Below are 57,671 nucleotides of genomic sequence, written 5' to 3'. Positions count from 1 at the left end.
ACCGCAATGCCCGCATCCGCCTGTGGAGCCGCAAATGGGATCCTGGCAAAATCGCCAAGCGCCTTTTCAAATGGTCTCTATGGCTGTTGATCGGCATGCTCACCGGCGGCGCCTGGGTGTTCTATTTTGCCGATGCCCCTAGCCTGGCCGCATCGCTCTGGGCGGGAACCGCGCCACCTGTTGCCTGGGCTTCCATCGGGGTTCTCACCGCCACGACTTTTGTCTTTGGTGGTTTCATGCGTGAACAGGTCTGCACCTATATGTGCCCCTGGCCGCGCATTCAGGCGGCGATGATGGATGAAGATACGCTAACCATCGGGTATCGCTCCTGGCGAGGTGAACCCCGCGCCAGGCATCAACGCCGGATGGACGCTGAGGCCCATGGCGACTGTATTGACTGCAATGCCTGTTTCAATGTCTGCCCCATGGGGATCGATATTCGCGACGGGCAGCAGTTGCAGTGCATCACCTGTGCACTTTGCATTGATGCCTGCGATGATGTCATGAGGCGCCTTGGCAGGCCCCGCGGCCTGATCGACTACATGGCTCTTTCTGATGAAGCCAATGAAAGGGCCGGCGGAAAGCCCCGCCCGGCCTGGCGGCATATTTTCCGTCCCCGGACAATTCTCTACACCGTGATCTGGTCGCTCATCGGTGTTGCCCTTGTCTACGGGCTGTTTATCCGGTCTGATCTTGAATTCAGCGTTGCACCGGTGCGCAACCCGGTCTTTGTCACGCTGGCCGATGGCACGATCCGCAATATTTACGAGCTGCGCCTTCGCAACAAATCCCCGGAGGTGAAGTCGTTTATCATTGGCATAGACAGCGAATTTTCTGATCTGAAACTGTCTTTGGGCGACAAGCTGCAACCATCGGTAACCGTGATGGCGGACAGCACCTATCTGCAACGTGTTTATGTCCTGGCAGAGCCAAAAAGTCGGCCAGCCTTGACTGCAACCACACCCATAACGTTCTGGGTCGCTGATAAAGATGGCGGCAGGACATATCATGTCAAAAGTGTCTTCAATGGAGAAAAGCGATGAATAAAGGGAAGGCAAAATTTTCCGGCTGGCATTTTTTTCTGATCATGTCAGGAGCCTTCGGGGTTGTCATTTCAGCCAATCTGACTCTGGCCTATTTCGCCCAAGGCAGTTTCCCGGGGCTTGACGTTCCCAACCCCTATATTGCCAGCCAGCAGTTTGGCGCCAGGCGAAAGGCCCAGGAAGCATTGGGCTGGGAAAGCCGGTTGATTGTTAATCGAAACATGGTGACGCTTAGCCTCATGGCCAAAGACGCCTCGCCCGCATTTCCGCAACATGTAACCCTTCGTATCGGCAGCGCCACAACATCGCGTGACGATCAGGTGATAATTCCACGCCGGGATGATGATCATTTTGTTGCACCAATAGAACTCGAACCTGGCAACAAGTTGATTTTCATAGACGCCATTGCCGAGGATGGCACGCTGTTTTCCGAGCGTCATACCGTGGTGGTGCAATGACGGCAAAGCCATCCACCATGGCAGGATATCCACCCTTGGACGAGGTCAGGGAGACGCCGCTGCAACCACATATCCTTCATGTGCCATCGATGCATTGCGCCGGTTGTATCGGGAAAATCGAACAGCATATGAACGCGCTTGCCGGGGTTGCTTCGGCCCGGGTGAACTTGTCGCGCAAGGAATTGCGGGTAATGGCAAGGGATGACATTGCTGTCTCAGATCTGATCAAGGCCATGGCCGCCATTGGTTTTGACGCCGATGCCATTGATCCTGCGCAACTGCAAGCTGACAACCCGGGGCCAGCGGATGCGATGCTGAAAAGGCTTGCCGTGGCGGGTTTCGGGATGATGAATGTCATGCTTCTGTCGGTCTCGGTCTGGTCCGGAGCAGATGCAGCGACCCGGCAGTTCCTGCATCTGGTCTCGGCGCTGATAAGCTTGCCTATACTGGTCTATTCTGCCCAGCCATTTCTGGCTAATGCCTTCCGTGCCCTTCGGACGGCCCGGCTCAATATGGATGTACCGATTTCACTGGCCATTGTGCTGGCCGCGATGATGTCGCTTTATGAATCCCTGACGGGAGGTGCCCATGCCTATTTCGATGCGGCATTGTCGCTTACCTTCTTTCTGCTGGCAGGACGTTACCTTGATCTCAAAGCCCGGCAGAAAGCCCGTTCTGCCGCCGCCCAATTGGTGCGAATGCAAACGCCGATCGCTTATCAGAGGAAAGACGGCAAGATCATTGAAATTGCCGTTTCAGCCCTGGCCCCCGGCATGGTGATCGTTACCCGGCCCGGTGAGCGTATACCGGCCGATGGAGTAATCATCAAGGGAAAGGCGGATGTAGACCGATCCCTGTTGACAGGCGAAGCCGTGCCCCTTTCCCTTGCTCCGGGCAGAGAGGTCTTTGCCGGGGAGACCTGCCTGAATGGCCTGCTGGAGATCAGGGTCACAAAATCCAGCAAGGACAGTTTTCTAAGCCGGTTTATCGATCTGGTGGACATAGCCGAACGCGGCCGCCACCGCTACAGTTCCCTTGCTGATCGTGCCGCGTCGATTTATGCCCCGCTTGTGCATATACTGGCGCTGGCAGCTTTCGCTTTCTGGATGTGGGCAACTGGCGATGCATATCATGCATTGACGATTGCGATTGCAGTGCTGATCATCACCTGCCCCTGTGCATTGGGGCTTGCGGTGCCGGCGATGGTTACCGCGGCAAGCGGGCAGCTGTTTGCCCATGGAGTTTTGCTCAAAAACGCATCAGCGCTGGAACGGCTGGCTGAAATTGATACGGTGATCTTTGATAAGACAGGCACCTTGACCAATGGCAAATTCAGGCCCGAAAGCCTTGATGGATGGGGGGATGCCGAACGGGACCTGCTCCTTGAATTGGCTTCTGCATCAAGGCATCCACTTGCCATTGCCATTACTGATGCCCTGCCTCCGGCCGGAGGTGCGAGGCTTGACCCTTCGTCCATTACCGAAGTGCCGGGTTGCGGCATGGTGGCCAAGGTTGACGGTAAAATTGTCAAATTGGGTCGGCCTGAATGGATCAGCGGCAAAAGGGAAACGGATACATGGGATCGACGTCTTGGGTTCCGGATTGGCCGGGGTGCGATCAGGTGGCTGGATTTTGCCGAGGAAATCCGGCCCGATGTCACGGCCATGCTGGATCGACTTGATGAAGCCGGGATCACGCGCATCCTTCTGACCGGCGATAATGAACACGCGGCGTCTGCCATGGCTGCCCGGCTTGGCTTTACCTCGCATCATGCAGGCATGACACCTTTGGAAAAGCAGGATTTCATCAAGAGGATGAAAGCTGGTGGCGCATCGGTACTGATGGTGGGCGACGGGCTTAATGATACAGGGGCCATGGCGACGGCTGATGCAGCGGTGGCGCCGGCATCGGCGCTTGATGCCGCGCGCGCCACCGCGGATGTCGTCCTTCTTGGGGGGCATTTGAAGGCGCTCCCGTATATGCTTGATGTTGCCAAAAATGCCAGACGGCGGATCCTCCAAAATTTCAGCGCCGCCGCGCTCTACAACCTGATTGCCCTGCCGCTGGCCTTTGCTGGATTGGCGACACCTCTGCTGGCGGCCATCGCCATGTCCGCATCATCAATCACCGTGGTGCTGAATGCCGTAAGGCCGGGGCTTGGGTCCCGCGGAGCATTTCCATCTCAACAAGGATCCGGGGAGGCGGGCTGATGACAGTTCTTCTGACGCTGATCCCTCTGTCCCTGTTGCTGGGCCTGTTTGGGCTTGCCGCTTTTGTCTGGTCTGTCAGGGATAATCAATACGATGATCCCGAAGGCGAAGCCCACCGTATCCTTGACCCAAGATTTGATGAGGCGCCAGGTGATGACAGGCTGGAAGATACCTGACTTTTTCAAGCGAAATATCGCGTTGACTACCCCCCGCCACTTGATATCCCCATTTCTCTGTATCCATCATTTGCATGATGGTTTCAAGGTCATAAGCTGACGATTGCCAATTGCTTTTCAGCATTCTAGCATCAGGATAAATTCATCCAGTTTTCAATCGCGGATCATGATGTATCCAAAGGTCATTCTTGTTGTTGTTCTGATGGCTTCACCGGCATGGGGGAGCGAGGAAATCCCCTTGGACAAAACCGAAGTCACGATCGGCCAGTTTTCAAGATATGTCGAAGCTACAGGCAAGATAACCAAAGCGGAAAAGACCGGCGGAATGGTTTATGAAGATGGATGGACCACAAAGCCCGGCTGGAATTGGCAAACACCTTATGGTGTCCAAAGTCATCCGGATGAGCCAGCCGTTCACCTAACCTATGATGAAGCCCAGGCCTATTGTCAGTGGCTTGGCAAGCGTCTGCCAAGTCGCGATGAATGGATCCGCTTTGGCTATACCGAGATGCGGGAGAAACCTGCCGCGCCTTTTCAGGCAGGCACAACCTATCCCTACCCGACCGGAAAAAGCCCCGAAGGAGCGAATTGCCTTGCAGATTGCGGCTCCATGACCGGAAATCCATATGATAAGACGGATTATTCCATCCACCTTGATCGCGGATATGGCCACGCAAGGGCTGGCTCAACAACGGCAGGGGTCAACGGTCTTTATGATATGGGGGCGAATGTCTGGGAATGGGCAACCATCGACGATGACACCCATCAGGCCACCATGGGGGGATCGTGGTGGTATGGGGATCGCCAGATGAAAGCTGATTATAATGCCACCAAACCAAGAGACATGGCCGTGGTCTATATAGGTTTCAGATGTATCAGCAACTGAAATCCATTTCTTTTCGGGGGGTGATTATAGCCCTGCTGGTGATGTGGTTGTCGTATCCGGCCATCGCTGGTGAGCGAAGACTTGATGTGAAATATCAAATTCAGTGGGGCAATCTCGATATTGCAGAAATGGAAGCAAACTGGATCTTCACCCGAACTTCCTTTGAAATGACCGGCAAGGCCAGATCACTGGGCGCGCTTTCAACCTTCAGGAAATTCAGGGGATTAACCTATGCAAAGGGCACCATCAGGAATAATGAATTCTTCCCTGAAATGATCGACATCCGGAGCTCGCGCAAAGGGAAAACCAGACAAGCTAATGCCCGCTGGAATGCAGCAGCAGAAATGATCAGCACAACCAGAAACCCTGAACTGGATCTCAATGAAGTGCACCCGATAGAAAATGAATTCCTTACCAATTCGATTGATCCACTAACAGCCATGCTCAGATCGCTTGCTACCATCGACCGGGACGACAAATGCGGCGGCACATATCAGATTTATGATGGTCTTAGAACCAGCCAACTGACCTTGTATGATCTCGGGAAAGACCATATCAAAGCCGATCGTCCATCAGCTTTCAGCGGCAATGTCTGGAAATGCGGTGTCGTCAGCAAGCCGACCGGCGGCCATCGCCTGAAATCTCGCTGGCGCAAAAAAGACCCTAAAAAAGATGATGTGATCGTTTTTCTTGGTGCTGTCGATGATCAGATTTTACCTGTCAGAATAGAAATCAAAACAATTCTGGGAAGCCTCATTACAAGGCTGGTTATGTAGCAAAGATCGGGGCACAAGAAACCGGGGGCAAAAACCTCTTTGTTGATCCGGTGATCCAACAGAGGTTCAAGTGTTGCCTGTTTTGAACGTGTTCACTTCATCGAAACCTGATCGATATGCCCGGAAGATTTGGAACATGTGTATTTCATCCATATATACATATGCGCTCATTTGAATTAAGCTGAACTAAATACAATGAAAGATGGGCCACCCATCACTGGAGGAGATTATGTTCAAAAAACGGTTTTTGGCTCTTGTGGCAGGTGCTTTTGCTTTTTCAGCAACACATGTTCACGCCGCTGGAGAGTTGAATATTTTCAACTGGGGGAACTACACCAGCCCGGAGCTGATCAAGAAGTTTGAAGAAACCTACGACGTCAAAGTCACCATTACCGACTATGACTCAAACGACACGGCGCTTGCCAAGATTCGCGCCGGCGCCCATGGCTTTGATATGGCGGTTCCGTCGGCCAGTTACATGCCGATCTGGATCAGCGAAGGGCTGCTGCTGGAAACAAACCCCAGCGGAATGTCCAATTATCAAAATGTGCGCGATGAATTTAAGAGTCCCGAATGGGACCCCGGCCATCGCTATTCGGTACCGTATCAGTGGGGAACGGTCGGCGTGATCGTCGATACCTCTCTTTATAATGGTGATATCAACAGCTGGTCCATGGTGTTTGACCCGCCAGAAGCCCTTTCCGGCAAGATCAATGTTGCACCTGAAATGAAAGATCTGATTGACGCCGCGCTCAAATATACAGGCGGTGATCCCTGCACCAGCGACAAGGGTGCCCTGAAAAAGGCGCGCGATGTCCTGATCAAAGCCAAGCCGCATTGGCTCTCCATGGACTATGGTGTCATCGAGAAATTTGCCGGCCGTGACCTGGGTGCCTCACTTTACTGGAACGGGGCGGCATTCCGCGCCCGGGAGAAGAACGCCGATGTCCGCTTCGGGTATCCGAGAGAAGGCTATCCCATGTGGATGGATGCGGTGGTTGTTCTTAAAGATGCCAAGAATGTCGAAAACGCAAAGCTCTTCCAGAACTTTCTGATGGAGCCGGAGAATGCCGCTCTGGCATCGGCTTTTGCGCGCTACGCAAACGGCATCAAAGGGTCCGAGCCCTTCATGCCGGACGACATGAAAGGTGCGCCTGAAGTTGAGATTGCCGCAGAGCATATCCCCAACGGTTTCTTTTCAAAGACATGTTCACCCGAAGTTACCGAAATGTATTCGGCCATCTGGACAGAGTTGCAGAAGTAAACCAACTGCCTGATCACCACAGAGCGTGATCTTTAAACATCATGAATAGAGGCAAGGTTTCTTTGCCTCTATTTTTTTGTCTGGCGGTTAGTGCAGGCGGCGTATAAGCGAAAGCTGCTTCTTCTGCCATGGCATGGCCAGTTCCAGTTGCCGGGAGAGCCCCATCAGCAGCTCATCCTCGCCAAATGCTGCGGCAAAATGAACCCCCACAGGCAGATCCTCTCCTGTCCAATGCAGGGGCAACGAGATGGCAGGCTGGCCGGATGCATTGAAAACAGCCGTATACGGCGAATAGGCAAATACCCCGTTCGGCCCGTTGCGATAATCCATGAAATCCGTATTCACTGGCTTGAAACGGCCAATCCGCGCCGGTGGTTCAGCCAGCGTGGGGCTGAGCAGCACATCGAAATCCTCAAACAGGGCGGCCATCCTGCGGCCAAAGGCATGCACGGTATTGATGGATTGCAGATAATCTGCGCCGCTCACCTCCCTGCCAAGCTGAACCGCGCCATAGGTCACCCCATCAACGTCATCTGGTTTCAGCTCATCAATCGGTTTTTTCGCGCGGACAGATAAAAGGGTGCCTGCCGCGACAATTCTTGTCCAGGCAAGCATCATGTCCCGGACGTCTTTTGCCACGGTTGAATCCCATGGATCAACGTGATGGCCCAGATCTTCAAGGATCTTTGCTGTACGCCGGACAGCCTCAACACATTCCCCGTCGACGGGATTGCCCATGAAATCAGTTTCAAGGATGGCAATCCGGAGCCCTTTCGGCGGGTTTTCGAGAGCTTTCATGAAACCGGCGTTGAGTGGCGGCGCATGATACGGCGCACCCAGATCAGCCCCTGAGCATTGATCAAGGATCAAGGCTGTATCACGCAAGGATCTTGTCAGAAACCCGTCAATCGCCATCCCGGCCCAGCCTTCGCCGACCCCCGGGCCATCAGGAAGCCGTGCCCGGGTAGGCTTGAAGCCGACAAGCCCGCAACTTGATGCCGGGATGCGCACCGAACCGCCCCCATCCGAGCCATGTGCCAGGGGCACGATACCAGCCGCGACCGCGGCAGCAGAGCCCCCCGAAGAGCCGCCACTTGTATGACCTGTATCCCAGGGGTTGCGGGTAGGTTCACCATAAACCCCTGCCTCGCTGGTAGGACCAATGCCCAATTCAGGCGAATTGGCACGAGCGAAAGGAACAAGCCCGGCCTGACGAATCCTTGTATAGATCGACGAGTCGTACGAATAAACCGTGTCCCGATAGAGCCTCGAGCCATTATGTGAAGGAAAATCCTTTGCCTCAGCCCCCAGATCCTTGAGCAGCGTCGGCACCCCGTATAACGGAGCGTCCAACGAGGTGCTGGCGATAAGCTCTGTTGCTTTTTGCTTCTGGATATGAACGATGGCCTGAAGTGATGGATTGAGCCGCTCGGCACGCGCGAGACTTGCGTTGAGCATTTCTTCCGGCGTCACATCACCTGCCCTGATCCTTGTAGCAAGTTCCATTGCGTCACATTCAAACAACTCGTCCATGGCGAAATTCCTCAAAAGGCGTTAAGGACCGGCTGACCGATCCTGGGTTGACATATATAGATGTGTTGCTCAAAATTTTATTATTACAGGTACGTGAGATATTACAATATCAGCATCATATAAAAACAGTGATCGCATCCCATCACTTCTGGCAGGATCAGCGGCTGAGATCTTTGCCAGAATGCCGCGGATGGAATGGGACCGGCCACCCTGGAACCGCTGGAGCTTTCAGCGCATCCGGGAGTTTATGCCAACAGCCCAAGTCTGGCGCGGCAACACCCCGAGCCAGCCTCTGCCCCGAGCCGAACAGGATATCACCAAGGTTTCCTTCACCGCGAGCAGTGGTGAGACACGCACCATCGGTGGGTTTCTGGATGACAGTTACACGGACGCATTTCTTGTCATGTGCGACGGGCAGATCATCCATGAGAGTTACCATAACGGGATGAAACCGGAGACGCCGCATCTCATGCAGTCGGTGTCGAAATCCATCACCGCTACAGTTGCAGGCATCATGATCGGGCGCGGCGAGCTTGATCCAGCGGCGCTTGTTCAGACTTATCTTCCGGTGCTTGAGCATACCGCATGGAAGGATGCAACGCTCCAGCATGTTCTGGATATGACAACCGGCGTAGATTATAGCGAAGAATATACACGCCTTGATTCAGATGTTGGCAAGACCGATGTTGCATCCGGATGGCGCCCTATTCCGCCTGATGCAAGCCTCGATATCATCTGGCCGAAAACGGTGTGGGAGCAGATCCTGACGCTGAAGAACACCTACACTCAACATGGCAGCGCGTTTTTATACCGGTCCATTGAAACCGATCTTCTGGCGCATATCATGATCCATGTCTCGGGGATGCCGCTGCATGAACTCGTCAGCAGAGAGTTATGGCAGAAAATGGGTGCCGAAGAAGATGGGTATTTCACGACTGATCCCGCAGGATACGGCCTGGCAAGCGGAGGATTTAACGGAGGCCTCAGGGATTTTGGACGTTTTGGCCAACTCTATCTTGATGACGGGATATGCCAGGGAGAACGCATCATCCCTTCGGACTGGATTACCGATGTCAGGCGCGGGCCCCATGGCCTGTTTTCAGATGAGCGCCGCCGGCTTCTGCCCAATGGCTGCTACCGCAACCAGTTCTGGATTGAGGATCAGACCACCGAAGCTTTCATGTGTCTTGGGGTATTTGGCCAACTGATCTATATTGCGCCTGCCTATGACATGGTGGTGGTCAAACTTTCCACCTGGCCGGATTTTCTTGACGACACGTTCAAAGTCGACACCCAGCTCGCCATCCACTCCATCGCCCGCGCCCTGGGAAAGAGCTCATCCTGACACCACTTGGCACTTGAATTCACCCTGTCTTGGGTGAATACTTGTGGATAAACGCAACATTAGATATCAGTGGTAATCATTTTTATGAGTAAAACGCATGAGGCAGATAATGCTGTTAAAGTAGAAGGTGTTGGAAAATATTTTGGCCCGCAATCGAATGTGGTTAAGGCGCTTGATAATGTATCTGTAAACATCCGGCGTAATGAGTTCTTCACCCTTCTCGGCCCTTCAGGATGCGGCAAGACCACGTTGCTTCGACTTATTGCCGGATTTGAAAGCCCGACATTTGGCACGATACTGCTCGACGATAAAGACATCACCCATCTCCCCCCCTTCAAGCGTTCGGTCAACACGGTATTTCAGAATTACGCCCTGTTTCCGCACCTCACCGTTGCCGAGAATATCAGCTTTGGCCTTGAAATGCTGAACAAGCCAAAGAAAGAAATCGAACAGACGGTAAATGAGATGCTTGCCCTTGTTCATATGCAGGACCTCAGGGACCGCCGCACCGATCAGATTTCCGGTGGCCAGCAGCAGCGTGTTGCCCTTGCCCGTGCGCTGGCCCCAAAGCCCGATGTCCTGCTTCTGGATGAACCTCTTTCCGCACTTGATTACAAATTGCGCCGCGGCATGCAGATCGAACTGAAACGACTTCAGCTTGAAACCGGCATCACCTTCATCTTTGTCACCCACGACCAGGAAGAAGCCCTGACCATGTCGGACCGCATCGCGGTGATGAATAACGGGCATATTCTGCAAGTTGGCTCGCCGGATGAAATTTATTACAAGCCAACGAAACGCTTTGTTGCCGACTTTATTGGCGAGTCCAATTTTGTCGAGGCCAATATAAACAAAGTCGACAAGAAGAAACGTCAGGCCACGATCCGGTTTGAAGGAAGAAAAAAGAGCTTTACCGTCGGGTTGCCTGAAGAAAAGATGAGCGCGGCGACAACCATGGTCTTTATCCGGCCGGAACATACACAGCTCAAAACCTCCACCCATGGCGCGGCACTTACAGGCATACTCACCGACAGGATCTTTTTCGGCACCGACACCAACTACCACCTTGAGCTTGACAATGGCGAGCCGTTCATCGTGCGTTCGCAAAACACGATACACTCCAGCTTCAATCCCGCGATCGGCGACAAGCTGGGCATATTCCTTGAAGAAGATGCCCTCAAGATTCTCGAGGATTGAAATCCATGACACGGCAATTGAGCTCGCTCGAACGCGAAGAGATCAGAAGAAAAACGACAAATAACTGGCTGTTGTCGATGCCGGCGCTGGCGTTGCTGCTGTTCGCCGCTGCCGGCCCGCTCGTGATTGTCCTGATCTATTCCTTTCTGACGGCGGGCAGCTATGGCGGAGTTGTTTGGGAATACACAACCGAAGCCTGGTTCCGGGTGTTGTTCACCCGGGATATTTTCGATGATACGGTTTCGCTCTCCGATGCCCATCTTTCCATTTTCTGGCGGTCAGTTCAGCTATCTTTCATGACAACCCTGATCTGCATGTTTGTCGGGTTTCCAACGGCCTATTATATTGCGACCCGGCCGCCCACAACACGGAATATCTGGCTCTTTCTGATAACTATCCCTTTCTGGACCAACCTGCTGATCCGCACTTTCGCCATACTGGAACTTGTCCGCAACAAAGGTGTAATCAACAACTCGCTGATCGGCATGGGAATCATTTCCGAGCCGATCAAGATGCTTTACACGGACCTCGCCATCCTCATCGGCATGACCTATGTCTATCTGCCGCTGATGGTTTTACCGATCTATGCCTCCATGGAGCGTTTCGATTTCAGGTTTGTTGAGGCCGGGTTTGATCTCTATGCAACCCGCATCAAGGTGCTTCGCAAAATCATCCTGCCGATCATCAAGCCCGGCATCATCGCCGGATCCATCCTTGTTTTCGTCCCGTCGCTCGGGGCTTATGTGACCCCGAGAATTCTGGGGGGCGGCAAAAGAATGATGATCGGCAACCTCATTGAACTGCAGTTTGGTCAGGGGAAAAACTGGCCACTTGGCGCGGCACTTGCGGTGACGATGTTGTTTATCGTGATGATTGCCCTGATTGTCTATGTCCGGATCATCCAGAAATCGGAAAACAAAAATGCCTGACGGGTTGAATATGAACAAAGAGTTTTCGGTCACTTATCAGTTTGGCTTCAAGCAGATCGCGCTGATCTGTTTTTTCGCTCTTTATGCACCTATTCTGCTGCTGGTGTTCTATTCATTCAATGCTGGCAGCAACCTCATGCTGTGGGAAGGTTTCTCGCTCCGCTGGTATATCGAGGCAAGCGAGAACCAGCTTGTTCAGGAAGCCGCCATGCGTTCGGTCATCATTGCCATATGTGCTTCCGTCATTTCAACTTTTCTGGCGACCATGGCCGCGCTTGGCACAACACGGACCCAGCCCTTCAAAGGGCAGCAGATCATATTCATCCTGATCAACCAGCCCCTGATGGTGCCTGAAATCGTCACCGCGGTCGCCTTGCTGATTTTCTTCGCCATTATCAAGAATTTCACCAACTATTTCGGCCTCGGGTATCTGATCGCAGCGCATGCCGCTTTCTGTATTCCTTTTGCCTATCTGCCGATCAAGGCAAGGCTTGATGGCATGAACCTCAGCCTTGAAACCGCCGCAAGCGATCTCTATGCCCGGCCCTCCATGGTGTTTCGCCGGGTTACCCTGCCCTTGCTCTGGCCGGGAATAATGGCAGGTGCCATGCTTGCCTTCGTCATTTCCCTTGATGATGTGATCATTACCGAGTTTGTGAAAACCCCGGGCCAGGATACTTTGCCCACCTATATGCTGGGGCAGCTTCGGCGCACCATCACCCCGGAAATCAATGCCATTTCAAGCATTCTGCTGGCAATTTCACTTCTCGTCGTGACGGTATTCTTCCTGTTCACACGCAAGAAATACTGACCCGGAATCTGTTCAGGCTTCCCAGGTTATCCGGCCATCACAGATGGTGATCTGCGCGCCTGCCTTGTCCAGATCCCCGGGATCCATGGCATCCAGATCATGAGACATGACGACAATATCCGCCATCATCCCGGTCTTGAGCTGGCCCTTGCGGGTTTCGTTGAACTCAACCCAGGCATTGCCTGCTGTATAGCTTTCAAGTGTCTCATGCAGTGTCTGGGCCTGATCACGCCAGGGCGGCGCAAGTTTTTTCGGAGCAACCGCGGATTTCACATTCGGCATCACATCGACCGGGATGACCGGCCAGTCGGTTGAAAAGATCACCTTTGCGCCGGTATTGCGGATATCACGCCAGGCAAATGCCGTTGGTATCTGATGCGGATGCAGCATCCGGTTGATGGTATCCGAGCCGAAATAAACACCAAACGGCGCATGGCCGGGCTGGATCGACGCCACGACACCCAGTTCAACAAAACGCATCAGATCATCGGGATGGAGAACTTCGATATGCTCAACCCGGTGACGACTGTCCCGCGCGCCATTTGTTTTCCGGGCGAGCTCATAGGCATCAAGCGTCTGGCGGATGGCAAGATCACCGATCGCATGGACCGATATCTGGAACCCGAGCGCATCGGCCCTGACGCAAGCTTCCATGAAATGATCTCTCTCAAAGACCGCATCGCCAATGGTCTCAAGGCCTGGATATGGCTCCAGCATCAGTGCCGTTGAGCTTTCAACTACGCCATCAACAAACATCTTGACGCGATTGCACCAGACCCAGTCGCCAGTGAAATCACGCCGCATGGCCTCAGCCTCGGCGAACCGATCAAGACTGTCGAAACTTTTGTAATGGAAAGGAACTTCCGTGCGGCAGAGCAGCTCACCGCGGTCTTCCAGCGTCTTGAGCAACTCAAGCGTGTAGATATTCCCGTCCATGTTGTGTAGCCCGGTAATGCCATGACTTGCACAATGTTTAAGCCCCCGGGCGATGGCGTCGGCATCAAGGGCGCGTTCTGTCATGTTTGCCGGCGGCTCCGGGTTACGGCCCGTAACCAGCCCGATCATGTCCCGGCCGCCATAGCGCGTCAGTTTCAATACCGGGGCATAGGCGCCGGGCTCACGCAGCTCGCCTTTCGCCGTGCCATCCGCCGCCATGACGATCTCCGCCCCCTTGTCCACTTCGCCGCCATGGAGGATTCCCGCAAGTTCAAGCGCCCTGGTATTGGCCCAGATGGTATGGTGATCTGCCGCGAACATCGCGAAGGGCCGGTGCGGCATGACCTTGTCGAGATCATGACGGGTGGTCTGATGCCCCGGGGAGATGATGTTGTAATCAGCCTGAATGGCAAAGAGGATCTTGTCCTCCGGGCAGGCGTTCGACCAGGCCTGCACCTTTTCAGCAAGCATATCCATACCCTGAACACCATAGAGATCAAGATAATCCAGCTCAACCGACCCGCCAAAGAGATGCACATGGCTGTCAATGAACCCAGGCAGAACGGTGCTGCCCAAAGCATCGATGATTCGTGTATCCGGCCCCGCCATCTCACGAATATCGGTTGTCGTTCCGACGGCGATGATCTTCCCGCCCTGTACCGCCAGGGCGGAAGCCGCTGGCCGGGCTTTGTCAAAGGTAAGGAGGCGGCCATTAAGGACAACAAGATCAGGGGTCATGTGTTACTCCATTTATCAGACGAAGGGCCCCCGGATCAGGTAAATCCGTGATCAGGTTTTCACCCTCATACTACGTTCAGTTGAGCAAATGCCAAAATGCTGGCTTGATTTTTCCACCTGCCTAATACTTGATCCAGGTTGTCTTGAGTGCGGTGTATTTATCCAGCGCGTGCAATGACAGATCACGGCCGATACCGGACTGCTTGAACCCGCCAAAAGGCGTCATCGGGCTGAGCGCATCAACGGTGTTGACCGAAACCGTTCCGGCCCTCAACTGGCGTGATACCCGGTGCGCGCGGGACAGATTCCCCGTCCAGAGAGACGCCGCAAGGCCATATATCGTATCGTTGGCAATCGACACGGCTTCCTCTTCGCTGTCAAACGGAATGACCGAGAGCACGGGGCCGAAAATCTCATCCCGGGCGATATCTGCGCGCGGCGCCACATTGTCAAAGATGGTCGGCTCGATATAGAGACCGCGATTGTCGATCTTGACCGCGTTTCCGCCGATGATGCAGTCCGCGTCTTTTTTGCCAAGCTCGATCATGCTGACAATCCGTTCATGCTGCTCCTGGCTTACAATCGCGCCCATCCGCGAGGAGGGGTCAAGCGGGTTGCCCGGCTGATAGGATTTGGCACGCTCCTTGATCTTCTTGACAAATTCGGCATGGATCGATCGTTCGACCAGAAGACGTGAATTGGCGGAGCAGACCTCCCCCTGATTGAAGAAAATGCCCAGCGCGGCCATATCCGCTGTCGCATCCAGATCAGCGCAATCTTCAAAAACCAGATTCGGGCTCTTGCCGCCGGTTTCAAGCCAGACCTGCTTCATGTTCGACTGGCCCGCATATTGCTGGAACAGTTTGCCCACCGGGGTTGAGCCCGTGAACGCGAGGCAATCCACATCAGGATGAAGCCCGAGCGCCTGCCCTGCGGTTTCCCCATATCCGGGAACAACATTGAACACCCCTTCCGGCAACCCGGCTTCCAAGGCGAGTTCAGCAAGCCGCAACGCCGACAGGGGTGACTGTTCTGCCGGTTTCAGCACGATGGAATTCCCCGCAGCCAGCGCCGCCGATGCTTTCCAGGTTGCCATATCAAGCGGAAAATTCCACGGCACCACCGCACCGATCACCCCGAGCGGCTCGCGGGTGATGAGCGCGAGATCACCAGGGCCGGTGGGAGCAACCTCGTCATAGATCTTGTCGATGGCTTCGGCATACCACTGAAAGAAGAGGGCCGAGCCAGGCACATCGATCGCCGCCGCATCTTCCACCGGCTTGCCCATGTCGATACTGTCAAGCAGGGCCAGCTCATCAAGGCTGGAACGGATCAGTTCAGCCAGCCGGAGCAGCACCGCCTTGCGGTTCATCGGCGTCTCTTCGGACCACCGCCCGCTTTCAAACGCGTTCCGGGCCGAAATAACCGCGCGGTCGATATCAGCAGTATCGCCTTCGGCCACATCGGCAATCACCTCACCTGTTGCCGGGTTGATGCTGGCAAACGTCTTGCCCGAAGCAGCGTCTTCAAATCGGCCATCGATCAGCAACTGCCCTTTCGGCCTCAGGCCGGCGGCAAGGTCATTCCATTCCTTCAGGCTGTGTACAGGCATAATTCCATCCCCCTAATTATTTCATTCAGCATCAGCGCGGCATGCTGTACTTGCTCCAGCATAACATTTTTGACGGAACGATGACCAGCCGAACCACACCCACATGATGACCTGAATATCAGGCCATCAAAAAAGACGATATTTGATGATGCCTTCCATCTTGTGCTATGGATTGAATATGCAAAGATAGAGCATGAATAAAGGTGCAGCGGGGGAAGGGATAGTGTCCAGAACAGCGGTTGATATCGTATCGGTTTCCAAAATATACCCGCACCGGCACCAGCCAGTCACCGCACTGGACGCGGTAAGTTTCGACATACGCGACAGTGAATTCTTCACCCTACTCGGGCCATCGGGATGCGGCAAGACAACTCTTTTGCGAATCATCGCCGGGTTTGAGGATATCACCAAAGGCCAGGTGCTTCTCTATGGAGATGACATCAGCACCCTTGCCCCGCACCAGCGGCCCGTCAATACTGTCTTTCAGCAATATGCCCTTTTCCCCCATCTCAGCGTTTATGAAAACGTCGCCTTTGGCCTCAAGCGGTTGGGCCAGACCAGTGATGAGATCATCTCGCGTGCCCGGGCCATGCTTGAGCTGATCCGGATGGTGGACTTCGCTGACCGCCGGCCGCACGAACTTTCCGGCGGGCAGCAGCAACGGGTTGCGCTGGCCCGGGCGCTGGCACCAGCCCCGAAGGTGCTGCTTCTCGATGAGCCGCTTTCGGCACTTGATCTCAAACTGAGGCAGGCAATGCGGGAAGAGCTCAAGGCCATTCAGAAGCAGACCGGCATCACCTTCGTCTTTGTCACCCATGATCAGGAAGAAGCGCTGGCCATGTCCGACCGCATCGCGGTGATGAGCAACGGCAAGGTTCAGCAGATCGGCACGCCGCAGGATATCTACAACAACCCGGTGAATAACTTTGTCGCCAATTTCATCGGTGAAGCCAATATCATCGACGCGGTGGCCGAGCCAGGGCGCGGCACCACGGCCAGGCTGATGTTCAATGGCTGGAAGGAAAAGAAAATTGATCTCGGCCGCAAGATTGCCGGGCCGGAAGACGTGTCTTTCATGATCCGCCCGGAACAGATCAGCATCCGGCCGGCAAGAGGCAAAACCCCCTCAAGCGGGTCACGCGGCAGGATTGAGGATATGTCTTATCTTGGCACCGACACCCAGTATCATATCGCGCTGGACAAGGGCCAGCCTGTGCTGGCACGGATACAGAATGTATCAGGTGATACGGCTGAACTAAAGGTAGGGGATGCCGTGCATGTTGATTTCCCCGACAGTTCCATCAGGGTTCTGGCAAAATAATGGCGGGGATGATTTCCAATCAGCAATCGACAAAGGCCGAAGGCTCGATTGTCGACGGCCGCCAGAAGGCGCTTCTGTTCCCGGCCTGGCTGGTGATCGGGTTGCTGCTGGTTGTTCCTGTGCTGATCATGCTGGTCTATTCCTTCCTGACGCAGGATTTCCGTGGCGGCGTCATCTGGGAATTCACCCTTGATGCCTATGACCAGTTCTTTCTTGACCGGGGGCTTTTCGGTGATGAGCCGCCGACGATCGAGTGGACCTATATCCTGATCTTCTGGCGATCCTTCCTGCAGGCGCTCTTTGCCATGATCTTCTGCCTCTTGATCGGTTTCCCGACTGCCTATTTTATCGCCACCCAGCCACCGCAACTGCGCTCCATGCTGCTTTTTCTGGTAACGATTCCCTACTGGGTTAATCTGCTCATCCGCACGGTCTCGATGAAATTCCTCATCCGCGATACCGGCCCCATCAATGAATGGCTGGTGGCCCTTGGTCTTATCGATGATCCCATCCGCATGATCAATACCGCTTTCGCCATCCAGCTTGGGCTTTTTTATTCCTATCTGCCGTTCATGGTGCTGCCTGTCTATGCGTCAATCGAACGGTATAATTTCGTTCTCTCCGAAGCGGCGGCTGATCTCTATACCGGGCGCTGGACGACCTTGTTCAAGGTGGTGATCCCCTCGGTCAGGCCCGGCATTGTTGCTGGCTGCATCCTTGTCTTCATCCCGTCTCTTGGCGCCTTTCTGGCACCGGATCTTCTGGGCGGTGCAAAGAACTTCATGATCGGCTCGCTCGTCGAGGAGCAATTCAAGGGCCAGGCCGGAGACTGGCCGTTTGGCGCGGCGGTCTCAATGATCCTGCTGACAATCATCATGATCATCCTGCTGTTCTATGCCCGCCAGCAGACGCAAAGCAATCAGGGCAGGAGCTGACATGGAGAGAAAGGGCAAATCCGTTCGCTTTTATCCCGGCTTCCGAGAGATCACCCTCGCCTGCCTGATCATCCTCTATGCGCCGCTGATTATCGTGATGATTTATTCCTTCAACAACTCACCATCGATTACCATCTGGGGCGGCTTCAGCCTTGTCTGGTATGAAGACGTCTTCTTCGGGCTGGAGGCTGGCAAGTTTAAAAAAGCAACGGTAAACTCGCTCATCATCGCCGTGATGGCGGCCATCATCTCAACAATCATTGCCACGATGGCAGCGCTGGCCATGGTCAGGGGGCGGGTTTTCAGGGGTAAGGCGCTGACCTTTGGCCTCATTAATCTGCCGCTGATGGTGCCGGAGATTGTCACCGCCGTGGCAACGCTGATCTTCTTTTCGGCGATCGGTTTCGATCGCGGGGTGCTGAGCATTCTGCTGGCGCATATAGTTTTCTGTATCCCGTTTGCCTATTTGCCGATTGCCGCCAGGCTTCAGGGGATCACAAGCATCTACGAACAGGCGGCGCGGGATCTCTATGCCACCCCGGCTGAGACCTTCAGGCTGATACTGCTGCCGCTGATGGTGCCGGGCATTCTTTCCGGCTTCCTTTTGGCCTTTATCATCTCGCTTGACGATTTCATCATCACGAATTTTGTCAAAGGGGCCGGGGTGGAAACCCTGCCGACAGCTATTTTCGGGGCCGTGAAACAGGGCATCAAGCCAAATATCATGGCGATTTCGACACTCATGCTGCTTGTATCTTTTCTGTTGGTATCGGTGTCCTATCTGATCAGCCGGATCGGCCGTGAGAAATAGGCTAACCTATGCTTAGATAAAAATCTGTTTGTGCTGATTGATGAATAAACTAGAGTTTATGAAAGTTCATAGAAATCCAGATAATGGATTATCGCAAAGGAGGAACGAATGCGCAGATTTACATCATTGATTGCTGCGGTTGCGCTGACCGCCATCGCGGCACCTGCCGCCGCTGAAAAACTTTCGGTCTATCACTGGTTTGAATACATTCCCCAGGAGTTGCTGAACAAGTTCACGGCTGAAACCGGCATCGAAGTGGTAATGGATACCTATGATTCCAACGAAGCCATGTTATCCAACCTGAAAGCCGGCGGGATGGGCAGTTACGATGTCGCCGTGCCAGGTGATTACATGGTCAAGATCATGATCAACGAAGGCATGCTGGATACATTCGCCCCGTCGGAGTTGAAGCATTTCGACAATATCGAACCCAACTGGAAGAACGTGGATTTCGATCAGGGCCGCAAGCACTCAATCCCGTATCAGTGGGGATCAACCAGCTTTTCCGTCGACACCAATATCTATGGCGGCAATATCGATACCACCGATATCATCTTCAACCCGCCAGCTGAACTCAAGGGCAAGATCAACGTCCTTGATACCGCCGGGGAGACGATCACTTTTGCATCGATCCATATGGGTATCCCGCAGTGCAGCACCGACAAGTCCCAGCTCAAGGCGCTCAGCGCCATGCTTGAAAAAGCAAAGGTGGATTGGGCATCGTTCAATTCCGATGGCGCCAAGGATGTGCTCGTCTCCGGCGATGCCAGCGCCGGCATGATATGGAACGGCTTCGGCGCCAAAGCCCGCGCGGAAAAAGCTTCCCTTAAATACGCCTATCCGAAAGAGGGCTATATCGTCTGGATGGATAATGTCGTACTGCTCAAGGATGCGCCGAACCGGGCGGCGGCAATCAAGTTCATGGATTTCCTGCTTGAACCTGAAAACGCTGCCGCTGTCACCAATTACGCCCGCTATGCCGCTGGCGTCAAAGGTGTGGGGCCATTCCTCGACCCTGAACTTGCCACCGCACGTGAAAACAACCCGCCAGCGGATGCGCCGGCTGGTGTTTTTGTCGAAGTGTGTGACCAGCAGACCCAGGCGCTCTATGACGCGATCTGGACACAGCTGAAAAAATAACGTCTCAAACCCGGTGATGCATGAAACCGTATCACCGGGATCTTTCGATTGATGAAAGACACAGCACCTCTCCCTTTTTCAGCTGCCGCCATTGCCGGCGGCATTGCCGATGGCCGCATCAGCGCGGAAAGCGTGATGGAAGAATGCCTCGGGCGCTGCCAGCGTGTTCAGGAAAGCCTTAATCCCTTTACCGCCATTTACACAGAAGAGGCGATGGCGAAATCAAGAGAGGTGACCGCACGTCTGAACGCCGGCCAGCCCCGCCGCCGCCTTGAAGGCGTGCCTGTGGCGATCAAGGAATTCACCCCGCTCAAGGGCAGGCTTACAACCCGGGGTTCTGCTGCTCTCACAGGTCAGATTGAGGATGAAAATCCGATCCTCGTGGATCGGCTGGAACAGGCAGGGGCGATTATCGTTGCCCGCACCACCACCCCGGAATTTGCCCATTCAAGCTTCACCCGCTCCCCTCTTTTCGGGCATACGCGCAATCCGTTTGATCGGGAACGCACCTGCGGCGGCTCTTCGGGCGGGGCGGCGGTGGCGGTGGCCACGGGCTGCGTGCCGATTGCCGAAGGCACCGACATGGGCGGCTCGGTACGTATCCCGGCCGCACTCTGCGGCGTTGCCGGCTTAAAACCCAGCCTTGGGCGGATACCCATGGATATTCTGCCAACCGTCTTTGATACGATCTCTCATTTCGGCCCGCTTGCGCGGTCCATCGCCGATATCCGCCTCTTCATGGACGTAACCGCAGGCCCCGATGATCGCGATATTCTGAGCCAGCCTGACCTTGCCGGATTTGAACAGCGGCAGCTCGACCCTTCCCGGTTAAAGCTTGCCGTCTCTCCGGATCTCGGGATGTTTGACGTCGATGCTGAAGTTGCCGCAAATTTTGCCAGGGCCGTGGATGCGCTGGCCCGGGCAGGGGTCAGGGTTGAACATGTCGATCTCGGCTGGTCCGCGTCGATGGTCGATGCCTGGTATGACTACTGGTGTGTCTATCTGGCAGCGGCCGTCGATGATCTTCTGGATGAACATCGTGACCGGATGGACCCTGAATTTCTGGCGCTTGTTGATCGTGGCCGTGCCATGCCTGCGGTCACTTTCCGGCGCATTGACGAGGTACGCACCCGCCAGTGGCACGGTTTCGTGAAAGCCATGGCCGGGTATGATGCGTTGCTCTGCCCGACCATGGCGCTGCCCGCCCCGCCGCTTGACGCCAGCGAAAGCGACTACACGCATCTGGGGCCGGATGGGAGGCTCAAGGGTCTTGACATGACCTGTCTCTTTAACTCCATCGGTCAATGCCCGGCGCTTTCCGTGCCATCTGGTCTGACCGCCAATGGCCTGCCGACAGCTATTCAGATCATCGGCCACCGATTTGCCGACAATCTTGTCCTGAACATTGGCGAGATGCTGGAAGCGCTGATACCCTGGACTCCACCGCTTGAACGTATTGCAGCAGGTTTCCGCCCCTAGCCCTGCCGAACCGAAAGAGGATCACCATGCCCGATGATATGACTTCAACCACCAGCAGCCGCTATGACATTTTGTTTGAGCCCATGGCCATCGGACCGGTCACCGCCAAAAACAGATTCTATCAGGTGCCGCATTGCAATGGCGGCGGTTATCGTGACCCTTCTGCGGTGGCGGAGATGCGCCGCGTCAAGGCTGAAGGCGGCTGGGGCGTGGTCTTCACCGAACAGGTGGAGATCCACCAGACAAGCGAGATCACGCCCTTCATCGAACTGCGTCTCTGGGAAGACAAGGATATGCCCATGCTGGCCCGAATGGCCGAGGCGATCAAAAGCCATGATGCGCTGGCTGGAATTGAACTGGCCTATTCCGGGATCAATGGCCCCAATCTCTATAGCAAGGAAGTGCCTCTTGCGGCCACCGGCGGGCCGATCCTCACCTTCACTTCGGACCCGGTGAGCGCTCGCAGTCTTGAAAAAGAGGAGATAAGGGATGTCCGCCGCTGGTATGTCAACGCGGCCCGGCGGGCCCGTGATTGCGGCTATGATCTGATCTGCCTTTATGGGGCGCATGGCTTTGGTATTATCCAGCATTTTCTTTCGCGCACCACCAACAAGCGCGACGATGAATATGGTGGCAGTCTTGAAAACCGGAGCCGCTTTATGCGTGAAGTGGTGGCCGATATCCGTGATGCGGTGGGCGATACGATGGGGATTACCATCAGGCTTTCACTGGATGAGGCCTTCGATGAGCTGAGCTTTTCCAACAGCGAGCTTCGCGACTGTATTGAAATGAACGGGGAGGTGCCGGATCTCTGGGATCTTGCCCATGGCACCTGGGAAGACTGTTCGGGCACGTCCCGCTTCAAGGATGAAGGGGCCCAGGAAGAGTTGATCCGCGGCATCAAGGCGCTGACATCGCGGCCGGTTGTCGGGGTCGGGCGCTTCACTTCACCGGATGCGATGGTCCGGCAGATCAACGCCGGTATTCTCGATTTCATCGGCGCAGCCCGCCCATCCATCGCCGACCCGTTCCTGCCCAACAAGGTCAAGGCGAACCGGATTGAAGATATCCGGGAGTGCATCGGCTGCAATATATGCGTGACCGGCGACATGACAATGTCGATCTCACGCTGCACCCAGAATCCGACATTCATGGAAGAATGGCGCAAGGGCTGGCACCCGGAAAACAAACCCGCGAAAGGCGACAGCCAGTCCGTGCTGGTGATCGGCTCAGGTCCGGCCGGGCTTGAAGCGGCTCGCATTCTTGGCGGACGTGGATATGAGGTGGCGTTGGCCGAGGCAACGCGCGAGCTTGGTGGCAGGGTGGCAAAGGAACGCCTGCTGCCAAATCTTTCCGCCTGGGGGCGGGTGATGGATTACCGGCTCGGGCAGATCGAGCCTCTTGCCAATGTGTCGATCTACCGCGAAAGCCAGCTTGGCGCCGATGATGTGCTGTCCTTCGGCTTTGAACATGTCTGCATTGCCACCGGATCAACCTGGCGGCGCGACGGCACCGCCCGGGCCCATCTCAGGCCGATCCCGATCAGCCCCGAGATGCCGGTCTTCACCCCTGATGACATCATGGAAGGCAGGATGCCCGCAGGCCATGTGGTGATCTATGATGATGATCACTACTACATGGGCGGAGTGATGGCGGAACTGCTCCGCCAAATGGGATCCACCGTCACCCTGGTAACGCCGGCAAACTGTGTGTCGGAATGGACGGCAAATACCCTTGAGCAGGGTTTTATCCAGCGCCGCCTGATCGAAATGGAAATTGCTTGCGTGACGTCACGGCGGGTCAATGCCATTGCCGGGGATCATATCGTGACGGCGTGCAGTTATTCCGGCCGTGAAGAGCCCATCGCCGCCGATGCAGCGGTGCTGGTGACGGCCCGTGACGGCAATGACGGACTATGGCAGGACCTCAGGCGACGAGACGCGGAATGGGAAAGTGCCGGTATCAGGTCAATCCAGCTGATCGGGGATGCCGCCTCGCCCGCCCCGATTGCCTGGGCCACCTATGCCGGGCACCGCTACGCCATGGAACTGGATGAAACGCCTCCGGGTGATGAGCCATGCTTCCGGCGCGAGATTGCCGGACTTGAAGACTGAAATGAACTAAGGAGGATTTCTTAATGGATACCATCTACACGGAAAAACATCGTCTTCGAGCATCAACAACAGAACTTTACGGTGGCGAATTACTGCCCCCTTTTGAATGCCCGGAGCGCATGGATTTCATCCTTGATGCGCTCAAGGAAACAGGTCTTGGGAAAATAGAAGAACCGGAAGATTTCGGCCGGGCGCCAATCACCGCCATCCATGACGAGGGATTTGTAAACTTCATCGAAACCTGCTGGCAGGAATGGCTCGAGGCCGGGTTCAAGGGCGAGGCAATCGCCACGTCCTGGCCTTCTCGCTCCATGCCATCGCCGCATATTCCATCATTCATCGATGGCAAGATAGGCTATTACACCCTGGCCAGTGAAACCTCCATTTCCGCTGGTACCGCCGAAGCGGCCTATGCTTCAGCACAGGTTGCGCTGACCGGCGCATCCAGAATAAGTCGCGGGGAGACCAGATCCATTTTCTCGCTCTGCCGTCCGCCAGGGCATCACGCCTCAAAAGATCAATATGGAGGCTATTGCTTTTTCAACAATGCAGCCATTGCAGCCCAGCATATGCGTGATGAAGGCGCGGCAAAAGTCGCCATCCTGGATGTCGATTTCCATCATGGCAATGGCACGCAGGCTATTTTTTATGACCGCCCGGACGTGTTCTTCCTGTCGCTGCATGGAGATCCATTTGAAGCCTTCCCGTATTTCCTCGGTCATGAAAACGAAACAGGAAAAGGCCCGGGCGACGGGTTCAACAGAAACTACCCGATGGCGCCAGGCACACCCTATGCCGTCTGGTCCGAAGCGCTCGATGATGCCCTTGCCAGGATCGCCGGCTTTGCCCCTGATGCCCTGATCGTTTCCTTCGGGGCAGATACATTCGAAGGCGACCCGATCAGTTTCTTCAAACTTACCTCGAATGATTATATCGATATGGGGCGCCGCATTGCCAGCCTCGGTCTGCCCATGCAGGTGGTGATGGAAGGCGGCTATGCCGTCAGCGAAGTCGGCGTGAATACGGTTAACCTCCTCAAAGGGATGAAAGACGCATAATGACAAGGGTTGCAATCACGCAGATGACCTGCTCCTGGGATCAGGCGGCAAACCTAGACAAGGCGGAAGCCATGGTTCGCAAAGCCGCCGCAGAAGGGGGGGAGATCATTCTTCTGCAGGAGCTTTTCGCCAATGTGTATTTCTGCCCTGATCAGGACCCGCGTTATTTTGACTACGCCCATGAAGCCCGGGGGCATCCTTTCCTCGGCCGATTTGCCTCACTGGCAAAGGAACTTGGCGTCGTCTGCCCGATCAGTTTTTTCGAGAAATCAAACAACGCCTATTTCAATTCGGTGATGATGATCGATGCCGACGGGGAAGAAATGGGTATTTACCGCAAAACCCACATCCCCCAGGGGCCGGGATATGAAGAAAAGTTTTTCTTCAGCCCTGGCGATCTCGGCTTTCGTGTCTGGGATACGGCCTTCGGACGCATCGGGGTTGGCATCTGCTGGGATCAATGGTTCCCGGAGGCCGCCAGATCCATGGCCATCATGGGGGCGGATCTGCTTCTCTATCCAACGGCGATCGGCAGTGAGCCGCGAAGCCCGGGTTATAACTCATCCGGTCATTGGCAGCGGGCAATGCAGGGCCATGCCGCCGCGAATATGGTGGCACTTGCCGCCAGCAACCGAATTGGCACAGAAGAGGTCGCCGGCACAACCATGGAGTGGTATGGCCAATCCTTCATCGCCGATGGCACCGGCCTTGTTGTGGCTGGCTGCGAGGGCCGGGAAGATGTGGTGGCGGTTGCTGATTTTGACTTTGCTGCCATGCGCAGGGAACGCGCCGCCTGGGGCCTTTTCAGGGACCGGCGCCCTGAAACATACGGTGCTATCATGGGATTGTCCTGAAGATGGCAACGTGGTTTTCCGGCACGTGCCATGATGTTGACCGTGCAAGCCCATCACCTATTCGGCGGCATTGCCAGAAGCCCGTCTTATCGGATCTTCCCAGTTTGGCACACGTTTTTCGATAAAGGCATTGATGCCTTCTTCGGCGTCACGTTCGAGCATATTCTCAACCATCACCCGGGCGGTGTAGCGATAGGCTTCCTCCAGCGGCATTTCCGCCTGACGGTAGAAGGCTTCCTTGCCAATCCGGAGCGTTGCTGCGGATTTTCCCGCGATGGACAAGGCCAGTTCCATCACCGTATCATCAAGTTCTTCTGTCAGCACAACCCTGTTGATCAGCCCCCATTGCGCGGCCGTCGCCGCATCAATCATCTCTCCGCCAAGCAGCATTTCCATCACCCTTTTCTTGGGCATATTTCGTGAAACCGCGACCATCGGCGTTGAACAGAAAAGCCCGATATTGACCCCGGGGGTTGCGAAACCTGCCTCCTCGCCTGCAATTGCCAGATCACAGGTGGCCACCAGCTGGCACCCCGCCGCCGTGGCAATTCCCTTGACACCGGCAATCACGGGCTTGGGGCAATGGACAATCGCCTGCATCATGGCGGCGCAGGAATCCATGGTTTTGGTGAAAAAGGCCTGCCCCCGATCATCGCTCGCCCGGGCCGCGGACATTTCCTTGAGGTCATGGCCTGCGCAAAAGGCCGGGCCTTCGGCCCGAATCACGATCACCCGGACCGAAGGGGCATCGCCAAGCCGGTCAATGGCTTCATGGAGTGCGGCGATCATGGCAAGCGAAAGGCTGTTCCGTGCCGCCGGGCGGTTCAGTGTCAGAGTTGCAACACCTTGATCCATGGCCTCTAGCAGAATGGGTTTTTCGGTCATCATCGTCTCCGAGGTAGAATTTTCCGCCACATCATCTTGAGGGGAAATGACTTACCCTTTTCGATATGGCTGGTTGCGATCAGCGTTGTCTTCCATTACATAAAGGGTACCTGATTTACGTAATTTTACCAGCGCGGACAATCATGCCCCCATTTGACACCCCTGTTCCTGATGGCGTTTTTGCCGAAACGGTCACCGAGGTTGAACACTATACCGATCGGCTTTTCCGGTTTCGTCTGACGCGCCCGGCATCGTTCCGGTTCCGTTCAGGCGAGTTTGTCATGATCGGCCTGCCGCCCCGGACCGCGGAAGACAAACCTGTCTGGCGCGCCTATTCGGTGGCCAGTCCGTCCTGGGATGAGACCGTGGAATTCTATTCCATCAAAGTTCCCGGCGGACCGCTGACCGAACATCTGCAGAAAATCCAGAAAAATGATATTGTCTGGATGCGGAAGAAACCTACCGGCACACTTGTTCTGGATGCCCTTCTGCCTGGCAGGCGGCTCTGGATGATCTCAACCGGTACAGGGTTTGCGCCCTTCGCTTCGCTGATCCGCGACCCGGAAACCTACGAAAAATTTGATCAGATTTTTGTCACCCATACCTGCCGCAGCAAAGCCGAACTTGCCTATTCGATCAGGACCGTCGCCGATATGGTCAATGATCCTCTCGTCGGGGAAATGGCGCGCGACCGGCTTCATCTGGTGGCAACGACCACGCGGGAGGAAAGCCCGCTCATGGGGCGCATTACCACGCTGATCGAAAACGGCCAGCTTTTTGAGCATCTTGGCGTGCCTGCCCTCAATCGGGAGGAAGACCGGGTCATGATCTGCGGCTCGATGAATATGCTGAAAGACGTCAAGGCCATTGTTGAAGACCTTGGTTTCATCGAAGGCGCCAATTCCGCGCCGGGGGAATATGTGGTTGAGCGCGCTTTTGTGGACTGATCGATCTGCCTAGGCGTCGTCTGTCACCGCCACCACCGCAAGACAATCTCCCATTTCAACAAGCCCCGGAAAATGCCGGGCAGCCAGCATCCCGTCACGCCGGGCGGTAATGATCTGTGGTTGGATGCCTGTCCTGTCCAGGGGCCAGATACGGGCCAGCGGCTCACCTTTTCTGACAGGCTCGCCCAGATCAACCATGGGTTCGATCATCCCTTCTGTTTCGGCGAAAGCAAAACATTCCGCGTCCGGCATATCAAGAATACGGGTTTTCTCGACAACAAGCTCGCCTTCCAGAATACCCGCATGGATCAGAAGATTGCGGGCACCTTTGATCGCAATTCGTGCCGTTTCCGCCGTGATTGTGCCGCCACCACTCAATTCGGTTGTCACGAAGACCTTGCCCTTCTCTTCCACCGCCGTGTCGTACATGCCAACATTGTCGATCTCCAGCATGGTCATGGAATATGGGGCATTAAAGGCCATCATGGCTTCGGTGGATCTGGCCTCAAGGTCCTTGTCCGGAAGCCGGTGGCACGCCGCGAAGGGAATAAAATCGAGGGTTTTGCCACCGGAATGATAATCAAGCACGATATCGGCCATGGGAACGAGTGTCCGGTCAAAATAGTCGGCAATCTTCGCCGTCACCGTGCCGTCAGGCGCGCCGGGGAAAATCCGGTTCATGTTGCCGCCATCTATGGGCGATGTCCGTCGCCCTGCCCGAAACGCCGGATAGTTCATATAAGGGATCAGGATGACGCGCCCATGGATCATGCCGGGCTCAAGACTGGCGGCGAGATTCTGTATCGCCACCGGGCCCTGATATTCATCGCCATGATTAGCGCCGGTGAATAACGCTGTCGGTCCATCGCCGTTTCGGATCACGGTGATCGGTATCATCAGATTCCCCCAGGCAGATGCATCCCGGCTATGGGGCAGACGCAGATATCCGTGATGACAGCCATCTTCATCAAAGGGAATGGTCGCGGCAATCGGGCTTGGTTTCATCTTACCTATCCTTTTATCAGCAGCTGGCGCGGCACTTCAGCCAGGCATTCCGGTGCACCATCGGTGATGACGATGCTTTCGGTAATCTCAAGCCCCCAGTTTTCCATCCAGAGACCGGTCATGAAATGAAAGGTCATGCCGGGCTCAAGCACGCTTTCATCGGTATCGCGGATCGACATGGTGCGCTCGCCCCAATCCGGTGGGTAGGAAAGGCCGATCGGGTAGCCTGCCCGGTTGTTCTTCTCAATCCCGTAGCGCCGCAATGTGCCGAAAAACGCGCGGGCGATATCCGCGCATCGCCGCCCGGCACGCGCTTCTTCAAGTCCGGCCTCCATCCCTTCAAGAACGGCTTTTTCCGCCTCAAGCATATCTGCTGGCGGCTTGCCCAGAAACACCGTGCGCGACAGCGGGCAGTGATAGCGGTGCATGACGCCGGCAATTTCAAAGAACGTGCCCTCACCGGGTTTCATCGGCTGGTCATCCCAGGTCAGGTGCGGGGCGGCGGCATCACTGCCTGAAGGCAGAAGCGGTACAATCGCCGGATAATCCCCGCCATGGCCCAGATCTGCATCATACCTGAGACCGGCATCGTAGATTTCGGCAACCAGGTCACATTTCCTCAGCCCGGGCTCGACGGTTTCGGCGATGCGCTGATGCATCTTGCCGACAAGGCGTCCGGCTTGCCGCATATAGGTGAGTTCCTGCTCGGACTTGACCGCCCGTTGCCAGTTCACCAGCCCCGTGGCATCGGCAAAGCGGGCATTGGGCAGATGCCGCGTCAAGGCCTGATATGCCGCCGCGCTGAACCAGTAATTATCCATTTCCACCCCGATCTTGGCCGCGGCATGGCCCTGGTCTTCAAGAATCCGGGCAAGATAATCCATCGGGTGACGTTCGGTGGACTGAACGTAATGATCTTCATACCCGATGATCCGGTCCGGGTTCATGAAACAGGTCCGGAGTGCCCCGTTCGCATCCTGCCCCCGCCCGAACCAGTACGGCTCGCCCTCAAGACCAAGCAGAACACATTGATGCACGTAGAAGGACCAGCCGTCATACCCGGTCAGCCAGGCCATATTCGACGGGTCACTGACGATCAGCAGGCTTAGTCCCTGCTTTTCCATGGCAGATCTGGTGCGCGCCAGCCTCGCCTCATATTCGGCGATGGAAAAATATAACGTGGGTGAGATCATTCTTAACTCCTGCACATGAAAAAATTACGATACCCGACGAGACTCGGTTGGTGCATGCGTGCTCCGGCTCCATTGATCAAGCTGCTGTTCGGCGGCATCCATGGTGGCCAGTTTGACATGACCATATCCCCGGACGGTCAGCACGATCTCAAGCAGTTCTTCAAACCTTGTCGCCTGCCCCGGCGACAGTGACGAAGCTGCCGCCGATATCAGGGAAATCACCCGCTCACGGAAGGCCCGCTCACGGCGGCGTTCTCTGGTGAGGCCAAAGGGATCGAGCCTCGTCCCCCGCAAGCCTTTCATCCGTGCAAGAACATGAAAGACACCTGTCATCCAGGAGCCGACGCGTATTTTCCTCGGTGTTCCATCGCGATACCGCAGCCACCCCATCAGTGGCGGCGCCAGATGATAATTCACCTTAATTGATGATCCGAACTCATCTTTCAACCTGCGGGTGAACGCAACCGACGTCATCAGTCGCGCCACTTCATATTCATCCTTGATATGCATGACACGGAAAACTGCCCGCGCGGCCTTGCGGGCAAGGCGATCGTCCTTCTGCGTAATCCGGTCGATGTCGGCATGAATCTTGCGCATGATTTCGCGGTAATGCCTTGCGTAATTCTGGTCCTGATAGCGCGTCAGCTGATCGGTAAAATAGGCAATGGCATCCGGGGCCGGCATCTGATCAAGCAGTGGCTTTTCTGCCCCGCCGATCATGCCCGCGGCCTTGAGCACGCGCTCCGGGTCCACCATCAGCCAGCGGCCCCAGGAAAGCGCCTTGAGGTTCGATTCAATCTCAACGCCGTTCAGCCGCAGGGCCTCTTCAAGCGAGGCCGGACTCACGGGCAGAAAGCCACCCTGCAACGCCGCCCCGAGCAGCATGACATTGGCGCTGGTTGCCCGGCCAAGAAGACGTTCGCACAAACCTGCCGTATCGAAATGGGTGATCCTGCTTGTATCCATCACCGCCCCAAGACGAGCGAGGAGCAGGCTGTCATCAACAACATGGCCTGCCCCGACTCCATCCACCCCAACGGGATCTATCCGGGCGCTGATAATCGCGTGGCTGCGCTTCGGATGCAGGCTTTTCAGCACCATATCTCCGGCGGCGACAACCGCATCACAGCCGATCAGCAGATCGGTTGACCGCGCCGGCAGGCGAACCATCCGCTCATCCAGCCTTTCGCGGCGTGACATTCTAACCTGGCTTGTCACGCCGCCATTCTTCTGGGAAAGACCTGTCTGGTTGACCGCCTGGGCCGAAATCCCCTCAATGCGGCCAGCCATGACCAGCACGGCCGAAAGCGTGGAAACACCGGTACCGCCAATGCCGGCAAGGAAGATGTTGCGTATCCCTTCCCCGGGAAGCGGCGGCGAGGGAAGATCATCCCCCGGGGGAAGATCAGGTGAAACATGTGGGATAGCGGCACCGCCACCACCGGTGACCGAGACAAAACTCGGGCAGAAACCCTCACGGCAGGAATAGTCCATGTTGCAGACAGTCTGATCGATCTGCTTCTTGATCCCTTCGGGGTGAATGACAGGCTTGACGGCAACACAGTTGGATTTGACCGCGCAGTCCCCGCATCCCTCACAGACAGCCTCGTTGATGATAAGACGCTCAGGGCGGTCAGGAATGCGGCCACGCTTGCGGCGGCGGCGAAGTTCAGCCGCGCAGGTCTGGACATAGATCAGCCCGGTCACGCCTTTGATACGGGCCAGATCTTCCTGCACTGACACAATATCACGCCGGTGGTGAAACCCGGTTCCGGAAGGCCAGTTGCCTGTCTTTTTAATCGCCTCCGGATCATCGCTTACCACCACGACCGCGACGGCCCCTTCGGCGGTGATCTGGCGGGCGATTTCATCGGGGCTTGACCCGCCTTGCGCGTTCTGCCCGCCTGTCATAGCCACGGCATCGTTATAGAGGATCTTGAAAGTCATGTTGACGCCAGCGCCAATGGCGGCACGTATCGCGAGATAGCCGGAATGGGTATAGGTGCCATCACCGAGATTCTGAAAGGTGTGATCGAGATCGGAAAACGGCGCCCGGCCAATCCAGAACGCCCCTTCACCTCCCATCTGGGTAAAATTCGTAATCGTGTCAGGGGTGAGGAATCCACTGATGGAATGGCAACCTATCCCCATGCCCGTGACCGCACCACCCGGGAGTTTCGTGCTCGAATTATGGGGACAGCCCGCACAGTAATAGGGTGTTCTTGATGCCACATGCGGCAGATTGCCAAACTCGGCGGCAGCCTCAACAGGCTGAAGGCTGATATTGTGGGCTTCAGCCCGTTTGAATATGGTGCCCGCCACCCCTTCAAGGCTGAGCTCTCCATAGGCGGGGATAAGCGCCTCCCCATCAGGGGAAGTCTTGCCTGAAAGTTTCGGCCGGCTGGACTGATTGATCAGCAGATGGGCGAGTTGATCTTCAAGAAGGCTGCGTTTTTCCTCGATCACGAGAATCTCGTCAAACCGCCGGACAAAATCAAGCATGGCGGCAGGTTCAACCGGCCAGGGCATGGCGACGGACAGGACACCGATCCCCTTTTCGGATGGATCGTCAAGCCCGAGCATATGCAAAGCTTCCCGGGTTTCGGTCACCGCTTTGCCGACAGCAACAATCCCGAGTTTGCCACGATCCGGCAAAGAGGTGATCGGAATATTGACCGGATTTTTCTTCTGCCAGTTGAGTACGGCCGGCAGACGGGCTTCATGAAGCCGTTCTTCACGCCGGATAGCCGGATCATGGCGGCCGACATGAACAGGTCCGGCATCTTCCGGCGTACTTATCACCGGGCGAATTGAACCCATATCCAGCACCACATTGGCATCAGCCGTATCGATCACGATCTTGAGGCCGATGCATGTACCCGCATGTCTTGAAAGTGCAAATGCCTGGAGCCCCATCGGAATAATATCTTCAACCCGGCGGGGGAAGAAATAGGGCATGCCCATGGCAACAAATGTCTGATCAGACTGATAGGCCAGTGTTGAAGATTTCCCCGTTGGATCATCTCCAACGGCGATGACCATCCCGCCTTTTGGCGCAACTCCGCCCTGATTGGCGTGGCGCAGCGCATCAACGGATCGGTCCAGTCCAGGCCCCTTGCCATACCACAGCCCGAAAACCCCATCATAAAGGCCGTGATCGTAAAGGCCGATATGCTGGCTGCCCCAGAGCGCGGTTGCCGCCAGTTCCTCGTTGACGGCAGGCTGAAAGACAATGCCTTCTTCATCAAGGTAGCGGCGTGATCTCGCAAGTTCAAGATCAAGACCGCCGAGAGGTGAGCCCGGATACCCGCTCACAAGCCCTCTGGTGTTGAGCCCGGCTTCACGATCCATCCTTGCCTGCTCAAGCAGGAGACGCACCAGCGCCTGGGTGCCGCTGATCAGCGCAGGCCCCGAATTCGAGGTATAGCAATCGTGAAGGCTGATGCCCATTTTCCCTCACAAAATCATCACCAGTCACATGTTCAACGCTAGCCGATTTGTCCGTCAAAGCCTAGGCACTAATTGAAGCGGAATAGCGTTTGACGGCAGCTGGACTCGCCACCTAGTATAAAGGTGTTATCTGGTCTGATGATGCGATCAACATAAGCGGAGTTTTCCATGACCGATGTTTACGTTCTTGCGGCGACCCGTTCCGCCATTGGCAGTTTCGGCGGCAGTCTCAAAGACACACCACCCATTGATCTTGGCGTGGAAATAGCCCGATCAGCGATCAGCAAGAGCGGTCTGGACACCGGGGAAATCGGCCATGCCGTTATTGGCAATGTCATCCATTCCGAGCCAAGAGATATGTATATCTCCCGCTGCATATCCATCGGTGCCGGTATGGCGGAGGGAGCGCCTGCGCTGACGGTCAACCGGCTCTGCGGCAGTGGCCTGCAGGCGATTGTGAGCGCCACCCAGCTGATCCAGCTTGGCGATACCGAAACCGCGCTTGCCGGTGGTGTCGAGGTAATGAGCCGGAGCAGCCATATCATTCCTGATCTGCGCTGGGGTTCACGCATGGGCGATGCCGGTGTCCAGGACATGATGCTCGGCGCGCTTCATGACCCGTTCGGGCTTGGTCATATGGGGATTACGGCAGAGAATGTCGCTGCAGATTACGGAATCAGCCGCGATGAGCAGGATCAATTTGCCCATGAAAGCCAGCAGCGGGCGGCCCGCGCCCGGGCAGAAGGATATTTCAAAAGCCAGATCACGCCGGTTGAAGTCACGCAAAGGCGCAAGCCCGTCCTTTTTGATCAGGATGAATATATTCGCGATGATACCACCATCTCCTCCCTTGGCGGACTTCGCGCCGTCTTCCAGAAAGATGGCACCGTCACTGCCGGCAATGCCTCCGGCATCAACGATGGCGCCGCCATGCTTGTGCTGGCCTCGGCCAGGGCTGCCAATAGCGGCAGCACGTCCCCGCTTGCTAAAATCATCGGCTATGGTTTTGGCGGGGTGCCGCCTCGCATCATGGGAATGGGGCCGGTTCCCGCGAGCCGCATGGCGCTGGAAAAATCCGGCCTCAAGATCAGCGATCTTGAAGTGGTGGAAAGCAATGAAGCCTTCGCCGCCCAGGCCTGCGCCGTGTCAAAAGAGCTTGGGCTTGCGCCGGATATCGTCAACCCTAATGGCGGGGCGATCGCCATAGGCCACCCTGTCGGCGCAACCGGCGCGGTGATCATGACCAAACTGATCCATGAGCTGAAACGCCGGGATGGGCGCTATGGTATGGCAACCATGTGTATCGGCGGCGGGCAAGGGATCAGTGTAGTAATCGACATGAAGGTGGGATGAAATCTCCGCCATGATGTATTCGTTCACCAGAAGAGTTGATGTATCACCAAGACTTGAGAGATAAGGAGAAACCCCATGGCCACCACCGAACTCAGCCTGGATGAGATCTATAATCTCGCTTATGACTGCCTTACCCAAAATGGTGCCGATCATGAAAACGCCACCGCGCTGGCCACCACGATCATGACAGCGGAACGTGACGGATCTGTCTCCCACGGGTTGTTTCGTCTGCCTTCCTATGTCGCCTCGCTCAGGTCAGGAAAGGTGAACGGGAAAGCCCGGCCAAAGGCAACCACTGCCACCCCTGCGCTCGTCAAACTGCATGGCGATAACGGCTACGCGCCGATGGCGCATCAGGTGGGCATCCCGCTACTGATCGAAGCCGCACGGAATTCAGGCGTTGGTCTGCTCGCCATAAGCCATGTGCATCACATGGCCGCGCTCTGGCCGGAAGTCGAAGCGCTGGCGGAAGCTGATCTTGTCGGGCTCGCCTGCACCGCCTATATGCCCATGGTTGCCCCGGCAGGCGCCAAGTCAGCACTCTTCGGCACCAACCCGATCGCCTTCGCCTGGCCACGGCCGGGCCAGAATCCGGTGGTCTATGACATGGCGACAGCCTCCATGGCGATGGGTGAAGTCCAGGTTGCCGCAAGGGAAGGTCATGATGTGCCGCCCGGCACCGGCCTTGATAAAAATGGCGAGCCCACCACCGATCCGGCGGCGATCGCCGATGGCGGGGTACTGCTTCCCTTCGGCGGCTATAAAGGCTCGGCGATTGCCATGATGGTGGAACTGCTGGCCGCTGGCCTTGTCGGGGAAAACTTCTCCTTCGAAGCTCGTGAAGGGGATAATGGCGATGGTGGCCCACCCCAGGGTGGCCAGTTCATCCTTGCCATGAGCCCCGAAATTGTCGCCGGCCCGGGCTGGGCGGATCATTGCGATACATTCTTTGCCCGTCTGACCGGGCTCGAAGGTGTGCGTCTGCCAGGTGAGCGGCGACATAAAAACCGCCTCTCCGATGCCCCAAGAGCAATCAACACCCCGCTGGTGGAAAAGATCCGTAGCCTGATGACTCAAGCCTGAAGGCGCGGCAGGACGGCGCTTGCCCGTGTTGTCAGCAATTCGACGCCATCGGATCTGAGGACGATATTTTCTTCATGCACCAGCATCCGGCCTTCGCTGATCTCAACAGACGGCTCAAGGGTAAGGACCATGTTTTCCTGCAGCACGGTCTGATCCCAGCTGATATGTGAAGGCGGCTCGGTCAGTTGCATGCCGAGGCCATGGCCAAACCGCCCGACCCCGTCGCCATCGGTCCCAAGTCGTTCCGCCATGATGGCGAAAAGATCGGCCGAGGTCATGCCGATCTTGATTTGCGTCAGCGCATCTTCCGTCGCCTGCCATAGAAGCGCGTGGGCATCCTCGGCCTCGGAGGAAACATTCCCGACCGCGAAATTGCGGTCAAAGTCACAGAAATACCCGTCCCAGCAACAGCCGGTATCAAGCATCAGCACATCGCCGGGCTGGAGCGGCTCATCGCCGGGCGGGGAAATGATATCGCCATAGCCACCCTGACCGGCCGCCCCGACAAGATAGGAGACATCATCAAGTCCTGCTTCAAGGGCCTTGATCTTGAACCGGCGGAAGATATCGGCAAGTGGCATACCGGCCGAAGCCCAGCCGGGCAGCTGCTCAAAGACCTGACTTGCAAGGCGGCAGGTATGCCTGATCTTGGCAATCTCCGCCTCTGACTTCACCATGCGGGCAATTCTGAAAATTTCCGTGGCGTCAACCGGTTCAGGGGAACCGATTGCCTGTTTAAGCAGCTCCAGGTCACTGAGAGGCATCATCAGTTTGGTCTCCCGCCCCATCAGCATGCCAAGCCCGGGCGCCGTGCCTGCCATGGCGCGAATTACCCCGGCCAGCAGGTTGATCCCGTCATCCGGTGCGGCAGGCGAAGGCCAGCTATGGATCTTGCCGATAAAGCCGCGCTCCATCAACGGCACGCCAATCGTCGGGATGACTGCTTCGGGCAGGCCACGCGCAGGCACCACCACAAACCACGGGCGGGTCGGGCTCTGCCAGAACTGGCTCCGGAAGCCCGTAATATAGCGGATGTCGTGCTCAGAGGTCAGCAGTATCACCTCAAGGTCTTGTGCCGTCATGGCCCCTTGAATGCTGTCAAGCCGGGCTTCAAACTCTGCCCTTGGAAAACCGCGTTGAGGCAACATGTTTTTCTCCTTGATGGATTTAATGGATGAATTCCCTAGATGGGAAAACGTTCTGCCCGAAATGGCGTGATATCGATGGGAGGCCTCGTGCCGCTGATCAGGGCAGCGATCACCCGGCCAGATCCCGGCCCCATGCTGAGGCCGATATGCTGATGCCCGAAATCAAACCACAGGCCAGGATGACGCGGCGCGGCACCAATCATGGGCAGGCTGTCAATCAGCGTCGGGCGGCGGCCCATCCATGGCTCTTCCTCAATGGGCTTGCCCAGTCCATGGTTTGACCTTGCATCGGCAACGGAATCCTCCGCCTGGCGAAAATTGGGGGGCGCATCACGATCATTGAACTCAACCCCGGTGGTGATCCGCACCCCTTGTTCCATCGGCGCGATGACATAGCCGCCGTCAATATCATAGATGGCGCGGCCGAGCGGCATGCCCTCCCCGGGCTCAAGGTGCCAATGATAGCCGCGCTCCCAGGCCAGGGGGATCTTATAGCCAAGCCAGCTGGCTATCTCCGCAGACCAGCCCCCCGCCGCCAGCACCACGTCATCCGCGTTCAGCACATCACCTGAAGCCAGCGTGATCTGCCAGCCACCCGAATGGGTGAGGGCCGTCACCCTGTCTTCCCGGACAACGCCGCCAGCATTTTCAAAAAGGCGAACATAGGCATCCGTCAGCCTTGCGGGATTGGTGACCCCGCAAGTGTCATCCATCAGCACGGCTTTTTCGTAAATCGGGCTGAGGCCGGGCTCAATCTGGCGGATCTGATCACGGTCGTAGACCGAATACCGGACACCGACCTCATCCATCAATTCGAGCTCCTTGGAATAGGCTTCGAAGGTGGATTTTTTCCGGAACGTCTTGAACCATCCGGCGTAACGCAAAAGATCATCAACTCCGGCTTCCTTGATCAGGGCCTTGTGCCGGTCCAGCGAAATATCCATGAGCGCTTTCAGTGCCCGGGCGGCATGTCTCGCCCGCCTGTTGCTGGAAAAAGCCAGAAACCTGAGCGACCAGCCAAGATATCTGAGCACGAAAAACGGGTTATATCTGAACCCGTTGCTTTTATTGAGAAGAAGCTTGGGCAGAGCTTTGAGCAGCTGGGGGTTGTTCAGCACCACCACCGAGCTTTCCGACAGCACCCCCGCATTGCCATAGGATGTCTCACGTCCGGGGGTCTTTGGGTCGATGAGCGTAACCTGATGGCCGCTGAGCTGCGTTTCAAGCGCCGCACAGACACCAACGATACCGCCACCAATAATCACTACATTTTTATTTTTCTTCATCACGACAGATCCATTTCCCTGAATATATGATCGGCAATGGCAAGGCTTGATGTCAATCCGGGGGAATCAATCCCGTAGAGTGCCGTGACACGAGGTGCCCCATGCTCCCTTTCCGTTGCGATGACAAAATCCTGAAACTTAGATCCATCGGGGATGATCTTGGGGCGCAGCCCGGCCCAGGCGGGCACCAGTTCATCAGGCTGAAGCGCTGGCCAATAGCTTGAAATCAATTGATGGAAGCGTGACGCATCCTTGGGGTCAACATCGTAGGAGGGTGTGTCCACCCAGCGGATATCCGGGCCAAATCTCGCCCCGCCGCCGCTATCAAGGGTGAGATGAATGCCAAGACCACCGCCGGAAGGCATCGGATAGATCAGATGCCGAAAGGGAGGCTTGCGTGTGGAGACAAAATACTGCCCCTTGGCCATATAATGGGGCGGCACCTTGTCAGGCACCATCGTGTCAATGGCAAGGGAAACCTTCCTTGAGCCGTGCCCCGCCGCATTGATGATGCGACTGGCCGCAAGGGACATTTTCTCTCCCTGGCCATCAATGGTCGCAATATAACGCTTGCCATCGTAGATTGCCTGCTCAAACCGGCTCTGATAGGCGATGACGGCACCTGCATTTTCGGCATCTGCCTCAAGTGCGGCCATATAGCCGTGGCTGTCCACCACGCCGGTAACAGGTGAATGCAGCGCGGCGATGGCCTTGATCTCCGGCTCCAGGGCCAGAAGGGCATCCTTGCCAAGAAGCTCAAGCCCGGGCACGTCATTCGCATCTCCCGTATCCTTGAGGCGGGCAAGCCCTTCAATCTGGCTTTCCTCGGTGGCGACGATCAGTTTGCCATGCTTTCGGGTTGTGACGCCGCGTTCCGCGCAATAGGCATACATCATGGCAGCCCCGGCAACGCAAAGCCGGGCTTTCAGCGATCCGGTCGGATAATAGATACCCGCATGGATAACTTCCGAATTGCGTGAGGATGTTTCCATGCCGAACCCGGGATTGCTCTCGGCAAGGATCACGCTTGCGCCGCTCATAGCCAGTTTTCTTGTTATGGCCAACCCGACCGCGCCTGCACCCACCACCAGAACATCTGTTTCTGCATCGACCATAAATCTATCCTGTCAAACCCAAAGCCGGACCACGATATCCCAGCACCACTTCACGCCCCGGCCCGGGATGGCGCGGCACATTAAAGGCAAGCAGCAACGAGATGAAAGCCATCACCGCCCCGGAAAGAAATACCGCCGCCGGTGAGATCAGCCAGATCAACCCGAACAGCGCCGGCAGGAAGACCGCAACGACATGGTTGATCGTAAACGACACACTGGCAGTCCCGGCAAAATCCGCCGGATCGGCAATTTTCTGAAAATAGGTCTTGATCGCAATCGCCAACGCAAAAAACATATGATCAATCAGGTAAAGCCCGGCAGCGATGGTGCTGTTCTCAACAAAGGCATAAGCAGAAAATACCCCGATCAGCCCGATATATTCAAGGATCAGTGCCGCTCTTTCCCCGATCCGGCCGATCATCCGGCCCACCACCGGCGCCAGCCAGATGTTGAAGATCGCGTTGATCAGAAAGAGAAAAGCAATCTGCCCCACCGAATAGCCGAATTTTTCAACCATCAGAAATCCGGCAAAAACGACAAAAATCTGCCGCCGCGCCCCGGACATGAAGATCAGCGCGTAATACAGCCAGTACCGGGGTTTGAGGATGATTGACTTGCGCTGGGGGCTGCCTTCTTCGAATTGCCTGAACGCGAAATATCCGAAGGCTGCAATCCCCATGGTGATGACGCCGCCTGTAAGATAAATAATGGTATAGCCATCACCAGCGGCAGCAAATGCATCGCCGGAGATGGCCGTTTCAAGGTCAAGTCCCGGCGTCATCAGCACCACGGCCGCGAAAATGGAAAGAAGCGTGGCCACCTGGGCCATCGAAGCAACCCCATAGATGCGTCCAAGCAGGGCTGGCGCGTTTTTCTTGTCCAGCCACTGCATGGCAAGAGACTGATTGCAGGTTTCGTAATAATGAAAACCGATGGACGCCAGAACCGTCGTGATATAGAGCCCAAGAACCGATGGGAAATACCCTGTCAGCGCCGTCCCCAGGCCCAGCATGCCAAGCGTGACCAAAGCAAGACGCTGCTCGTTGAAGACAAGGAGAAGATAAACAACCAGAAATGAGAGAAACCCGGGCACTTCACGCAAGGACTGCAAAATCCCGATCTCGCGGCCGGTGAAGGCAGCCTGCTCCACCGCAAAATTATTGATGAGGGTTGACCAGGTGATGAAACTGATCGGCATGGCGGCCGCGGTCAGCATCAGCAGAACATGGGGGGACTGCCATCCTGTAATATCACCAGAGCGATGTTGAAATGCCATCAGATACCTGCATGGGAAACAACCCTTAAAGTCTATTCATCCAACCCCATGAACAACCTGTCAAGACCTATGCGCCACGCTAGGATGAAAGGCGGTGGAGGAAAGAGGATATGCGTTGAAATCGATTGAATCAGCCCATGGGTATCCGGGTTTCAGTCTGGTGGAACTCATGGTGGCTTTGAGCCTTCTCAGCCTTGTCCTCATCGGCGGGTTCACGATCTTCAACACCATTGAGGCAAGCTATGTGCGGGAGGCAGGATACGCCAGATCAAGCCGGGCGGCCGGTCTTGAAGCTGAACGGCTCTTTCTTGCGATGCATGATAACAGCAGCTTTTCAGCGCAGGTGGTATCTTCCTGGCCTCAAGGGGAAGAAGGGGGAGGTCTTTTTTCACTCACGCCCATATGGGACAATACCTCCATGTTGAACAGCCGGGGCGGGTTTGCCTGCCGTGTCAGCGGGGTTGATCCTGCCGTGCCGGGTTTCAGCATACCTGCCGCCTGCCTTGATGCGGCCGGGGTTACACCAACTGCCCTTGATGAGATGGCAGGGGAGGATCTGCCCGGCGTCCTGATCATGGACGCGCAGGAAGGCTGCATTCTGCTGAGGATGGAAAGGTCGGGAACGAGCATGACATTCGATGTTCTCAACGAGGCCTGCCTTAAAAACAGTAGCGGCGAAGTGGTTCATGCAAGCGAAATTGATGGCAGTGGCGTCATCTTTCCCCGCTATCTGATCCGTGCAACCGATCTGCCCGGCCCGCTCAAAAGCGCTTTTTTTGATCATCCCGGAAGCCCCAAGGATGGCGCCGGGCTTCATTTCGGGCAGAACAGCCAGGGTTCAAGCCCGGATGGGTCGCTCTTTGCCGTAAGCTCAACCTTGCCTGATGACAATTTCAGCCGGGCGTGGGTCAATATCCACGATTTTGGACATGCCCGGTCATTAAGTCTGTTGAATCCCCGGCAACTTGATATCTTCACGCTCAAAGTGGAAGCCTTGTCACCGGCCAGCCGCGTTGCAACCAGCCTGGCAGGTAGAGACGCATCGCGCCGGATTTACCGGCAATTTAACTCAAGTGCGGGGCTTGAGCGTTTTCTGCATAGTCTCCATGTGCAGAGTGCTGGCAATCCGGCCAGGCTCAGGATTCATCTTGGTGCCGGCCATACCCATTGGGTCCGGGATCTCATGCTCGAGCATCAATAGGGCTGCATTGCCGGGTTCAGGTTGTATCACCACCAAGATCAAGCAGGACAAATTGTCCATCGAAGCGCGCAAATTCGCCCCTCAGTGCAGCACCCTGCGCGTAGTTACCAGTCGTGATCACACAGCCCATCACGATATATGTTTCGAAAGGCAATTCCCCCCGGTCAGCCAGATATACCCCGGCGATGATGCGATTGCCGGCATAATCTGTGCTTTCCTGCCTGAGGGCAAGACCGAAAACACGGGCATCTTCCCGGCCCCAGTTCTCGCCATCATGCCCAGCATAACCTGAACAGTAGCCAAGATCGGTTCGGGTTTCGGCTCTATCCGGAATATTGCCCTTGCTCCAGCCAACAGGCAGACCGCCATGCATGAGCATATAGGCTTGGGCAATCATGAACATCTGGCGTGCCTGCACGATCGCAGAAACCCTGACCTGATCCCGGCGTGCGGCACTGATGTTTTCACGATTAAGCGTAAACATGAGCGGCACCATCGCGCTGACCATCAGGGTCAATGCAAGAACACCGGGAAGGGCAAAACCGTTGAGCGGCATTTTCATCCCGGCAGGCGATCTCCCTGACCGAAAGGTCCGGCCTCGCATCGAATGCCCGGCCTGAATTTGCCAGATGGAGCATGGAGAAGAACACATAAATCTCTATCCTGTCGAATGTCTCGGCCCTTCAGATATGATGGTGACTTACCATGCGTCTGCCCGGATTTACATTGATTGAACTGGTCATCTATATGGCCATTCTGGGTGTTGTCAGCGCCGGGGTTTTTTCTGTCTATGCGTTCTTTCTAAGGCACCAGCTCAACGCCCGGCAGACGGCTGAACTCAGATCAGGGGCCGATGACGCATCACGGCTTCTTCGGCAACACCTTGCCAGCGCGGACAAGATCACGCGGGCAGGATCAGGCCTGCAGGCTTGTATCATCGCAACCCATCTTGAATTTCTTGAACGGACAGGGATAAACCTCACTTCCGCTGAGAAAGTTACCGCAAGCAGTTTTGGCGGGGTCGGCGGCTCCTCCTCCCGCAGCCTCGGCTTCTGGCTGCTCGCACCAGATCAAGCCGGGCCTGAAACCCTCCTTGATTTCGGAGCAGATCAGCCCGGAAGACGCTGGCAGGTCATGCTCGATGCAAGCGGCCGCCTCACGCTTGATATCGGCAGCAGTTCCATCCGTGGTGAGACCAGTATCAGGGATGGCAACTGGCATCATGTGATGCTGGTCTTTGATGCAGCCAGTGGCACTCAACTCACGCCAGCAAGTCTTGCCATCTATATAAATGGTGAGCCCGAGCGCCTGACGCCGGGTGCGGGTGCGCCTGTCGCGGTTGACACCGATGCTTCGGTACCAATGATCCTTGGCAGCCGTTCGACCGATCCATCTTTCAGCGGGGTGCTGGCGGCGGTAAAACTGTGGCAAAAAGCGCTTCCCCCCGGAGATATCTGGCCTGAAGTCCTCTCAGCCAGGGCAATTGACCGCTTGGATCTCCTCCTTGAGCTTGTTCTCGAAACCTCGCTCAACGATACATCCGGAGCCAACCATTCCATGGCCGGGCCTTTGCCTCTCTCTTTCATTACCCGCCACCGGTCCTATGCCCGGAAAACCGCCTTCCGCTTCGCTGAAGACCGTACTGATCCCAATTTCCACCTGCTCTGGTGGAAGAGTTATATGACGGGTATACGTAGCGCCCCAGCCGACAGGTGTTCAACCCCGTCACCAGAGGATGGATGGAAAATATCAGGAGATCAGCGCTGGCACCTTGCCGAAGAAACCCCCTTTATTCTTCAAGACGGCATGCTGGAGATCCGGGCCAATATTGCCAGAAAAACTGCTGGCCGTCGCCTGAGCTTATCGGCCAGTGCAAGCATCCTTGCCCTTTCCCGGGAAGAGCCTGCCGGCCTGTGCCAGATAACCCCTGACATGTCCGGGTTTGAAACCGGTGGAAGACCCATGGCGAAAGCGATGATCCGCATTGCGCCCGGCCAGATCGAGCCGGACGGGGACAGGCTTTACGTTGATGAGAGTACGGCGACAGAACACGGCCCGCTTCAGCGCATTGCGGATGGGCAGCCGGTTACGTATTTCTCCTATAAAGACATTTCGGCTTCAGGAACCATGATCTGGGGAGATATCACGGCCGAATATGTGCCGGCCACCGGCGTTATGACAATATGCACCACGAGCGAGACTCATTGCGGTAACGCCGATACGCGCCTTCGCCACCCGCTTGCTTCCTGGGGAGAGGTATTCCGGCAAGTCCGATACACGTCAAGCCGAGAGACCTACCATCCCCGCAAGCGATTTATCTTTACCCTGATGGACGGAACTCCGCCCGGCACAGATCATGTCCTTACACAGGAGAGCATGATCAGCCCGGGGAAATTTTTCACGCAATGCCCCTGAAATCCCGTTGCCGCCTAGGTATTGAGCGGGAAGTTGAACTGCGCCCCTGACCTGATGCCGGTTGGCCAGCGTGACGTCACGGTCTTGAGCCTCGTATAGAACCGCACCGCTTCCATGCCATAGGCGCCATGGTCCCCAAAAAGTGACCGTTTCCAGCCACCAAAGGAATGATAGGCCACCGGCACCGGAATAGGAACATTGACCCCGACCATGCCGATCTCGATCTGATCGGCGAAGGAACGGGCGGCATCACCATCGCGGGTGAAAATTGCCGTGCCGTTGCCGTATTCATGATCATTGACCATCTGAACGGCGGATTCAAACGTATCGGCGCGCACCACGCTGAGCACGGGGCCGAAAATCTCTTCCTTGTAGATCGACATGTCGGTGGTGACATTGTCAAACAGGCTGCCACCGATGAAATAGCCGTTTTCATACCCCTGCAGGCTGAACCCGCGACCATCGACGATAAGATCCGCGCCTTCATTGACGCCGGCATCGATATAGCCGCTGACCTTATCCAGATGCTGCCGGGTAATCAGCGGGCCCATTTCAGCTTCGGGATCATCCCATGGGCCAACCTTGATGGACCTGACTTTCGGGGCAAGTTTCTCAACCAGTCGGTCCGCGGTTTCCTTGCCCACCGGCACCGCCACCGAGATGGCCATGCACCGCTCACCAGCAGAACCATATCCGGCCCCCATAAGGGCATCAACGGCCTGATCCATATCCGCATCCGGCATGATCACCATGTGATTCTTGGCCCCGCCAAGTGCCTGTACGCGCTTGCCGTTTGCCGTGCCAGTTGTATAGACATATTCCGCGATCGGGGTTGAGCCAACGAAACTGACCCCCTTGATATCAGGATGATTGAGGATCGCATCCACCGCATCCTTGCCGCCATTGACGATATTCACCACGCCCTTCGGCAGCCCGGCCTGCTCAAGAAGCTCGATCGCCATCTGCGGTGCCGCCGGATCACGTTCGGAAGGTTTGAGAATAAAGGTATTGCCGCAGGCAATCGCCATGGGGAACATCCACATCGGCACCATGGCCGGAAAGTTGAATGGCGTGATCCCCGCCATGACACCAAGCGGCTGACGGTCGGAATAACTGTCAATGGCAGGCCCGACATTACGGGTATAATCCCCCCGCAGGAGATGGGGAATACCGCAGGCAAATTCCACCACTTCAATGCCGCGAATAACTTCACCCCTTGCATCTTCCTTGGTTTTGCCATGCTGGGTAGAAATAGCTTCGGCAAACGCATCGAGATTTTCTTCGAGAAGATGCTTGTAGTTGAACATGACCCGCGCCCGCTTCAGCGGCGGCGTGTTGGCCCAGCCCGGCAGCGCAGCTTTGGCCGCCGCAACAGCCTTATCGACTATTCCGGCACCGGAAAGACTGACACTTCCTGTCTCTTCCCCGGTTGCGGGGTTGAAAATCGGTTGACTGCCAGCGTCACCGTCCACAAATTCACCATTGATCAGGTTACGAAAGATCTGCATCGCGGGAGCTCCTCAACTAGAATACCATTCCCTAGTTGTGGATGATCAGATGGCGTAAATCAACCTTCAATCCTGACTTCCGGCAGAAATCGGCCGCAACGGCAATGCCGTGGTGTATTTGATCTGCTCCATCGCAAACGAAGACGAAACATCCGAAAGCTTCACCTTGCTGATCAGCTTCTTGTAGAACGCATCATAGGCTGGCATATCCGCGACAACCACCCGCAGAAGATAATCCACATCACCGCTCATGCGATAAAATTCCACCACTTCCGGCAAGGCCGAGACCACCTGCGAAAATCGATCCAGCCATTCGGCATTATGCTCATTGGTCCGGACCGCAACGAATACCGAAATACCGGCACCGACCGACTGCCCGTTAAGCAAGGCCACCCGCCGCCGGATCACACCCTGTTCTTCAAGACGTTGAATACGCCGCCAGCAGGGGGTCACCGAAAGCCCGACCTTGGCCGCTATTTCCGCCACCGGCAGGCTTGCATCCTGCTGCAGAAGATTGAGGATACGAATATCAAGCTCATCGAGTTTCATGACGTGAAGCCCTGAATATCTGAAATATTATTTTATAGATATAGTAATATTTGAGATGAATTAGAAGTATATTCTTTTTTTCTAATATTTTAGGAAAATTATTTCAAATGGGCGGCGACATACCCGTAGAAACCTTCGGTGTGACCGTCAGATGAGGTCCATTTCCTGTTCCATCGTCGGCGGGCTTCAAGGGCAGAGATGGCCCGTGCAGGTTCAGGCCCGGAAAGAGCTGTTTTCCCTGAACGGATCATCCGGATCATGCGCTGATATTGCTGATCTATCCGCCAGGAATACCTAGGATCCGTGGTGATACTGCCCTGCCGGAGGTAAAGATGATAGGAGGTGTCAGCGGCCAAAGGTGCCTCGCCACCCATCTGGCCCAGCACTTCGATGGCATGAATGATATCCTGCCCGGCGCCATCGATGAACCGCGGGCAATACTCCCGGCGGACAAGGGGGCGGAAGGATCCGGGCCAGACGCCCAAATCCTCGAGGCGGAAATACCGTCTTCCTTCGGCCATGGTCATCAAGGTCTTGCCCTTCGCAGAAATCACCCGGGTTGGCGCGAAAGCAGCACCATGTCGCCGTGCCAGCGGCAGCATCGCCTCAAGATATCCCTCCCCCCAGGCATCATCAGCATCCAGAAAGGCAAGATATCGGCCCCGGGCGCGAGCTATCGCCCGGTTTCGGGAAGCACCGGTGCCTGTCCGCCAATATCGTTGAGGCAGAATTTTCACCGCTGGCCATAGCGGCCTGATCCAGCCGTAATCACCGTGATCATCCGGGGCAAGGACAATTTCTACCTGTTGCGGGGTGAACCCCTGGATAGCAACACTTTCCACGGCCCGCCTGAGTGTCGCTCCGGCCTCAAAAACGGGGATGATGACGCTGATTTCAGGCACCTGCAACAGTCTCCGACTTAAAGATAATATTAATCAGTAACTTTTTCGTGATATCCGTTTTTTTGAGCATTTTTTGCCGGTTGGTTAATTAAATTTTAATGAGTTTATGTCATCTTGTTTCTATTGATCCTCCCCAACTGCACCACCTTATTTATAAGGTGGTGCTTTTTTTCGTCTCTGCCAGTATGATCGTACACGGGGGTGCCGGGCGGCGCGTGATGCCCATCAATTTCACATGCTGCCGCCACATTTCCCGCGCGGGGCAGATGCCCCTTGATGAAACCCGGATCAACGCTGCCAAGACGATAGAAGATTCTCATGCCTCAATCTTTTTCTGACAATGCCCTTATTCTTGAGGCCGAAGACTGGAAGGATTACGCCCTTCTCGACAGCGGAGATGGCCGCAAGCTTGAGCAGGTTGGCCCTTACCGGTTCATCCGCCCCGAAGCCCAGGCGATCTGGGCGCCGTCCCTTTCACCGGATGCGTGGCAGTCTGCCGACGGGGAATTTATCTCCAGCGCCGCTGGCCGCGACCGCGACGACAGTGATGCCGGGAAATGGAAACTGTCACCATCGCTGCCGGCAACATGGTCTGTTTCCTATGATGGTATCTGTTTTCATGCCATGCCAACCCCGTTCCGTCATCTCGGGTTTTTCCCCGAACAGTCGGCCCATTGGCGCTGGTGCGCCGATCACATCACCGCGTTCCGGCAGCGCCATGGCCGTTCGCCGAAAGTGCTCAATCTTTTTGGTTATACCGGCATTGCAAGCCTGCATGCCGCCCAGGCCGGGGCCGAGGTCACCCATGTGGATTCCTCAAAAAAAGCGATCACCCAGGCATTCGAGAACCGGGACCTCGCCGCCATGACCACCGCCCCGGTCCGTTACATCACCGATGATGCCCGCCAGTTTGTGCGCCGCGAAGCCCGCCGCGACCGTAAATATGACGGGGTTGTTCTCGACCCCCCCAAATATGGCCGCGGCGCCAAGGGGGAAATCTGGCGCATGGAGGAAGATATCGCTCCATTGCTGGCTGATATCCATTCGATCTTGAGCGATGAGGCGATCTTTGCGGTGCTCACATCCTATGCGATCCGCAGCAGTTTTCTCAGCCTGCATCACGTGATGGATCATGTCTTTGGCATGCGCGCAGGGCAGGTTTCTTCAGGTGAACTTGCTGTCCGGGAGACATCCCCCCGGGCCTTCCGGATCGGGCAGGCTATTTTTGCCCGCTGGGCGCCGCACCCGGACCATCACCAGCCCTGAGGAATTCATAAAGACAGAGACCGGTTGCCACCGCCAGATTGAGCGAATCCGACCGCCCCAGCATGGGCATACGGACAAGTTGGCGCGCCGCCGCCATCATCCCCGGGCTTAACCCTGCCTGCTCATTTCCCATCAGGAGAAGCAAAGGCGCCGACCATGGCGCTTCACGATAATCGACCGATGCCGGCAGGGCCGTGCCGAGAATATTGAACGAAGTATCTTTCGCCGCGGTGACAAACGCATCTTCGGCCATCCGGACAAGATCGACATTGAAGACCGCTCCCATGCTGGCCCGGACAGATTCCACTGAAAACGCATCAACGCAATCGCCGACGAGTATCACGCCAGACGCGCCCACGGCATCCGCTGTTCGCAGGATCGTTCCCAGATTTCCCGGATCACGCACCCTGTCCAGCACAACCCAGCAGCCCGAAGGAGTTGCAAAAACATCTTCCGGCGTCTGCCAGCGTTCCATAAAACTGGCCAGCACCATCTGCGGATTGTCCTTGCGGCTGATCTTGGCCATGATTGCCTCCGATACGGCAAGACAATCCGCCCCGGCGGCTTCGGCCTGCTCCAGCAACCGTCGGATATGCGGCTCCTCCTCGCGCCCCTCGACCAGAACAAGGGTTTGTGGAGACCAGCCCTGTTCCAGTGCCTCGGTGACAATCCGCACCCCTTCGGCCAGAAACAGCCCGGAACGGCGGCGATGCTTGCGTTCATGAAGGCCGCGCAGGGCCTTGATGGCAGGATTTGTCAGGCTGGAGATCTGGCGCATATCTTCCTCAATTGAACGATCATTCCCTGTTGGAATTACCCTGTTGGAATTACCCTATCGGTCAGCGAAAAACCAGCGGACATCATATTTCCGCCGCTCCTCGCATGGCCATTATACGACATAACCTGATTAAATCGCGTCATTTCGAGTGACATTTTGCTGGATATATTCGTTAAATCTGGTTTATCGTGAAGTCGAAATTAAGGTAAACGCTGCCTATGGACGAAAACCGTATCCGAACTCTCTTGTCTTCAGGTGATGACAGCCAGGTTTTCCGCGTCGGCTTTCTTCTTGTGCCGAATTTTTCCATGCTTGCCTTTGCCTCGGCGATCGAGCCTTTGCGCTCCGCCAACCGGATGAGCGAAAAGCAGCTCTATGAATGGGTGATTGCCTCCGAGGATGGCATGCCCGTCATGGCCAGCAACAAGGTTGAAGTGACAGCCAATGGCAATCTGGAAGATCTTTCGAGTTGCCGGATGGTTTTTGCCTGCGGCGGCCTTGATGTCCAGAAACATGCCCGCAAGGAGGTGATCAACGCCCTCAGGCTCGTTGAACGTCGCGGCGCGGCCGTTGGGGCAATCTGCACGGGCACCTATCTTCTGGCGGTGGCAGGCCTGCTGGATGGCCGGCGCTGCACCATCCACTGGGAAAACCATGATGGACTTATCGAGGAATTTCCCGATATTGACGTCAGTTCGGACCTCTTTGAAATCGATGGCGATCGGGTCACCTGCTCAGGTGGTACCGCCTCGCTTGATATGATGCTTCATCTGATTGCCCAGGCCCATGGATCCAAACTCGCAACCCAGGTATCAGAGCAGTTCATCCATGACCGGATAAGAGATTCCCATGATCGCCAGCGGATGGAATTGAGATCACGTCTCGGCATCAGTCACCCGAAACTTCTGGCGGTGGTGGCGGAAATGGAATCCAATCTCGAGGACCCTCTGCCCCAGACGGAGATTGCCAGCCGGACAGCGCTTTCCACCCGGCAGCTTGAACGCCTGTTCCGAAAGTATCTCAATACCACGCCAACCCGGTACTATCTCAATCTCCGCATTGCGCGGGCACGGCATCTGTTGCGGCAGACCAGCATGTCGATCCTGTCGGTGGCGCTGGCCTGCGGATTTGTTTCCGCCTCGCATTTCTCGAAATGCTACCGTGAAACCTATGGCCGGACCCCGCGGGCGGAACGCTCCCTCGAATAGCCGGTTCAGGCAAGCTGGCGGCGGGCCGCATCCATAATCGCCGTCACCAGCGAAGCCAGCCCGTTCTTTCGGGTAGGGGAAAGATGCTCATCCAGCCCGATCTGATGAAGAAAATCAGGCTGGGTTGCGAGGATATCCTCCGGTTTCTGCCCGGAATAGACGCGCAGCATCAAGGCGATCAACCCCTGGACGATCGCCGCATCACTCCCCGCATGAAAGAGGAGAACAGGGGCATCGTATTCTGCCTTGAAATGCACCACCGACTGGCAGCCGCGAAGGCGGTTTTCTTCAATCTTGTGCCTGTCCTCTAGTGGTGGCAGCCGCCGCCCCAGATCAATCAGATGCTGGTAGCGATCCTCCCAGTCATCAAAGAAACTGAACTCATCCACAATTTCGGCGGCATGATCTGATGCATTCATGTGATGTAACCCCTGGCCTTGCCTAACTCTTATCTAGGCAACATTACGTCGTTTGCCAAGGATATCCATCAATTCAAGGGCCGCCGCCCCGATCATCGTCCCTGCCGGGAAAACCGCGGCCACGCCATGGGTTTCCAGCACGGCCACATCTCCCGGGGGAATGATGCCGCCGACCACCACATATATGTCTTCGGCCCCGCGAGCCTTGAGTGCCTCCTTCAGTTCGGGAACCTGCGTCAGGTGACCGGCAGCAAGTGAAGACAGACCGATGACATCAACCTCTTGTTCCATGGCAAGATCAGCCGCCTCTTCAGGTGTCTGGAAGAGCGGGCCCGTCACCACGTCAAATCCGGCATCGGCAAAGGCAGAGGCCACAACTTTCTGGCCGCGGTCATGGCCATCCTGCCCGAGTTTGGCAATCAGAATGCGCGGGGCACGGCCTTCGGTTTCGGTAAAGGCAGTGATCCGTTCGGCCAGGAGTTCAAGCTCATCCAGCCCTGCCATTTCCTTTTTCCAGACGCCGCGCACGCCTCTGATTTCAGCCACGTGACGATTGAATACCCGCTCCATGGCATCGGACATTTCGCCAACCGTTGCTCCGGCGCGGGCAGCGTCGATTGCCGCTTCAAGCAGATTGCGCTGGCCCATGGCCGCATCTGAAATCCCGCTCAACCGCGTTTCAACCAGCTGGCCATCGCGCTCTTTTTTCAGGCGGTTAAGCTTGGCCTTCTGCTGGGCGAGCACATCGGCGTTGTTGATGCGCAGGATCTCCACCTCTTCTTCCCCGTCCTTGAGATCCGGCGGGAAGATATTCACCCCGATGATCTTCTGCCTGCCGCTGTCGATATGTGCCTGAGTCCGGGTGGCGGCCTCCTCGATACGTTGCTTGGGCAGCCCTGCATCAATGGCCTTTGCCATACCGCCCAGCGCGTCAATTTCAGCAATATGCTCCTCGGCACGAGCCACGAGATCCCGGGTCAGCGTTTCAATGGCAGCACTGCCTCCCCATGGGTCAATGACATGGCGGGCATTGGCCTCACCTGCCAGATGCAACTGGGTATTGCGGGCGATACGGGCGGAAAAATCTGTTGGCAGACCAAGTGCCTCATCAAGGGCGTTGGTATGCAGGGACTGCGTCTGTCCACCAACCGCCGCACTCGCCTCGATCAGGGTTCGCACCACGTTGTTATAGACATCCTGTGCCGCCAGTGACCATCCCGAGGTCTGGCAATGGGTGCGGAGCATCAGCGCCTTGGGGTTGGTGAAACCGAAATGCTTGCCAAGAAGTTTCGACCAGAGCAGTCGTGCCGCCCTGAGTTTGGCGACCTCAATCAGATACGGCATGCCGATGGCAAAGAAAAACGACAGCCGCGGCACAAACCGCTCGGCATCAAGTCCTGCCGCAAGCCCGGTCCTTATATATTCAACCCCGTCGGCCAGCGTGTAGGCAAGTTCGAGATCTGCCGTCGCGCCGGCTTCCTGCATGTGATAGCCCGAAATCGAAATGGAATTGAATTTCGGCATTTCTCTTGCGGTATAGGCAAAGATATCAGAAACAATCCTGAGCGATGGGCGCGGTGGATAGATATAGGTATTGCGCACCATGAATTCTTTCAGGATATCATTCTGGATGGTCCCGGTGAGTTTTGCCGGCAACACGCCCTGTTCTTCGGCGGCCACCACATAGAGCGCCATCACCGGCAGAACCGCACCGTTCATTGTCATCGAGACACTCATCCGATCGAGCGGAATCCCCTGGAACAACTGACGCATGTCAAGAATGGAATCGATCGCCACCCCGGCCATGCCTACATCACCGGCAACCCTTGGGTTGTCGCTGTCATAGCCCCGGTGTGTCGCCAGATCAAACGCAACCGAAAGCCCCATCTGCCCGGCCGCAAGATTGCGGCGGTAAAAGGCATTGGATTCCGCGGCGGTCGAAAAGCCGGCATATTGCCGGATCGTCCAGGGGCGCGTTGCGTACATGGTCGGGTATGGGCCGCGGATAAATGGTGCCATTCCCGGCATGCCCGAAATATCCTCCGCCGACGGATCAACCGGATAGACCGGCGGGATGGCAATCCCTTCGGGTGAAATCATGGTCGTGCCATCGGCGCTGGCAGGATGGAGCATGCGTTGAAATTCGTGATGGCTGAAATCAGGAATACGGCTCATCTCTTGCCCCCGAGTGTTTTTTCAAGCAGCGCCAGTACATCACCTTTAAACGCACCTGCCTCAAGATGACGTGGTGGTACGGCCATGCCGCTGATCTGACGTGCGATCGCGGCGTCAACACCATCCGTGACGATGAGATCAGGGCTGGCCGCCGTAATGATCTTGATCGCCTCATCAGCGCTGGTCTTCATGGCAGTTGCATTGATCCCGATTGCCTGGAACCAGCGAGATGTTGCCCCGGCCCCCCTGGATTCGCCGAGATCAAGCAAGAGAACCCGCAACCCTTTACCCTCTGTTCTTGCGCGCAGTTCCTCCCATGGACCTGAAGGTCGGCAGGCACCCCCGCGCGGGCCAAACGATGTTGCGAGAACCTGTGCCGAGGATGCGCCCATGACCGGATGCAAGGTAACGCCGAGAAGAGATGACTTGCCGGAATTGACCTCTTGCTGGCGGCGGGATGAGGCTTCTTCAGCCCATCGGTCGATCTTGCCCCGGACAAGGCTTTCGGCAAGACCGCCCTCGCCCTCAATCTCCTGGAAGAGTGCCCAGGCTTTCGCACCCAGTTCCATGGTAAACCGGTCAAGGAAATAGGCTCCCGCGGCCGGGTCTGCGATCTGGCCCAGCCGCGCTTCATCACGCATCAGATGGTGGCTGTTGCGTGCCAGCCTGCGCCCTCTGGCGCTGCTTCCGGTCAGCCAGTCATGGGCAAGGCAGGTAATTATGCCAGCACCCCCAAGCACAAGCCCGAGCATGGCGGTGCCATTCCTAAGGATATTGGTGTCAGCATCAACCGTGGTGAGGTGCCGCGCGGAAGTTATCCCATGGACACGTTCCCCGAGACCCGGATCAGAAATGCCGCAAGCTTCCGCCACCTGCCGAAGACCCTGCCGCAACGCGCGGGTCTTGGCAATCGTCAGATAGATATCAGGTTCCGCCGCCAGCCGGAATTCCATCCGCCGGAAAAGCTCATCAAGGCTGCCACCTTGATCTTCACCTGCCCGCAGGATTGCGACTGTCCCGGCCAACACCGCCGCCAGTTCACCTGCCGCGGTAAGCCCAAGCTGATGATAGAGATCCCCCGCAACCGCAAAAGGACGGATACAAGGCAAGCCCGCGCCAGCCTCCTTCATCCAGTTCAGTGTTGATTTGAGCGCCTCCCCGGCCTCGGTTTTATCCATAATCCCTGAGGCCAGCATCGCCCATGGATCCGCGCCAAGAGACGCATTGGCGTCCTTTGGATCAACCCCGGCCTCCGCATATGCCGAGCATATGGCCGCCGTCGCCGCGCCGGTATCCGGGCCAGGTTCGATTGAAAACGACACGGCCCCGACCAGCACATCCCGGAGCGCCCCGGGCAGAAGGGAGATATCCATGTCGGAAGGAAATTCTATACGCTGGGCGCCGCCAGCAAGCTCGTCCAGCATGGCGGCATTCAGCGCCTTTTCACTGGCCTGAGGTTCTATCCGCTGGGCGATCATCCATTCCCGCGGCACGGCGACAGGCGCGCCTCCGTTTCGGGTTTGATGCCGGCTTGTGTAGAGAGCGTAAAGTGGAATGCCGTCTTCTGTACTCTTTTCAAGACTGGACAGAGACACACCACTTAGCGTTGCCTCCGCCAGGCGTTCCCAATCTTCGTATGTTGCCTTCGGGTGTTGTGAATAATCTTCTGGCATGAGAGTATCTATCCGTTAGATATTCATACCCGATAACCTCTATCCATGGCAAGGCAAAGGCCGGGGCATCCTGGCAGAAGGGCTGGCCGGAATTGCTCTGTTTCTCACGCCGCTTTCTTGCAGAGGCGGGGATTTGCTGGCAAGGTGGAACGGGATAAACCAGAGCTGGTTTAAAGAGGGTTCTTTCTGCCATGGGTGGGAACAAGGCGGTTGCAACAGTATTGCTGGTGATGACGGCGCTCCGGCTGATCGCGATTGCTATCACGCCCCTTGGCCTTGATGTGGAAGAAGCCCAGTACTGGCTCTGGAGTCAGACGCCGGATGGCGGGTATTTTTCCAAACCGCCGATGATTGCCTGGTGGATCGGGCTGACGACAGCAATTGCCGGGAATACCGAATTTGGTGTCCGGATGGCTGCCCCCTTCCTGCAACTGATCTCGGCCCTGCTGATCTGGCGTATTGCCGCCCGGGCCTATGATGCGCTGGCCGGAAAACTTGCCGCCCTGATCTGGATCAGCCTCCCCGCAAGCGCTATCGGCAGTGTCGTCATGTCCACCGACAGCCCGATGCTGCTTTTCCTGCTGGCGATGATTCTGGTCCTGACGCCACTCGCAAGGGGAGAACGGGTCAGCTGGATTGAGGCGGCTCTAGCCGGGATTTTTGGCGGCCTTGCCATGATGTCCAAATACGCGGCAATCTACCTGCCCATCGGCCTTGTCCTCTGGTGGTGCTGGCAGGGCAGGCTGGATCGCACCACAAACCCCCGGCATGTCCTGTTGTTCCTTGCCGGGATGATGGTCAGCCTCAGCCCAAATCTTATCTGGAATCTCAACCATGGATTTGTCACCGTCGGGCATCTCGGTCATAACGCCAATCTTGATGGGGGCGAATATTCCTTCCTCCGTGCCGTAAATTTTCTTCTATCGCAGGCCGGGGTTATCGGCCCGCTGATGATGTTATGCTGGGTGTTTTCCCTGATCAGCACAAATGGCAGCAAGCTTTCACGCTTCTGGATTGCGCTGAGCATTCCCGCCCTTGCGACAATCACCGTTCAGGCATTCATTTCTGATGCGAACGCCAATTGGGCGCTGGCATCCTGGCCCGGCGCCATTATCCTCACCTCCGGATGGCTGTCGGGAAACTGGCGGGGTTGGAGCCGGGCCTTCGGCCAGGCCGCCATCGGCGTCAATTTCATCCTCTGCGGTATTCTGCTGGCGGCGGTCATGGCCGGAAGCCTTGGCCCCCTGACCCCGGCATCTGATCCGTTACGACGTCTCCGGGGCTGGGATACGCATGTCACCGATCTTCAAAAGGTTCTTGAGCAATGGCCAGCCGAAGCCATTGTCACCGAGCGGCGCGGCGTTGCCGCAAAACTCTTCTGGGGGCTGCGTGATCAACATATTCCCGTCGAGTTGATCGACGTCAATGGTGTTCCCGACAACCATTATGAGCATCGCCATCCCTGGACGCCCACCCAAGGGCGCAAGGTCATTCTTGTAAATGAAACCAGCACAGCGGACAATCCCGCGCTGCGTATTGATCAGGCCCCAAGTCAGTCAAGCATCGAAATCAGCCAGCGACGTGAGCGGGTGCTCTATTTCCACCCAGCAGTTGAATCAGGAGAACACTAGGCCTTCACACCTTTTTTGATAACATTCCTGAAAGCATCCAGTGTCTCATGGCTCACATGGTGCTCAAGCCCTTCGGCATCGGCTTCGGCCGTTTCGGGGTCAACCCCGATGGCAATCAGAAAATCCCGGACAATTGCATGTCTTTTGGCGCAACGATCGGCAAGTTCGCGACCAGCATCGGTGAGAAAGATAGACCGGTAAGGTTGCGTTATCACCAGCCCTTCCCTCGCCAGTCGCTGAATGGTGGCGTTCACCGTCGGTGCCGTAACGCCGAAGCGCGCGGCCAGATCAACGGCGCGTGCTTCCCCGGTTTCCGCAATCAGATCCGCGATCATCTCAACGTAGTCTTCCGCCACCTCGCTCTGGTGGGCGCGCCGGATCCGTTCAAAACGGCTTGCACTCTCATATGCTCTTGCCTGCCAGTCGGTGATGGAATTTTCCGGGCTCGCCATGGAATTGTTCCTGCGCTGCGTGGGTGGTGAACCAGTTCAGGCAACTGGAACATATGCCGATTTTAAGTAAAGCAAAAAACTTAGGCAAGGCAAAAATCATTATAGGTCTTTATACTATCTTGAAGCGCCAGGGGTTGGCGTTATGATGACGACAGCATAATTCACCCAATCTGAGGGAACTGATCATGGACAAATCATCATCCCGGACCGAGCTTGAAGCCGCTGCTTTCCGCCGCCTGGTTTCACACCTCCAGGAACGGACCGATGTCCAGAATATCGATATGATGAATCTTGCCGGCTTCTGCCGGAACTGCCTTTCCCGCTGGTACAGGGAAGCCGCCGAGGAAGCAGGCCAATCCATCGATAATGACACGGCTCGCGAACTGATTTACGGCATGCCCTACGCGGAATGGAAAGACAGATACCAGACCGAGGCCACGCCAGAACAGATGGAAGCGCTCAAGCAGTCCCATAACCATTAACCTGACAGGGAATCTATCCATGCCGCCATCAGAACACCTGAGAACAGGGGCACCAGCCCCGGAAATGCTGCGCCAATATGTTGAGCGAATCGAACGTCTCGAAGAGGAAAAGGCGGGGCTTATGGCTGATATCCGTGATGTCTATGCCGAAGCCAAAGGGCATGGTCTTGATCCGAAGATCATGCGTCAGGTGATCAAGCTCCGCGCAATGGACAGAGACAGCCTGATGGAACAGGACGCTGTCCTTGAACTCTATCGCTCCGCCCTCGGCATTCTCTAGGAGAGCGATGATGGCAGACCTGCCGGATTTCGCCAGCCGCCTGACAGAACAGACCCGGGCACGGGGCAATCCTCTTTGCGCGGGCATCGACCCGCATCTTGACCTGATCCCGGCCCTGTTTCGACGTGGCGACATGTCCGACACCGCCCCGGCCACCGCCGAAAGCTTGCGTGATTTCTGCTTTGAGATACTGACCCGTCTTCACGGCAAGGTCCCGGTGATCAAGCCACAGGCCGCCATGTTTGAGCGCCTTGGCCCGGCGGGCATGTCCATTCTTGCTGATCTGTCGCGCGAAGCCATGGCACTGGGGATGCTGGTGATCATGGATGCCAAGCGCGGGGATATCGGCTCGACCTCTGCTGCCT

Annotated in this window: 50 protein-coding genes (2 of these 50 cut by a window edge); 30 read left to right on the top strand and 20 right to left on the bottom strand. The window is 56.2% G+C overall.

Annotated elements, in window-relative coordinates:
* From ccoG to AB8880_00460, 7 genes are all read left to right on the top strand, one after another.
* Positions 1 to 1,043, top strand: partial view of a cytochrome c oxidase accessory protein CcoG gene (ccoG, locus tag AB8880_00490; GenBank protein XDZ65906.1) — the 3' portion only. The gene continues 388 nt to the left of window position 1, outside the view; only the last 1,043 of its 1,431 coding nucleotides appear in the window; its start codon lies beyond the left edge, outside the window; the stop codon is at positions 1,041 to 1,043.
* Complete coding sequence (locus AB8880_00485; protein XDZ65905.1) at positions 1,040 to 1,501, top strand: FixH family protein; 462 nt, start codon at positions 1,040 to 1,042, stop codon at positions 1,499 to 1,501. Before ccoG ends, AB8880_00485 begins: the two co-directional genes overlap by 4 nt.
* On the top strand, positions 1,498 to 3,711 hold the full coding sequence (locus AB8880_00480; GenBank protein XDZ65904.1) for a heavy metal translocating P-type ATPase: 2,214 nt from the start codon (positions 1,498 to 1,500) through the stop codon (positions 3,709 to 3,711). Before AB8880_00485 ends, AB8880_00480 begins: the two co-directional genes overlap by 4 nt.
* Positions 3,711 to 3,887 (top strand): cbb3-type cytochrome oxidase assembly protein CcoS, encoded by a 177-nt coding sequence (gene ccoS, locus AB8880_00475; GenBank protein XDZ65903.1) that lies wholly within the window; start codon positions 3,711 to 3,713, stop codon positions 3,885 to 3,887. Before AB8880_00480 ends, ccoS begins: the two co-directional genes overlap by 1 nt.
* A gap of 166 nt (positions 3,888 to 4,053) precedes the next feature.
* Positions 4,054 to 4,773, top strand: coding sequence for a formylglycine-generating enzyme family protein (locus tag AB8880_00470; protein XDZ65902.1), 720 nt, complete (start codon positions 4,054 to 4,056; stop codon positions 4,771 to 4,773).
* A complete protein-coding gene (locus AB8880_00465; GenBank protein ID XDZ65901.1) occupies positions 4,758 to 5,549 on the top strand; it encodes a DUF3108 domain-containing protein in 792 nt (263 codons plus the stop codon). The genes AB8880_00470 and AB8880_00465 overlap by 16 nt, the downstream gene beginning before the upstream one ends.
* A gap of 229 nt (positions 5,550 to 5,778) precedes the next feature.
* Positions 5,779 to 6,813 (top strand): extracellular solute-binding protein, encoded by a 1,035-nt coding sequence (locus AB8880_00460; GenBank protein ID XDZ65900.1) that lies wholly within the window; start codon positions 5,779 to 5,781, stop codon positions 6,811 to 6,813.
* A gap of 87 nt (positions 6,814 to 6,900) precedes the next feature.
* Here the strand turns inward: AB8880_00460 and AB8880_00455 are convergent, their stop codons facing one another.
* On the bottom strand, positions 6,901 to 8,346 hold the full coding sequence (locus AB8880_00455; GenBank protein XDZ65899.1) for an amidase: 1,446 nt from the start codon (positions 8,344 to 8,346) through the stop codon (positions 6,901 to 6,903).
* Positions 8,347 to 8,593: 247 nt separating this feature from the next.
* On the opposite strand from AB8880_00455, the gene AB8880_00450 reads away from it, so the two are divergent.
* The 4 genes from AB8880_00450 to AB8880_00435 all read left to right on the top strand — a co-directional run bounded on the left by AB8880_00450 (position 8,594) and on the right by AB8880_00435 (position 12,628).
* Complete coding sequence (locus AB8880_00450) at positions 8,594 to 9,691, top strand: serine hydrolase domain-containing protein (GenBank protein XDZ65898.1); 1,098 nt, start codon at positions 8,594 to 8,596, stop codon at positions 9,689 to 9,691.
* 84 nt (positions 9,692 to 9,775) lie between these two features.
* A complete protein-coding gene (locus AB8880_00445) occupies positions 9,776 to 10,888 on the top strand; it encodes an ABC transporter ATP-binding protein (GenBank protein XDZ65897.1) in 1,113 nt (370 codons plus the stop codon).
* Between the two features lie 5 nt (positions 10,889 to 10,893).
* Positions 10,894 to 11,817: an ABC transporter permease gene (locus AB8880_00440; GenBank protein ID XDZ65896.1), complete on the top strand. Its 924-nt coding sequence runs from the start codon at positions 10,894 to 10,896 to the stop codon at positions 11,815 to 11,817.
* A 10-nt stretch (positions 11,818 to 11,827) separates the two neighbouring features.
* The gene (locus AB8880_00435; protein XDZ67081.1) at positions 11,828 to 12,628 is read left to right on the top strand and encodes an ABC transporter permease; all 801 of its coding nucleotides are present in this window, start codon (positions 11,828 to 11,830) and stop codon (positions 12,626 to 12,628) included.
* 12 nt (positions 12,629 to 12,640) lie between these two features.
* Here AB8880_00435 and AB8880_00430 read toward each other — a convergent pair whose 3' ends face one another.
* Positions 12,641 to 14,302 (bottom strand): amidohydrolase, encoded by a 1,662-nt coding sequence (locus AB8880_00430; GenBank protein XDZ65895.1) that lies wholly within the window; start codon positions 14,300 to 14,302, stop codon positions 12,641 to 12,643.
* A 121-nt stretch (positions 14,303 to 14,423) separates the two neighbouring features.
* On the bottom strand, positions 14,424 to 15,914 hold the full coding sequence (locus AB8880_00425; protein ID XDZ65894.1) for an aldehyde dehydrogenase: 1,491 nt from the start codon (positions 15,912 to 15,914) through the stop codon (positions 14,424 to 14,426).
* Between the two features lie 193 nt (positions 15,915 to 16,107).
* Here AB8880_00425 and AB8880_00420 point away from each other — a divergent pair, with 193 nt between their 5' ends.
* From AB8880_00420 to aguB, 8 genes are all read left to right on the top strand, one after another.
* Positions 16,108 to 17,235, top strand: a complete 1,128-nt coding sequence (locus AB8880_00420) for an ABC transporter ATP-binding protein (protein XDZ65893.1) — start codon at positions 16,108 to 16,110, stop codon at positions 17,233 to 17,235.
* Positions 17,235 to 18,170, top strand: a complete 936-nt coding sequence (locus tag AB8880_00415; protein XDZ65892.1) for an ABC transporter permease — start codon at positions 17,235 to 17,237, stop codon at positions 18,168 to 18,170. Before AB8880_00420 ends, AB8880_00415 begins: the two co-directional genes overlap by 1 nt.
* 1 nt (position 18,171) lies before the next feature.
* On the top strand, positions 18,172 to 18,981 hold the full coding sequence (locus AB8880_00410; protein XDZ65891.1) for an ABC transporter permease: 810 nt from the start codon (positions 18,172 to 18,174) through the stop codon (positions 18,979 to 18,981).
* A 108-nt stretch (positions 18,982 to 19,089) separates the two neighbouring features.
* Positions 19,090 to 20,121 carry an extracellular solute-binding protein gene (locus AB8880_00405; GenBank protein XDZ65890.1) on the top strand — a complete coding sequence of 344 codons (1,032 nt, stop codon included), beginning with the start codon at positions 19,090 to 19,092 and terminating at the stop codon, positions 20,119 to 20,121.
* Between the two features lie 51 nt (positions 20,122 to 20,172).
* Complete coding sequence (locus tag AB8880_00400) at positions 20,173 to 21,600, top strand: amidase (GenBank protein ID XDZ65889.1); 1,428 nt, start codon at positions 20,173 to 20,175, stop codon at positions 21,598 to 21,600.
* Positions 21,601 to 21,626: 26 nt separating this feature from the next.
* The gene (locus AB8880_00395) at positions 21,627 to 23,714 is read left to right on the top strand and encodes an FAD-dependent oxidoreductase (GenBank protein ID XDZ65888.1); all 2,088 of its coding nucleotides are present in this window, start codon (positions 21,627 to 21,629) and stop codon (positions 23,712 to 23,714) included.
* Positions 23,715 to 23,737: 23 nt separating this feature from the next.
* Positions 23,738 to 24,772: a histone deacetylase family protein gene (locus AB8880_00390; protein XDZ65887.1), complete on the top strand. Its 1,035-nt coding sequence runs from the start codon at positions 23,738 to 23,740 to the stop codon at positions 24,770 to 24,772.
* The gene (gene aguB, locus AB8880_00385) at positions 24,772 to 25,626 is read left to right on the top strand and encodes an N-carbamoylputrescine amidase (protein XDZ65886.1); all 855 of its coding nucleotides are present in this window, start codon (positions 24,772 to 24,774) and stop codon (positions 25,624 to 25,626) included. Before AB8880_00390 ends, aguB begins: the two co-directional genes overlap by 1 nt.
* 57 nt (positions 25,627 to 25,683) lie before the next feature.
* Here the strand turns inward: aguB and AB8880_00380 are convergent, their stop codons facing one another.
* Positions 25,684 to 26,511, bottom strand: coding sequence for an enoyl-CoA hydratase (locus AB8880_00380; GenBank protein XDZ65885.1), 828 nt, complete (start codon positions 26,509 to 26,511; stop codon positions 25,684 to 25,686).
* 143 nt (positions 26,512 to 26,654) lie between these two features.
* Here AB8880_00380 and AB8880_00375 point away from each other — a divergent pair, with 143 nt between their 5' ends.
* The gene (locus tag AB8880_00375) at positions 26,655 to 27,458 is read left to right on the top strand and encodes a ferredoxin--NADP reductase (protein ID XDZ65884.1); all 804 of its coding nucleotides are present in this window, start codon (positions 26,655 to 26,657) and stop codon (positions 27,456 to 27,458) included.
* A 9-nt stretch (positions 27,459 to 27,467) separates the two neighbouring features.
* Here the strand turns inward: AB8880_00375 and doeB are convergent, their stop codons facing one another.
* The 3 genes from doeB to AB8880_00360 are packed head-to-tail and all read right to left on the bottom strand — an operon-like array spanning position 27,468 to position 33,106.
* Positions 27,468 to 28,463, bottom strand: a complete 996-nt coding sequence (gene doeB / locus AB8880_00370; GenBank protein ID XDZ65883.1) for a N(2)-acetyl-L-2,4-diaminobutanoate deacetylase DoeB — start codon at positions 28,461 to 28,463, stop codon at positions 27,468 to 27,470.
* Between the two features lie 5 nt (positions 28,464 to 28,468).
* Complete coding sequence (gene doeA / locus AB8880_00365) at positions 28,469 to 29,656, bottom strand: ectoine hydrolase DoeA (protein ID XDZ65882.1); 1,188 nt, start codon at positions 29,654 to 29,656, stop codon at positions 28,469 to 28,471.
* A gap of 24 nt (positions 29,657 to 29,680) precedes the next feature.
* Positions 29,681 to 33,106, bottom strand: a complete 3,426-nt coding sequence (locus tag AB8880_00360) for an indolepyruvate ferredoxin oxidoreductase family protein (protein ID XDZ65881.1) — start codon at positions 33,104 to 33,106, stop codon at positions 29,681 to 29,683.
* Positions 33,107 to 33,274: 168 nt separating this feature from the next.
* Between AB8880_00360 and bktB the strand changes: the two genes are divergently transcribed.
* Together bktB and AB8880_00350 are read left to right on the top strand one after the other, a co-directional pair.
* Complete coding sequence (gene bktB, locus AB8880_00355) at positions 33,275 to 34,459, top strand: beta-ketothiolase BktB (protein ID XDZ65880.1); 1,185 nt, start codon at positions 33,275 to 33,277, stop codon at positions 34,457 to 34,459.
* Positions 34,460 to 34,534: 75 nt separating this feature from the next.
* The gene (locus tag AB8880_00350) at positions 34,535 to 35,542 is read left to right on the top strand and encodes an Ldh family oxidoreductase (protein ID XDZ65879.1); all 1,008 of its coding nucleotides are present in this window, start codon (positions 34,535 to 34,537) and stop codon (positions 35,540 to 35,542) included.
* On the opposite strand, the gene AB8880_00345 is transcribed toward AB8880_00350, so the two are convergent.
* The 4 genes from AB8880_00345 to AB8880_00330 are packed head-to-tail and all read right to left on the bottom strand — an operon-like array spanning position 35,533 to position 40,367.
* Positions 35,533 to 36,690 (bottom strand): M24 family metallopeptidase, encoded by a 1,158-nt coding sequence (locus AB8880_00345; GenBank protein XDZ65878.1) that lies wholly within the window; start codon positions 36,688 to 36,690, stop codon positions 35,533 to 35,535. The two genes, AB8880_00350 and AB8880_00345, sit on opposite strands and share 10 nt — an antisense overlap.
* 35 nt (positions 36,691 to 36,725) lie before the next feature.
* A complete protein-coding gene (locus AB8880_00340) occupies positions 36,726 to 37,976 on the bottom strand; it encodes an NAD(P)/FAD-dependent oxidoreductase (GenBank protein ID XDZ65877.1) in 1,251 nt (416 codons plus the stop codon).
* Entirely contained in the window at positions 37,976 to 39,091 is a 1,116-nt protein-coding gene (locus tag AB8880_00335; GenBank protein ID XDZ65876.1) for an NAD(P)/FAD-dependent oxidoreductase, read from the bottom strand. The genes AB8880_00340 and AB8880_00335 overlap by 1 nt, the downstream gene beginning before the upstream one ends.
* A gap of 4 nt (positions 39,092 to 39,095) precedes the next feature.
* Positions 39,096 to 40,367, bottom strand: a complete 1,272-nt coding sequence (locus tag AB8880_00330) for an MFS transporter (protein XDZ65875.1) — start codon at positions 40,365 to 40,367, stop codon at positions 39,096 to 39,098.
* Positions 40,368 to 40,482: 115 nt separating this feature from the next.
* Here AB8880_00330 and AB8880_00325 point away from each other — a divergent pair, with 115 nt between their 5' ends.
* Complete coding sequence (locus AB8880_00325; protein XDZ65874.1) at positions 40,483 to 41,568, top strand: prepilin-type N-terminal cleavage/methylation domain-containing protein; 1,086 nt, start codon at positions 40,483 to 40,485, stop codon at positions 41,566 to 41,568.
* A 16-nt stretch (positions 41,569 to 41,584) separates the two neighbouring features.
* On the opposite strand, the gene AB8880_00320 is transcribed toward AB8880_00325, so the two are convergent.
* Positions 41,585 to 42,130 carry a hypothetical protein gene (locus AB8880_00320; protein ID XDZ65873.1) on the bottom strand — a complete coding sequence of 182 codons (546 nt, stop codon included), beginning with the start codon at positions 42,128 to 42,130 and terminating at the stop codon, positions 41,585 to 41,587.
* A gap of 143 nt (positions 42,131 to 42,273) precedes the next feature.
* On the opposite strand from AB8880_00320, the gene AB8880_00315 reads away from it, so the two are divergent.
* Complete coding sequence (locus AB8880_00315) at positions 42,274 to 43,983, top strand: LamG-like jellyroll fold domain-containing protein (protein ID XDZ65872.1); 1,710 nt, start codon at positions 42,274 to 42,276, stop codon at positions 43,981 to 43,983.
* Between the two features lie 14 nt (positions 43,984 to 43,997).
* Here the strand turns inward: AB8880_00315 and AB8880_00310 are convergent, their stop codons facing one another.
* From AB8880_00310 to AB8880_00300, 3 genes are all read right to left on the bottom strand, one after another.
* The gene (locus tag AB8880_00310; protein ID XDZ65871.1) at positions 43,998 to 45,491 is read right to left on the bottom strand and encodes a CoA-acylating methylmalonate-semialdehyde dehydrogenase; all 1,494 of its coding nucleotides are present in this window, start codon (positions 45,489 to 45,491) and stop codon (positions 43,998 to 44,000) included.
* 66 nt (positions 45,492 to 45,557) lie between these two features.
* Positions 45,558 to 46,040 carry an Lrp/AsnC family transcriptional regulator gene (locus AB8880_00305; protein ID XDZ65870.1) on the bottom strand — a complete coding sequence of 161 codons (483 nt, stop codon included), beginning with the start codon at positions 46,038 to 46,040 and terminating at the stop codon, positions 45,558 to 45,560.
* 98 nt (positions 46,041 to 46,138) lie between these two features.
* The gene (locus AB8880_00300; protein XDZ65869.1) at positions 46,139 to 46,942 is read right to left on the bottom strand and encodes a glycosyltransferase family 2 protein; all 804 of its coding nucleotides are present in this window, start codon (positions 46,940 to 46,942) and stop codon (positions 46,139 to 46,141) included.
* Positions 46,943 to 47,260: 318 nt separating this feature from the next.
* Between AB8880_00300 and AB8880_00295 the strand changes: the two genes are divergently transcribed.
* Positions 47,261 to 48,208 carry a class I SAM-dependent methyltransferase gene (locus AB8880_00295; protein XDZ65868.1) on the top strand — a complete coding sequence of 316 codons (948 nt, stop codon included), beginning with the start codon at positions 47,261 to 47,263 and terminating at the stop codon, positions 48,206 to 48,208.
* Here the strand turns inward: AB8880_00295 and AB8880_00290 are convergent.
* Positions 48,162 to 48,986 (bottom strand): TrmH family RNA methyltransferase, encoded by an 825-nt coding sequence (locus tag AB8880_00290; GenBank protein ID XDZ65867.1) that lies wholly within the window; start codon positions 48,984 to 48,986, stop codon positions 48,162 to 48,164. The two genes, AB8880_00295 and AB8880_00290, sit on opposite strands and share 47 nt — an antisense overlap.
* Positions 48,987 to 49,204: 218 nt before the next feature.
* Between AB8880_00290 and AB8880_00285 the strand changes: the two genes are divergently transcribed.
* Positions 49,205 to 50,194, top strand: coding sequence for a GlxA family transcriptional regulator (locus tag AB8880_00285; GenBank protein ID XDZ65866.1), 990 nt, complete (start codon positions 49,205 to 49,207; stop codon positions 50,192 to 50,194).
* A 5-nt stretch (positions 50,195 to 50,199) separates the two neighbouring features.
* On the opposite strand, the gene AB8880_00280 is transcribed toward AB8880_00285, so the two are convergent.
* The 3 genes from AB8880_00280 to AB8880_00270 are packed head-to-tail and all read right to left on the bottom strand — an operon-like array spanning position 50,200 to position 54,461.
* Positions 50,200 to 50,613, bottom strand: coding sequence for a SufE family protein (locus AB8880_00280; protein XDZ65865.1), 414 nt, complete (start codon positions 50,611 to 50,613; stop codon positions 50,200 to 50,202).
* A 33-nt stretch (positions 50,614 to 50,646) separates the two neighbouring features.
* A complete protein-coding gene (gene scpA / locus AB8880_00275) occupies positions 50,647 to 52,746 on the bottom strand; it encodes a methylmalonyl-CoA mutase (protein ID XDZ67080.1) in 2,100 nt (699 codons plus the stop codon).
* Between the two features lie 38 nt (positions 52,747 to 52,784).
* Positions 52,785 to 54,461 (bottom strand): methylmalonyl-CoA mutase family protein, encoded by a 1,677-nt coding sequence (locus tag AB8880_00270; protein ID XDZ65864.1) that lies wholly within the window; start codon positions 54,459 to 54,461, stop codon positions 52,785 to 52,787.
* A 191-nt stretch (positions 54,462 to 54,652) separates the two neighbouring features.
* Here AB8880_00270 and AB8880_00265 point away from each other — a divergent pair, with 191 nt between their 5' ends.
* Positions 54,653 to 56,092: an ArnT family glycosyltransferase gene (locus AB8880_00265; protein ID XDZ65863.1), complete on the top strand. Its 1,440-nt coding sequence runs from the start codon at positions 54,653 to 54,655 to the stop codon at positions 56,090 to 56,092.
* On the opposite strand, the gene mntR is transcribed toward AB8880_00265, so the two are convergent.
* Positions 56,089 to 56,544 (bottom strand): manganese-binding transcriptional regulator MntR, encoded by a 456-nt coding sequence (mntR, locus tag AB8880_00260; GenBank protein XDZ65862.1) that lies wholly within the window; start codon positions 56,542 to 56,544, stop codon positions 56,089 to 56,091. The genes AB8880_00265 and mntR overlap by 4 nt on opposite strands.
* A gap of 185 nt (positions 56,545 to 56,729) precedes the next feature.
* On the opposite strand from mntR, the gene AB8880_00255 reads away from it, so the two are divergent.
* The 3 genes in view from AB8880_00255 to pyrF are tightly spaced (at most 19 nt apart) and all read left to right on the top strand, a layout consistent with a single transcriptional unit that may run on beyond the window.
* Positions 56,730 to 57,026, top strand: a complete 297-nt coding sequence (locus tag AB8880_00255; GenBank protein ID XDZ65861.1) for a DUF1244 domain-containing protein — start codon at positions 56,730 to 56,732, stop codon at positions 57,024 to 57,026.
* Positions 57,027 to 57,045: 19 nt separating this feature from the next.
* Entirely contained in the window at positions 57,046 to 57,306 is a 261-nt protein-coding gene (locus AB8880_00250) for a DUF2312 domain-containing protein (protein XDZ65860.1), read from the top strand.
* A gap of 7 nt (positions 57,307 to 57,313) precedes the next feature.
* Positions 57,314 to 57,671: the 5' portion of an orotidine-5'-phosphate decarboxylase gene (pyrF, locus tag AB8880_00245; GenBank protein ID XDZ65859.1), read on the top strand. Its footprint extends 557 nt past the window's final position; 358 of the gene's 915 nt are visible here — the first part of the coding sequence; the start codon lies at positions 57,314 to 57,316; its stop codon lies beyond the right edge, outside the window.

This window comes from Alphaproteobacteria bacterium LSUCC0684 (assembly GCA_041228335.1).
Taxonomy (GTDB): domain Bacteria; phylum Pseudomonadota; class Alphaproteobacteria; order Puniceispirillales; family UBA1172.
This window is presented reverse-complemented; position numbering and strand designations above follow the sequence as displayed.

Bases quoted from the DNA above. Each gene is read 5' to 3' on its own strand.
- AB8880_00485 (XDZ65905.1), top strand. From the start codon at position 1,040: ATGAATAAAGGGAAGGCAAAATTTTCCGGCTGGCATTTTTTTCTGATC.
- AB8880_00480 (XDZ65904.1), top strand. From the start codon at position 1,498: ATGACGGCAAAGCCATCCACCATGGCAGGATATCCACCCTTGGACGAG.
- ccoS (XDZ65903.1), top strand. From the start codon at position 3,711: ATGACAGTTCTTCTGACGCTGATCCCTCTGTCCCTGTTGCTGGGCCTG.
- AB8880_00470 (XDZ65902.1), top strand. From the start codon at position 4,054: ATGATGTATCCAAAGGTCATTCTTGTTGTTGTTCTGATGGCTTCACCG.
- AB8880_00465 (XDZ65901.1), top strand. From the start codon at position 4,758: ATGTATCAGCAACTGAAATCCATTTCTTTTCGGGGGGTGATTATAGCC.
- AB8880_00460 (XDZ65900.1), top strand. From the start codon at position 5,779: ATGTTCAAAAAACGGTTTTTGGCTCTTGTGGCAGGTGCTTTTGCTTTT.
- AB8880_00455 (XDZ65899.1), bottom strand. From the start codon at position 8,346: ATGGACGAGTTGTTTGAATGTGACGCAATGGAACTTGCTACAAGGATC.
- AB8880_00450 (XDZ65898.1), top strand. From the start codon at position 8,594: ATGCCAACAGCCCAAGTCTGGCGCGGCAACACCCCGAGCCAGCCTCTG.
- AB8880_00445 (XDZ65897.1), top strand. From the start codon at position 9,776: ATGAGTAAAACGCATGAGGCAGATAATGCTGTTAAAGTAGAAGGTGTT.
- AB8880_00440 (XDZ65896.1), top strand. From the start codon at position 10,894: ATGACACGGCAATTGAGCTCGCTCGAACGCGAAGAGATCAGAAGAAAA.
- AB8880_00435 (XDZ67081.1), top strand. From the start codon at position 11,828: ATGAACAAAGAGTTTTCGGTCACTTATCAGTTTGGCTTCAAGCAGATC.
- AB8880_00430 (XDZ65895.1), bottom strand. From the start codon at position 14,302: ATGACCCCTGATCTTGTTGTCCTTAATGGCCGCCTCCTTACCTTTGAC.
- AB8880_00425 (XDZ65894.1), bottom strand. From the start codon at position 15,914: ATGCCTGTACACAGCCTGAAGGAATGGAATGACCTTGCCGCCGGCCTG.
- AB8880_00420 (XDZ65893.1), top strand. From the start codon at position 16,108: ATGAATAAAGGTGCAGCGGGGGAAGGGATAGTGTCCAGAACAGCGGTT.
- AB8880_00415 (XDZ65892.1), top strand. From the start codon at position 17,235: ATGGCGGGGATGATTTCCAATCAGCAATCGACAAAGGCCGAAGGCTCG.
- AB8880_00410 (XDZ65891.1), top strand. From the start codon at position 18,172: ATGGAGAGAAAGGGCAAATCCGTTCGCTTTTATCCCGGCTTCCGAGAG.
- AB8880_00405 (XDZ65890.1), top strand. From the start codon at position 19,090: ATGCGCAGATTTACATCATTGATTGCTGCGGTTGCGCTGACCGCCATC.
- AB8880_00400 (XDZ65889.1), top strand. From the start codon at position 20,173: ATGAAAGACACAGCACCTCTCCCTTTTTCAGCTGCCGCCATTGCCGGC.
- AB8880_00395 (XDZ65888.1), top strand. From the start codon at position 21,627: ATGCCCGATGATATGACTTCAACCACCAGCAGCCGCTATGACATTTTG.
- AB8880_00390 (XDZ65887.1), top strand. From the start codon at position 23,738: ATGGATACCATCTACACGGAAAAACATCGTCTTCGAGCATCAACAACA.
- aguB (XDZ65886.1), top strand. From the start codon at position 24,772: ATGACAAGGGTTGCAATCACGCAGATGACCTGCTCCTGGGATCAGGCG.
- AB8880_00380 (XDZ65885.1), bottom strand. From the start codon at position 26,511: ATGACCGAAAAACCCATTCTGCTAGAGGCCATGGATCAAGGTGTTGCA.
- AB8880_00375 (XDZ65884.1), top strand. From the start codon at position 26,655: ATGCCCCCATTTGACACCCCTGTTCCTGATGGCGTTTTTGCCGAAACG.
- doeB (XDZ65883.1), bottom strand. From the start codon at position 28,463: ATGAAACCAAGCCCGATTGCCGCGACCATTCCCTTTGATGAAGATGGC.
- doeA (XDZ65882.1), bottom strand. From the start codon at position 29,656: ATGATCTCACCCACGTTATATTTTTCCATCGCCGAATATGAGGCGAGG.
- AB8880_00360 (XDZ65881.1), bottom strand. From the start codon at position 33,106: ATGGGCATCAGCCTTCACGATTGCTATACCTCGAATTCGGGGCCTGCG.
- bktB (XDZ65880.1), top strand. From the start codon at position 33,275: ATGACCGATGTTTACGTTCTTGCGGCGACCCGTTCCGCCATTGGCAGT.
- AB8880_00350 (XDZ65879.1), top strand. From the start codon at position 34,535: ATGGCCACCACCGAACTCAGCCTGGATGAGATCTATAATCTCGCTTAT.
- AB8880_00345 (XDZ65878.1), bottom strand. From the start codon at position 36,690: ATGTTGCCTCAACGCGGTTTTCCAAGGGCAGAGTTTGAAGCCCGGCTT.
- AB8880_00340 (XDZ65877.1), bottom strand. From the start codon at position 37,976: ATGAAGAAAAATAAAAATGTAGTGATTATTGGTGGCGGTATCGTTGGT.
- AB8880_00335 (XDZ65876.1), bottom strand. From the start codon at position 39,091: ATGGTCGATGCAGAAACAGATGTTCTGGTGGTGGGTGCAGGCGCGGTC.
- AB8880_00330 (XDZ65875.1), bottom strand. From the start codon at position 40,367: ATGGCATTTCAACATCGCTCTGGTGATATTACAGGATGGCAGTCCCCC.
- AB8880_00320 (XDZ65873.1), bottom strand. From the start codon at position 42,130: ATGAAAATGCCGCTCAACGGTTTTGCCCTTCCCGGTGTTCTTGCATTG.
- AB8880_00315 (XDZ65872.1), top strand. From the start codon at position 42,274: ATGCGTCTGCCCGGATTTACATTGATTGAACTGGTCATCTATATGGCC.
- AB8880_00310 (XDZ65871.1), bottom strand. From the start codon at position 45,491: ATGCAGATCTTTCGTAACCTGATCAATGGTGAATTTGTGGACGGTGAC.
- AB8880_00305 (XDZ65870.1), bottom strand. From the start codon at position 46,040: ATGAAACTCGATGAGCTTGATATTCGTATCCTCAATCTTCTGCAGCAG.
- AB8880_00295 (XDZ65868.1), top strand. From the start codon at position 47,261: ATGCCTCAATCTTTTTCTGACAATGCCCTTATTCTTGAGGCCGAAGAC.
- AB8880_00290 (XDZ65867.1), bottom strand. From the start codon at position 48,986: ATGCGCCAGATCTCCAGCCTGACAAATCCTGCCATCAAGGCCCTGCGC.
- AB8880_00285 (XDZ65866.1), top strand. From the start codon at position 49,205: ATGGACGAAAACCGTATCCGAACTCTCTTGTCTTCAGGTGATGACAGC.
- AB8880_00280 (XDZ65865.1), bottom strand. From the start codon at position 50,613: ATGAATGCATCAGATCATGCCGCCGAAATTGTGGATGAGTTCAGTTTC.
- scpA (XDZ67080.1), bottom strand. From the start codon at position 52,746: ATGCTCCATCCTGCCAGCGCCGATGGCACGACCATGATTTCACCCGAA.
- AB8880_00270 (XDZ65864.1), bottom strand. From the start codon at position 54,461: ATGCCAGAAGATTATTCACAACACCCGAAGGCAACATACGAAGATTGG.
- AB8880_00265 (XDZ65863.1), top strand. From the start codon at position 54,653: ATGGGTGGGAACAAGGCGGTTGCAACAGTATTGCTGGTGATGACGGCG.
- mntR (XDZ65862.1), bottom strand. From the start codon at position 56,544: ATGGCGAGCCCGGAAAATTCCATCACCGACTGGCAGGCAAGAGCATAT.
- AB8880_00255 (XDZ65861.1), top strand. From the start codon at position 56,730: ATGGACAAATCATCATCCCGGACCGAGCTTGAAGCCGCTGCTTTCCGC.
- AB8880_00250 (XDZ65860.1), top strand. From the start codon at position 57,046: ATGCCGCCATCAGAACACCTGAGAACAGGGGCACCAGCCCCGGAAATG.